Origin of the sequence: Paenibacillus sp. Soil724D2 (genome assembly GCF_001427935.1) — a bacterium.
GTDB lineage: Bacteria > Bacillota > Bacilli > Paenibacillales > NBRC-103111 > Paenibacillus_E.
Map to the genome: position 1 here is coordinate 230,687 of NZ_LMRY01000060.1, position 57,671 is coordinate 288,357.

At 43.5% G+C, this 57,671-nt stretch carries 69 protein-coding genes, 1 tRNA gene and 1 other annotated feature (1 of these 71 cut by a window edge); of the genes, 3 read left to right on the forward strand and 67 right to left on the reverse strand.

Annotation, left to right across the window (positions count from 1 at the left end; all coding sequences use genetic code 11):
• Positions 1–51 precede the first annotated feature (51 nt).
• From ASG85_RS36195 to ASG85_RS36495, 63 genes are all read right to left on the reverse strand, one after another.
• Positions 52–711, reverse strand: a complete 660-nt coding sequence (locus ASG85_RS36195; RefSeq protein WP_235550299.1) for a DUF1405 domain-containing protein — start codon at positions 709–711, stop codon at positions 52–54.
• Between the two features lie 68 nt (positions 712–779).
• Complete coding sequence (locus tag ASG85_RS36200) at positions 780–1,670, reverse strand: menaquinol-cytochrome c reductase cytochrome b/c subunit (RefSeq protein ID WP_057301787.1); 891 nt, start codon at positions 1,668–1,670, stop codon at positions 780–782.
• 19 nt (positions 1,671–1,689) lie between these two features.
• Complete coding sequence (gene qcrB / locus ASG85_RS36205; protein ID WP_028554311.1) at positions 1,690–2,361, reverse strand: menaquinol-cytochrome c reductase cytochrome b subunit; 672 nt, start codon at positions 2,359–2,361, stop codon at positions 1,690–1,692.
• A gap of 17 nt (positions 2,362–2,378) precedes the next feature.
• Complete coding sequence (locus ASG85_RS36210; RefSeq protein ID WP_057301788.1) at positions 2,379–2,924, reverse strand: ubiquinol-cytochrome c reductase iron-sulfur subunit; 546 nt, start codon at positions 2,922–2,924, stop codon at positions 2,379–2,381.
• A 282-nt stretch (positions 2,925–3,206) separates the two neighbouring features.
• Entirely contained in the window at positions 3,207–3,638 is a 432-nt protein-coding gene (locus tag ASG85_RS36215; protein ID WP_057301789.1) for a DUF2487 family protein, read from the reverse strand.
• Positions 3,639–3,707: 69 nt separating this feature from the next.
• Positions 3,708–4,739 (reverse strand): LCP family protein, encoded by a 1,032-nt coding sequence (locus tag ASG85_RS36220; RefSeq protein ID WP_060649463.1) that lies wholly within the window; start codon positions 4,737–4,739, stop codon positions 3,708–3,710.
• 156 nt (positions 4,740–4,895) lie between these two features.
• Positions 4,896–5,084: an IDEAL domain-containing protein gene (locus ASG85_RS36225; protein WP_047674234.1), complete on the reverse strand. Its 189-nt coding sequence runs from the start codon at positions 5,082–5,084 to the stop codon at positions 4,896–4,898.
• 178 nt (positions 5,085–5,262) lie between these two features.
• A complete protein-coding gene (locus ASG85_RS36230) occupies positions 5,263–6,417 on the reverse strand; it encodes a hypothetical protein (RefSeq protein WP_060649503.1) in 1,155 nt (384 codons plus the stop codon).
• A gap of 140 nt (positions 6,418–6,557) precedes the next feature.
• Entirely contained in the window at positions 6,558–7,139 is a 582-nt protein-coding gene (locus tag ASG85_RS36235) for a histidine phosphatase family protein (RefSeq protein ID WP_060649464.1), read from the reverse strand.
• Between the two features lie 51 nt (positions 7,140–7,190).
• A complete protein-coding gene (locus ASG85_RS36240; RefSeq protein WP_057301792.1) occupies positions 7,191–7,820 on the reverse strand; it encodes an anti-sigma factor family protein in 630 nt (209 codons plus the stop codon).
• 6 nt (positions 7,821–7,826) lie between these two features.
• Entirely contained in the window at positions 7,827–8,408 is a 582-nt protein-coding gene (locus ASG85_RS36245) for an RNA polymerase sigma factor (RefSeq protein ID WP_047674226.1), read from the reverse strand.
• A 418-nt stretch (positions 8,409–8,826) separates the two neighbouring features.
• Positions 8,827–9,696 (reverse strand): polysaccharide deacetylase family protein, encoded by an 870-nt coding sequence (locus ASG85_RS36250; protein ID WP_060649465.1) that lies wholly within the window; start codon positions 9,694–9,696, stop codon positions 8,827–8,829.
• A 171-nt stretch (positions 9,697–9,867) separates the two neighbouring features.
• Positions 9,868–10,956, reverse strand: coding sequence for a prephenate dehydrogenase (locus ASG85_RS36255; RefSeq protein WP_060649466.1), 1,089 nt, complete (start codon positions 10,954–10,956; stop codon positions 9,868–9,870).
• A gap of 23 nt (positions 10,957–10,979) precedes the next feature.
• The gene (hisC, locus tag ASG85_RS36260) at positions 10,980–12,080 is read right to left on the reverse strand and encodes a histidinol-phosphate transaminase (protein WP_060649467.1); all 1,101 of its coding nucleotides are present in this window, start codon (positions 12,078–12,080) and stop codon (positions 10,980–10,982) included.
• Between the two features lie 17 nt (positions 12,081–12,097).
• A complete protein-coding gene (trpA, locus tag ASG85_RS36265; RefSeq protein ID WP_060649468.1) occupies positions 12,098–12,913 on the reverse strand; it encodes a tryptophan synthase subunit alpha in 816 nt (271 codons plus the stop codon).
• Between the two features lie 3 nt (positions 12,914–12,916).
• Positions 12,917–14,113: a tryptophan synthase subunit beta gene (trpB, locus tag ASG85_RS36270; protein ID WP_057301798.1), complete on the reverse strand. Its 1,197-nt coding sequence runs from the start codon at positions 14,111–14,113 to the stop codon at positions 12,917–12,919.
• Positions 14,110–14,808: a phosphoribosylanthranilate isomerase gene (locus tag ASG85_RS36275; RefSeq protein ID WP_057301799.1), complete on the reverse strand. Its 699-nt coding sequence runs from the start codon at positions 14,806–14,808 to the stop codon at positions 14,110–14,112. Before ASG85_RS36275 ends, trpB begins: the two co-directional genes overlap by 4 nt.
• A 24-nt stretch (positions 14,809–14,832) precedes the next feature.
• The gene (gene trpC / locus ASG85_RS36280) at positions 14,833–15,630 is read right to left on the reverse strand and encodes an indole-3-glycerol phosphate synthase TrpC (RefSeq protein WP_057301800.1); all 798 of its coding nucleotides are present in this window, start codon (positions 15,628–15,630) and stop codon (positions 14,833–14,835) included.
• Entirely contained in the window at positions 15,620–16,660 is a 1,041-nt protein-coding gene (gene trpD / locus ASG85_RS36285) for an anthranilate phosphoribosyltransferase (protein WP_057301801.1), read from the reverse strand. The genes trpC and trpD overlap by 11 nt, the downstream gene beginning before the upstream one ends.
• A gap of 27 nt (positions 16,661–16,687) precedes the next feature.
• Entirely contained in the window at positions 16,688–18,235 is a 1,548-nt protein-coding gene (gene trpE / locus ASG85_RS36290) for an anthranilate synthase component I (RefSeq protein WP_060649469.1), read from the reverse strand.
• A 288-nt stretch (positions 18,236–18,523) separates the two neighbouring features.
• Positions 18,524–18,910, reverse strand: coding sequence for a chorismate mutase (aroH, locus tag ASG85_RS36295; RefSeq protein ID WP_057301803.1), 387 nt, complete (start codon positions 18,908–18,910; stop codon positions 18,524–18,526).
• A gap of 3 nt (positions 18,911–18,913) precedes the next feature.
• Positions 18,914–20,008: a 3-dehydroquinate synthase gene (gene aroB, locus ASG85_RS36300; RefSeq protein ID WP_060649470.1), complete on the reverse strand. Its 1,095-nt coding sequence runs from the start codon at positions 20,006–20,008 to the stop codon at positions 18,914–18,916.
• Position 20,009: 1 nt separating this feature from the next.
• Entirely contained in the window at positions 20,010–21,173 is a 1,164-nt protein-coding gene (gene aroC / locus ASG85_RS36305; RefSeq protein WP_057301805.1) for a chorismate synthase, read from the reverse strand.
• A 226-nt stretch (positions 21,174–21,399) separates the two neighbouring features.
• Complete coding sequence (locus ASG85_RS38820; RefSeq protein ID WP_164484213.1) at positions 21,400–21,564, reverse strand: hypothetical protein; 165 nt, start codon at positions 21,562–21,564, stop codon at positions 21,400–21,402.
• A 131-nt stretch (positions 21,565–21,695) separates the two neighbouring features.
• Complete coding sequence (locus tag ASG85_RS36310; protein WP_057301806.1) at positions 21,696–22,478, reverse strand: CheR family methyltransferase; 783 nt, start codon at positions 22,476–22,478, stop codon at positions 21,696–21,698.
• A 218-nt stretch (positions 22,479–22,696) separates the two neighbouring features.
• On the reverse strand, positions 22,697–23,140 hold the full coding sequence (ndk, locus tag ASG85_RS36315; RefSeq protein ID WP_060649471.1) for a nucleoside-diphosphate kinase: 444 nt from the start codon (positions 23,138–23,140) through the stop codon (positions 22,697–22,699).
• Between the two features lie 125 nt (positions 23,141–23,265).
• Entirely contained in the window at positions 23,266–24,243 is a 978-nt protein-coding gene (locus tag ASG85_RS36320) for a polyprenyl synthetase family protein (RefSeq protein ID WP_057301807.1), read from the reverse strand.
• Positions 24,240–25,103: a menaquinone biosynthetic enzyme MqnA/MqnD family protein gene (locus ASG85_RS36325; protein WP_057301808.1), complete on the reverse strand. Its 864-nt coding sequence runs from the start codon at positions 25,101–25,103 to the stop codon at positions 24,240–24,242. The genes ASG85_RS36320 and ASG85_RS36325 overlap by 4 nt, the downstream gene beginning before the upstream one ends.
• Positions 25,084–25,695, reverse strand: coding sequence for a UbiX family flavin prenyltransferase (locus ASG85_RS36330; RefSeq protein WP_060649472.1), 612 nt, complete (start codon positions 25,693–25,695; stop codon positions 25,084–25,086). Before ASG85_RS36330 ends, ASG85_RS36325 begins: the two co-directional genes overlap by 20 nt.
• On the reverse strand, positions 25,692–26,567 hold the full coding sequence (locus ASG85_RS36335; protein WP_047674183.1) for a UbiA-like polyprenyltransferase: 876 nt from the start codon (positions 26,565–26,567) through the stop codon (positions 25,692–25,694). Before ASG85_RS36335 ends, ASG85_RS36330 begins: the two co-directional genes overlap by 4 nt.
• A gap of 7 nt (positions 26,568–26,574) precedes the next feature.
• On the reverse strand, positions 26,575–27,324 hold the full coding sequence (locus ASG85_RS36340; RefSeq protein ID WP_060649504.1) for a demethylmenaquinone methyltransferase: 750 nt from the start codon (positions 27,322–27,324) through the stop codon (positions 26,575–26,577).
• A 19-nt stretch (positions 27,325–27,343) separates the two neighbouring features.
• A complete protein-coding gene (locus tag ASG85_RS36345) occupies positions 27,344–28,210 on the reverse strand; it encodes a heptaprenyl diphosphate synthase component 1 (protein WP_057301810.1) in 867 nt (288 codons plus the stop codon).
• A 95-nt stretch (positions 28,211–28,305) separates the two neighbouring features.
• The gene (locus tag ASG85_RS36350) at positions 28,306–28,839 is read right to left on the reverse strand and encodes a hypothetical protein (RefSeq protein ID WP_060649473.1); all 534 of its coding nucleotides are present in this window, start codon (positions 28,837–28,839) and stop codon (positions 28,306–28,308) included.
• Positions 28,840–28,962: 123 nt separating this feature from the next.
• Positions 28,963–29,211, reverse strand: a complete 249-nt coding sequence (gene mtrB, locus ASG85_RS36355; protein WP_056838064.1) for a trp RNA-binding attenuation protein MtrB — start codon at positions 29,209–29,211, stop codon at positions 28,963–28,965.
• A 78-nt stretch (positions 29,212–29,289) separates the two neighbouring features.
• The gene (locus ASG85_RS36360) at positions 29,290–30,216 is read right to left on the reverse strand and encodes a phosphatase PAP2 family protein (RefSeq protein WP_057301813.1); all 927 of its coding nucleotides are present in this window, start codon (positions 30,214–30,216) and stop codon (positions 29,290–29,292) included.
• A 96-nt stretch (positions 30,217–30,312) separates the two neighbouring features.
• Positions 30,313–30,386 (reverse strand) — tRNA-Pro (locus ASG85_RS36365).
• Between the two features lie 155 nt (positions 30,387–30,541).
• Positions 30,542–30,814 (reverse strand): HU family DNA-binding protein, encoded by a 273-nt coding sequence (locus tag ASG85_RS36370; RefSeq protein ID WP_029193008.1) that lies wholly within the window; start codon positions 30,812–30,814, stop codon positions 30,542–30,544.
• A gap of 247 nt (positions 30,815–31,061) precedes the next feature.
• Positions 31,062–32,540, reverse strand: a complete 1,479-nt coding sequence (gene spoIVA, locus ASG85_RS36375; protein ID WP_056614411.1) for a stage IV sporulation protein A — start codon at positions 32,538–32,540, stop codon at positions 31,062–31,064.
• A gap of 305 nt (positions 32,541–32,845) precedes the next feature.
• Positions 32,846–33,595, reverse strand: a complete 750-nt coding sequence (locus ASG85_RS36380) for a hypothetical protein (protein WP_060649474.1) — start codon at positions 33,593–33,595, stop codon at positions 32,846–32,848.
• A gap of 24 nt (positions 33,596–33,619) precedes the next feature.
• Complete coding sequence (locus ASG85_RS36385) at positions 33,620–33,967, reverse strand: 2Fe-2S iron-sulfur cluster-binding protein (RefSeq protein WP_057301815.1); 348 nt, start codon at positions 33,965–33,967, stop codon at positions 33,620–33,622.
• Between the two features lie 31 nt (positions 33,968–33,998).
• Positions 33,999–34,586, reverse strand: coding sequence for a hypothetical protein (locus ASG85_RS36390; protein WP_057301816.1), 588 nt, complete (start codon positions 34,584–34,586; stop codon positions 33,999–34,001).
• A 27-nt stretch (positions 34,587–34,613) separates the two neighbouring features.
• Positions 34,614–34,907: a 2Fe-2S iron-sulfur cluster-binding protein gene (locus ASG85_RS36395; protein WP_060649475.1), complete on the reverse strand. Its 294-nt coding sequence runs from the start codon at positions 34,905–34,907 to the stop codon at positions 34,614–34,616.
• Between the two features lie 21 nt (positions 34,908–34,928).
• Positions 34,929–35,108, reverse strand: coding sequence for a DUF2768 family protein (locus tag ASG85_RS36400; protein ID WP_056838054.1), 180 nt, complete (start codon positions 35,106–35,108; stop codon positions 34,929–34,931).
• A gap of 104 nt (positions 35,109–35,212) precedes the next feature.
• Positions 35,213–35,494, reverse strand: a complete 282-nt coding sequence (locus ASG85_RS36405) for a stage VI sporulation protein F (protein WP_057301818.1) — start codon at positions 35,492–35,494, stop codon at positions 35,213–35,215.
• Positions 35,495–35,571: 77 nt separating this feature from the next.
• Positions 35,572–36,615: an NAD(P)H-dependent glycerol-3-phosphate dehydrogenase gene (locus ASG85_RS36410; RefSeq protein WP_060649505.1), complete on the reverse strand. Its 1,044-nt coding sequence runs from the start codon at positions 36,613–36,615 to the stop codon at positions 35,572–35,574.
• A gap of 125 nt (positions 36,616–36,740) precedes the next feature.
• Positions 36,741–37,343, reverse strand: coding sequence for a glycerol-3-phosphate 1-O-acyltransferase PlsY (gene plsY / locus ASG85_RS36415; RefSeq protein WP_060649476.1), 603 nt, complete (start codon positions 37,341–37,343; stop codon positions 36,741–36,743).
• 13 nt (positions 37,344–37,356) lie between these two features.
• Positions 37,357–38,682 carry a ribosome biogenesis GTPase Der gene (gene der / locus ASG85_RS36420; protein ID WP_057301821.1) on the reverse strand — a complete coding sequence of 442 codons (1,326 nt, stop codon included), beginning with the start codon at positions 38,680–38,682 and terminating at the stop codon, positions 37,357–37,359.
• 131 nt (positions 38,683–38,813) lie between these two features.
• Entirely contained in the window at positions 38,814–38,993 is a 180-nt protein-coding gene (locus ASG85_RS36425; protein WP_057301822.1) for a capping complex subunit for YIEGIA, read from the reverse strand.
• Positions 38,994–38,999: 6 nt separating this feature from the next.
• A complete protein-coding gene (locus ASG85_RS36430) occupies positions 39,000–39,905 on the reverse strand; it encodes a YIEGIA family protein (protein ID WP_057301823.1) in 906 nt (301 codons plus the stop codon).
• On the reverse strand, positions 39,905–40,531 hold the full coding sequence (locus tag ASG85_RS36435; RefSeq protein WP_060649477.1) for a hypothetical protein: 627 nt from the start codon (positions 40,529–40,531) through the stop codon (positions 39,905–39,907). The genes ASG85_RS36430 and ASG85_RS36435 overlap by 1 nt, the downstream gene beginning before the upstream one ends.
• Positions 40,532–40,660: 129 nt before the next feature.
• On the reverse strand, positions 40,661–41,719 hold the full coding sequence (gene fni / locus ASG85_RS36440; RefSeq protein WP_060649478.1) for a type 2 isopentenyl-diphosphate Delta-isomerase: 1,059 nt from the start codon (positions 41,717–41,719) through the stop codon (positions 40,661–40,663).
• A gap of 29 nt (positions 41,720–41,748) precedes the next feature.
• A complete protein-coding gene (gene rpsA / locus ASG85_RS36445) occupies positions 41,749–43,053 on the reverse strand; it encodes a 30S ribosomal protein S1 (protein WP_057301826.1) in 1,305 nt (434 codons plus the stop codon).
• 151 nt (positions 43,054–43,204) lie between these two features.
• On the reverse strand, positions 43,205–43,786 hold the full coding sequence (locus tag ASG85_RS36450; RefSeq protein ID WP_060649479.1) for a lysophospholipid acyltransferase family protein: 582 nt from the start codon (positions 43,784–43,786) through the stop codon (positions 43,205–43,207).
• A gap of 1 nt (position 43,787) precedes the next feature.
• Entirely contained in the window at positions 43,788–44,471 is a 684-nt protein-coding gene (cmk, locus tag ASG85_RS36455; protein ID WP_057301828.1) for a (d)CMP kinase, read from the reverse strand.
• Between the two features lie 139 nt (positions 44,472–44,610).
• Positions 44,611–44,835 carry a hypothetical protein gene (locus tag ASG85_RS36460; protein WP_060649480.1) on the reverse strand — a complete coding sequence of 75 codons (225 nt, stop codon included), beginning with the start codon at positions 44,833–44,835 and terminating at the stop codon, positions 44,611–44,613.
• A 69-nt stretch (positions 44,836–44,904) separates the two neighbouring features.
• A complete protein-coding gene (locus ASG85_RS36465) occupies positions 44,905–45,558 on the reverse strand; it encodes a flagellar brake protein (protein ID WP_082588369.1) in 654 nt (217 codons plus the stop codon).
• 103 nt (positions 45,559–45,661) lie between these two features.
• Positions 45,662–47,035 carry a germination protein YpeB gene (gene ypeB / locus ASG85_RS36470; RefSeq protein WP_060649481.1) on the reverse strand — a complete coding sequence of 458 codons (1,374 nt, stop codon included), beginning with the start codon at positions 47,033–47,035 and terminating at the stop codon, positions 45,662–45,664.
• Between the two features lie 109 nt (positions 47,036–47,144).
• Positions 47,145–47,300 (reverse strand): hypothetical protein, encoded by a 156-nt coding sequence (locus ASG85_RS38695; protein ID WP_162257309.1) that lies wholly within the window; start codon positions 47,298–47,300, stop codon positions 47,145–47,147.
• A 69-nt stretch (positions 47,301–47,369) separates the two neighbouring features.
• Entirely contained in the window at positions 47,370–48,065 is a 696-nt protein-coding gene (prsW, locus tag ASG85_RS36475) for a glutamic-type intramembrane protease PrsW (RefSeq protein WP_060649482.1), read from the reverse strand.
• Positions 48,066–48,163: 98 nt separating this feature from the next.
• Positions 48,164–48,793 (reverse strand): DnaB-like helicase C-terminal domain-containing protein, encoded by a 630-nt coding sequence (locus ASG85_RS39530; RefSeq protein ID WP_235550301.1) that lies wholly within the window; start codon positions 48,791–48,793, stop codon positions 48,164–48,166.
• Positions 48,775–49,665, reverse strand: coding sequence for a toprim domain-containing protein (locus ASG85_RS39535; protein WP_235550302.1), 891 nt, complete (start codon positions 49,663–49,665; stop codon positions 48,775–48,777). The genes ASG85_RS39530 and ASG85_RS39535 overlap by 19 nt, the downstream gene beginning before the upstream one ends.
• Positions 49,666–49,795: 130 nt before the next feature.
• Complete coding sequence (locus ASG85_RS36485) at positions 49,796–50,401, reverse strand: genetic competence negative regulator (protein ID WP_029192986.1); 606 nt, start codon at positions 50,399–50,401, stop codon at positions 49,796–49,798.
• Positions 50,402–50,648: 247 nt separating this feature from the next.
• Entirely contained in the window at positions 50,649–50,960 is a 312-nt protein-coding gene (locus ASG85_RS36495; RefSeq protein ID WP_057301834.1) for a hypothetical protein, read from the reverse strand.
• A gap of 176 nt (positions 50,961–51,136) precedes the next feature.
• On the opposite strand from ASG85_RS36495, the gene ASG85_RS36500 reads away from it, so the two are divergent.
• On the forward strand, positions 51,137–51,982 hold the full coding sequence (locus ASG85_RS36500) for a polysaccharide deacetylase family protein (RefSeq protein ID WP_060649483.1): 846 nt from the start codon (positions 51,137–51,139) through the stop codon (positions 51,980–51,982).
• 55 nt (positions 51,983–52,037) lie between these two features.
• Here ASG85_RS36500 and ASG85_RS36505 read toward each other — a convergent pair whose 3' ends face one another.
• The 3 genes from ASG85_RS36505 to ASG85_RS36515 form a co-directional block, all read right to left on the reverse strand.
• Positions 52,038–53,693, reverse strand: coding sequence for a stalk domain-containing protein (locus tag ASG85_RS36505; protein ID WP_060649484.1), 1,656 nt, complete (start codon positions 53,691–53,693; stop codon positions 52,038–52,040).
• A gap of 116 nt (positions 53,694–53,809) precedes the next feature.
• Positions 53,810–54,013, reverse strand: a complete 204-nt coding sequence (locus ASG85_RS36510) for a hypothetical protein (protein WP_057301837.1) — start codon at positions 54,011–54,013, stop codon at positions 53,810–53,812.
• Positions 54,010–54,618, reverse strand: a complete 609-nt coding sequence (locus ASG85_RS36515; RefSeq protein WP_060649485.1) for a CPBP family intramembrane glutamic endopeptidase — start codon at positions 54,616–54,618, stop codon at positions 54,010–54,012. Before ASG85_RS36515 ends, ASG85_RS36510 begins: the two co-directional genes overlap by 4 nt.
• Before the next feature lie 92 nt (positions 54,619–54,710).
• Between ASG85_RS36515 and ASG85_RS36520 the strand changes: the two genes are divergently transcribed.
• Positions 54,711–55,631: a hypothetical protein gene (locus ASG85_RS36520; RefSeq protein WP_060649486.1), complete on the forward strand. Its 921-nt coding sequence runs from the start codon at positions 54,711–54,713 to the stop codon at positions 55,629–55,631.
• Between the two features lie 38 nt (positions 55,632–55,669).
• Here the strand turns inward: ASG85_RS36520 and ASG85_RS36525 are convergent, their stop codons facing one another.
• Positions 55,670–55,951: a rhodanese-like domain-containing protein gene (locus ASG85_RS36525; RefSeq protein WP_235550303.1), complete on the reverse strand. Its 282-nt coding sequence runs from the start codon at positions 55,949–55,951 to the stop codon at positions 55,670–55,672.
• Between the two features lie 283 nt (positions 55,952–56,234).
• Positions 56,235–56,466 (forward strand) — a binding site (T-box leader).
• Between the two features lie 74 nt (positions 56,467–56,540).
• On the opposite strand from ASG85_RS36525, the gene serA reads away from it, so the two are divergent.
• Positions 56,541–57,671, forward strand: partial view of a phosphoglycerate dehydrogenase gene (gene serA, locus ASG85_RS36530; RefSeq protein ID WP_060649488.1) — the 5' portion only. Its footprint extends 450 nt past the window's final position; 1,131 of the gene's 1,581 nt are visible here — the first part of the coding sequence; the start codon lies at positions 56,541–56,543; its stop codon lies off the right edge, out of view.

Here is a 57,671-nt window from a genome sequence, read left to right on the forward strand (position 1 = left end):
TCACCATCATCATATGGAGGTTTGTCCCAATTTAGACCAGCAGCTATGCGGTTATGTACTTCTTTTCTTACGGGTAAGCAGGCATATGACTGCAATCAATATACCAGTAATACTTAACCCTACTGTGAACCATTCTATCGTATGTAGATTGTCTTCAAGTTCTCGAGGTAATCGCGGGAAAATTCCTCTTTCATAATCCATGAAATCGTTCCAAAATGTCCAGATGGCGACAATGATAATAGCCGTTAGCCGGTATCTATACCATCGAACAAATAGCAGCGCTTCCACAGCCATTGCCAAATGGGAACCTGTTAGCATCCAACCATCCCAACCGACGGGAACTCCCTGCCACGCACCTGTCCAAATCATGGCAACCGCCCAGATGCCATATTTAAACGAAGTAATCAATGCGAATGCTTCAACAAACCCGCGAAAAGCTCGATAAAGCTTATTAGGTTGTTGATCCAAAGAACGGTCCATAAGCAGGAAGCCGATTGATAAAGTAAAAAACAAGCTGGCTGTTGGGCTATCTGGAACAAAATATACGTACCAAACAGGATAATTAGCAATCGTATCGACCATTTGTGCCCAGTACCACTCATAGCCATAAACGGTTCCTAAAAGGTTTGAAATGAAAAACGCCCACAACATCTTTTTGCTGAGCAGAAAATCCTTGCTCCAAAAATAGGAAACGGACAACCCTTGCTGCAAGTAAGCTCCTCCTCTTGTGCCAACTTATCTAAAAAAACCTGACCGCTCTCGCGATCAGGTTTCCTTGTTTATTGAGCTTTTTGTTTGGATAACCATTCAGCAAGTTTATTAATATCAGCATCGCTTAAGCCTTTATCAATGTTAGCTTGGTATTGCTTACCCATGTTGCCTTTACCGTTCTTGATAATACCTAGAATCTCATCTTGGGGATGCTTATCCCCAACACCAAGTAAAGGAGGTACACCAGAAGCAGGCATCCCTTTAAGTCCAGCGCCATGACAAGATAAGCAAGTTGCTTTCTTGTAAATCTCTGCACCAGGATCATCTGCTGCAACGATAGCTGCAGATTTCTTCGTTTCCTTTGTAGCACCGCCGCCGCCAGCTGCGCCTTTTTTCGCGTGCATCTCTTCCTCACGCTTAATGTGCTCTGGAACGATGTTTTTCTCTTTCAATTCTACTTGGTAATGAGACCAAGATGTATACGTCAAATACGTACAAGCGATAAGAGATAAAATCATCAAGCTTGAAGCGATAGGTCTTCTGTAGAAACGACGCTCTTTACCTGTGTCCAAGAAAGGAGCAAGCAATAAGCCGCCGAACAGTAAACCAGGTACTACAACCGCACCAAGAACAACGTAATCTCCTGATGTATATGGGTATTTCAACAATTGATACATGAATAAGAAATACCAATCCGGCATCGGAATGAACGCTGTGTTCTTAGGATCCGCAGGATATCCTAGCGGAGCTGGATCCGACATGACCAGTACTAACATACCGACCAATACGACTACACCAACCATCCATTCTTTCAACAAGAAGTTTGGTATGAACGCTTCTGATTTCCCCGGATATGCAGAATAATCTTTAGGAATCAGTCGTTGCTCTTGTGATTTCTTTATTACGCGGGAATCTCCCACATAAACGATTTTTTCGTCAGACTTATGACCATGCGCCACGCATTGACCCTCCTTTCAATTATAGCGGTCCGGAAATACCTTGTTTGCGAATCATGAAGAAATGTCCAGCAAGCAAAGCTAGCAGAACGCCCGGTAGGAAGAATACGTGGATGGCAAAGAAACGAGTCAATGTTTGAGCGCCAACAATGCTTCCACCTTGCAGCAATGTTTCAATATATGGTCCCGCGAACGGTACCGATGCTGCGATCTTCATACCTACTTGTGTTGCGAAATACGCTTTGTTATCCCATGGGAGCAGGTACCCGGTAAAACCAAGACCTAACATAACGAAGAAAATGAGCATGCCTACAACCCAGTTCATTTCACGGGGTGCTTTATAAGAACCTGTGAAGAACACGCGCAGGGTATGTAAGAACATCATGACGATTACTAAGCTGGCTCCCCAGTGGTGCATACCTCTGACAATAACACCGAAGGCTACTTTATGTTGTAAATAGTCAACGCTGGCATACGCGTTGATAATATCAGGTGTGTAGTACATGGTTAAGAACATACCTGACAAAATTTGAATGACTGTAATGAAAAACGTCAATCCGCCGAAGCAATATACGAAAGCGGAAAAATGATGAGCAGGGTTTACGTGCTCTGGAACCTCGTGGTCTGCTACATCCCTCCACATTGGCGTAATATCAAGACGTTCGTCAATCCAGTTGTATACGTTTTTAAACATCTGATGCTGACGCCTCCTTATACTCTTGTGTTAGCATGTAGTTGTCCCACATAAACGAAACCATTCTCTACTTTGGTCGTGTATTCATCCAAAGGCTTTGGTGCTACAGCAAGGTTCTTACCATCTTGCGTATAATGAGCACCGTGACAAGGACAGAAATACTGATCTTTGTAAGCAGGATTATCGTTCCAGTTGACTGTACATCCAAGATGCTTACAAGTTGGATTCAACGCAAAGAGCTTGCCGCCGCTGTCTTTGGAAATCCATGCAACCAGTTCAGCATCGCTTTCGTACCAGCCGTCAACCTGATGGACTTGGAACGTAAACGCTTGTGGAACATTTGTAATTTTACTTTCTTCGACAACTTTAACCCAATCCGAAGCACTCTTCTTTTGAAGGACAGGATCAATTGCAAACCGTATCATCGGTATAATAATACCGGCTCCCATAAATCCTCCAGCGCCACCAAGGGTGTAAGAAAGAAATTGTCGACGAGACATTTCGCGTTTGGTCCCGGGTTTCTTCCCATGCTGTTCTTCTTTGTGATTGTTATGATCACTCATTCTCAGGTCTACCCTCCTACATTGGCCGATGTCCGAACCCTCTCGGACGTCAGTTACCTCTATCACGTGTCGTTCGACATTACACTACATAACTAGGACATTACTAATAATAGCCTACGTCTACTAGGTCGTCAAGAATCCATAACTCCTTTTCGTCGGTTGAAATCTCGGCCATTGGACAAATTTTAACGAAATTGTCACAACTTTTTGGCAGCTAAAGAAATTAATTTCTCCCCTTATCCTGCACAACTTTTTTTCCATTAATACGCTGTCCGTTTAAAGTTAATCGTTCTGCTGCCATAGTTCTTGTACTTGTTTGGAAATACTTGATTTGATTAATTCTGATTGGCTTGTCCACTGCTCCATATCGACAACAATCAGCAAGTCGGTTTGCTCTGCTTTCCAAAGAGCTGCTTCTGTATGTATGGTAAGACCGATTACATAACGGAACCCCATTCTTTTCAAATGAAGTGAGATGGTATTCAACTGTTCTCTCATATCCGTACCCGTTATGTAGTGAAGAGCTGGATAGGTTACTACTCTGCCCTTGTAAGGAATTTCAATCGTTTCCAGAGCATCTCGAAGCTGTTCTAACGCTAGTGTCACTTGTGCAGGATCTTCAAATCCAGTTAACCCAGTCAATGGAAGTAAACAGGTGTCCAAATACGGTTTCAATTCAAACCAATCTTGTGCTGATATATCATTAAACTTCAACGAATTGTCCTCCCTATTGTTTGCCAAATGTACGGTTGCTATGTAATGTTACGAATCTCATCTTGTACTTTAATCCGTCCTTATCTGACTGTCAATCTGTTCACCCGATTGTTGACCGCGCAACGCCCCAAGTGCTTCCTCCAGATCCTGCTGCTTTACAACCAGATAGGGGCTCTCCCATTCTCCTTTTAATTGAATATAGCGAACGGTCGCCGGCTTCAAGTCACGATAGGATTTCGTCAATGTACGAAGCTCATCGGCTGGAATATCCGTTTTAATTGATCCTCCAATGATATCAAGCACACCCGACCAAGCGGTCAAACCATTCAATGTGGTTAATTGATCTAACAACTGATTAAGTACTAGCTGTTCTCTTTGATTCCGTTCCATATCAGAGGATTCTGCCGTACCTAAATTGGATTTCCGGTAACGGATAAAATCTAACACCTGTTTGCCATTCAACTGCTGTTTTCCTTTGTTCAGATGAATATCCGTTCCATCACTTTCATCCTGATAGCGCATATCCATATCAACTTCGACGGTCATTCCCCCTAACTGATCGATGAGCTTCCGAAAGCCATCAAAATTAATAACAGCCATATAATCAATTGGAACTTGATATACATCACTGAACAGCTTTTTGGTTTCATTTAGGGCTGTGTCTCTATTTTTATTGTAATAATAAGCATAAAAATAATTAGCTTTATGAGAACCGTCTAATCCCGACTTATCAGCTTCAATCTCCAGATCCCTTGGAATGGATACCACAGTTCCTTGATGGGTTTTCGGATTAATACGGAAAAGCATCATGACATCCGTATTCAGTGATCCCTCATTACCTTCTCGTTCATCTATTGCTGTTAGGAGGAACGTTAGCGGCCTTTCAATGGGATTGGTTGCTTGCGTAACAGGTGCAAAGCTTTCGCCATTTAGATTTGATGCAGCAGTAGCTCCAGGCGCAGCAATATGATCCAGCGTCTGATTCACTTTGTTATATAGAAAAGCCGCATACACAGACGCAGCTCCTGCAATTAGACCTGTGATTAAAAGAACGGACGTCATTACTTTTCGAATACGGGGGTTTTTTATCATTTTTTTCATTCGTAGTCTCCTTATGTTTGGATATAATGCTCATTTAAAGAGACGCATGGGGCGACGAATAAGTTCTTTTTTCACCCGATATGCAGCAAAAAAAGACACGTGAATAGGATTCACATGCCCTCTTTTACGTGTTTATGCCCGCCACCAAATAAGTAATTAACCCAAAGATTGTAACGTTTTAAGCTCTGATGTAAGAGCCAGAAACGTAGTTTGATCTCCTTTGGCTAAAGCGCGGTCAATCTCTTTATAAAGATTTTCTTCTTTATATTTGCGTATGGCATTATCCCAAACCATTTCCGCGAAAAGTGCCAGCAGCGCATCGTTAGATACATTCATTTTTCCCATGAGACCTACCTCCAAATGTTGTCCGCGGTTTGTCAGGAGCTTCTTTTTCGCAAAAACATGTAAGTCTGCTTCTTGGTGTATGCCAATCCCTTGTGTATGCCCCTACTCCATCATATTCACTCAGCACACCAGCGCTTCATTCAATCGCCCGATTCAATAGGAATGTGTCTTTACCTATCTACTTGATGTCTTCTTTGAAACGTATACTTTCTTTATCCAGAAAGAGGACGACCTTATCTTCTTCAGCAACAAATGTTCCTTGAATCACTTTCGTTCCCAGCTTGGTGACTTGAATGACAACTCCATGCTCCTGATCTTCCCCGATCCGAATCAGGCCCAAATGCATCATCATTTGTAGAATTCGTTGTTCTACGATCGATTCAGAACTATCATAATAGAAGGGTTTAACAAGCTTACAAAGCACATCTCCTAGCGATGCCATGGTTACCCATTGCCCACCTAGGCGATCAATCCAGGCTACAATGCTTTGGACATTCGGAATCGGATTTTTATACAGCCTCAACCAAAACTTATAAACTTCTGCTAGGTTTTCTTTCTTGCCTTCTACCAGCCTTGCTTTTCCATCTTCAGTTAAGCGAAGAGTTTGTGAATGCTCACTAATCAGTTGCCTGTAATAGCAATAATCATAGATGAAAGAAAACCGGTTCGGATACTCTTTAAACATGCGGCCATAGCCGAATCGCCACGTCCCTTTGGATACCATCTCTTCTTGAACCGATAATCGATTGAGAATTTGTTGAAGCTGTCGTTTGTACATAGAACCTTCCGCTGTGAGCGGTATCTCCTGCTCTTGTGAGATGAACGTCAAGAAATGAAAGATGTCATCGACGATAAGTAATTGCTCATCCCGGTATACATTAGGTTCACTTGTTGTTTTCAGGCTTTGTTTGAACTGTCCGGATAGAACATCACTAAATCTACGCTTCAAATCTTGCGGAACATGAAATAAAAACTTAGTCTGCTGTGAATAGCCGTTAAACAGCCATCCAAGTTTCTTGAATTTAATGATCATATCCCGAGGATTCCATTCCTCTGAATCCTCCTTCTGAAATCGTGATTGTTGAACTCTAGCGACAAGTTCTTCAATACTGAAAGCGTTGCGAGGATCGAAAAGCAGCGAATTCAAAAATCGAATATCCTCCAAGGCTAAGCCTTGAATATGCTTCTCGAAAATCTCTCTGCGCAGAGCTGTGCTCAAAATCGATTGAATCAATTCATTCTTCGAATTACCATTACACTCACACTCGTAGGTATGAGCAATTCGGCCTAATTCATGGATATCGGCATAACTGAGCATATCCGCTAGGTTCATTTCCATCCTACATCCCCCATTTAGCGAAGCTTTCAGCTCCGAGGTTTCTAGTAACCATTATGGGATTTTTCACCAAAAATATTCCAATCGAATAAAAAAACATGACTCTTTCAAAAAAGTCATGTTTTACTTTATTGCTATTATTCAGTTATAGATTGTAAGTGAGTTAAACAGTTATACAATTGAAGCTCCCAGCCCTCTTTTTGACGAAGTAGAATGGTCAGCGATGTATTCTGCAGAAAATCTACACGATCCATGCGAAGAACCCTAAGAATCTGTACGATAAAACCTCCATGAGAAATCAATAATATTTTCCCACTCGGATAAGTCTGAAGTAATTCTGCTTCTAGCTCTGCCCATCGTTTCCATAGATCTTCATCTGACTCTTGACCTAGTTCCTGAAGCTTCCAATTGGGTCCCCAGCGCTCTTCTCTTTCTGCAACGGTAGTTCCTTCTACCTGCCCATATTTTCGCTCCCTTAGCCTCTTGTCTGTACCTATAAAGGGGATCCCAGACAGATCCGAAACGATTTGTGCAGTTTCTCTTGCTCTTGTTAGATCACTGCTTATTATGCCATCCCAGGTTTCTTTGGCTAATCTTAGTCCAAGTAACCGAGCTTGCTCTCTGCCTTCCCCGGTCAATTCTGTATCAAGCTGCCCCTGCAGCTTTCCAAGACGATTCCATTCTGTACTCCCATGACGTATGAATCCGATTGTTGTCATTCGCTTGCCCTCCACCATCTCTATAAAATAAAAAATGCTCCTGCAGGAGCATTATGCTTTTGTTCGTGACAACCAATTCATAATAATGATTGTAGCAATTAGACCTAGTATCGAAACGACCAGTAAGTAATGCGGATAGGAGTGAATAGGTCCTACGTGGAAGCGTAAAGGTTCCATGAAGCTAGGATTCAGACTCGCTACCGCGTCCCCCATCTTATGGCCATTCATCGATTCAGCACCGCTGGTCTTCAGGGCTTGCGGCGCTTGAAGATCAAACAAAGAATTATCCGCAGTTGCTATTGAAGATTGTGGCGTTCCATCGTACACGATTGCAAATAAGAAACTGAATACGAATAAGGCTAAACAAAAAGCAATAACAGCGGTAAGATTCCGTCTAAGTGTGTAAGAGATGGCATACATACGTTCAGAAACTGGAATTCGCCATGATTCGTTTTCGTAAATTCGATTCATAACCTTGCCCGAAACCATTGGCTCATAATCAGGCAGCTCACTCTCAATCGCCGCAGTACGAATGAGTATCGTACTTTCTTCCCATATTTGAAATTCTTCTGCACATTCGGCACAAGTTGTTATATGCTCATCTACCGCGGCACGACGCAGGTCATCATTCGGCAAATCCCAATATACCCCAAATAACTCCTGGATCTCACTACACTTCATGATCTTTCATCCCTTCGATTCTTCGAATATCGGTTCACTGAAATAAGGATCCAGTTGTAATTTAACGGATGCCCTTGCTCTAAACAAGAGTGACTTCACCGAGCTTACCGTTTGGCCTAAAATGTTCGCGATTTCCTGATAATCCATCTGATCGTACTCTCTAAGTATCAAAGCCGATCGTTGTTTCTCTGGTAAACTGTTAATCGCTTCGCGAACCATAGACACTTTCTCATTACGCAGCATAGCTTGCTCTGGCATGGCATCAAAGGATGCATGTGGCGTAAGTCCACTTTGTTCCAACGAGACTTGAACGCTTTTATTTTTGCGCAGCTCACTCAGAACCGTATTCCGGGCAATGGTGTATAACCAGGTTGAAAAGGATGCCTCGATTTCACGGAAAGAATGCAAACTGCGATACGCTTTATAAAAAGTTTCGTTACACAGATCTTCTGCGATGGCTTCCATCTGCGTATTCTTTAACATATGAAATATAAATGCAAGGATTTTACGCTCGTAACGACGCATAAGTTCATTGTAAAGTTGAACATTTCCATCCTTGATTTCTCTGATCAATTGGGAATCGGTCATTACGTGGCGGCCCTCCTAACGATCCCGGGTACCACTCCAACTGCTCATACATGTTGTACTGCTGCAGGAGTGAAAAGTTGCGGTTATTTGTAAAAAAATTATGAATTTATGTATGAATAAAATACGAGCCTATAAAACCTTCTTGATCCATCACGAAATTCCTGCTAGATTCGACAAATTGTTGGATAAAGTTCAATTCGCAGTGTGTCTGATGCAAACAACAGACTGTCCTTCCCATTATATAATAAAATCAGAAAAATATGGTATATATGCACAAAAAAAAACCGCCGAATCGGCGGTTGCACTTATGGTGCGATTATCGGATAGGAGTGGAGAGAAACCATACTGTACTTTAATTATATGTATACGGTTTCATTCTGTCAATACTTATTTTGAAAACGTTTACTAACTCATTTTTTTAAGATTGAAGGGGTTGTATTTGATGCCTCTTTGCTTGTTTAATCAAATTATTTATGGAATGTGGTCGAATGAACGGACTGCCTGCATTGATCCGCGGGATTTGCATAGGATCCGTTTCCTTCATAGTTATACCTGGTTTAGTTGTAAAGGCAAACTTAACTCCAGCTTCCTGAAGATAAGAAATCGTAACATCATCATAGCTTCCGAAAGGGTACGCATAGGAATCGACGGACTTTGAGCCATTCACTTCAATGAGTTTAGAAAGACCTGTACGGGTATCGTTCAGAACTCTTTGTTTGAATTCATCGTCTGTTTCTGTTATACCGTTTAGTGTTATTTTGTTGGTTAACAGCGGCTTGCCATTGCTCATCGCATGCAGCGCATCCGAATGACATTGAAAATCAATACCAGCAAACTCTTTTCGCATTTTCATAATCTCTTCTCTAGACAAGGAAGGTAAAGGTGTTCCTCCCGGGTTGTCCAAATCTTTGGTAATAACGAAGTTCACAGCAGGTATTCGCATTTTTTTGAGTATCGGAAAAGCATTGGTGTAGAAGCTTTTGTAGCCATCATCAAACGTAACAAGCACCGCATTGTCAGGAATTGCCGTCCCTTCTGACTTGAAGCTTTTAAACTCATCCATGCTAATGAAATGATAACCTTTCCGCTGCATAGCCTCCAACTGCTTTTCGAACAGCTTAGTCGAAATCGTCACGGAGCCCTGTACCTGATCATCGATATGGTGATACACAAGTACAACAACTTCATTTGAATAAACAACATCATTTGCTCGCACTAAGGATGGCAAAAAATTCATGAAAGCGATTAACAAAATAAGCATACTTTTCCATACCAATTGGATCTTCATCACGTTCGCCCCACAATAAAATATGTAATATATATATGAATAGATGTCATTATATCACGAAGCTTTTTCTTTGAGAATCTGTTAACAAAAATAAAATAAGCTGATCCCTTCCTCTTTTCGAATTGTCCAAAAAAGGAAAGAAACCAGCTTATTTATCTACAATTATGAGCATTAAACATGCACTGCGTATGGCCCACTGAGCAGCTCAGATGCCCGATCGGCGTCTTCCTGATTTCGAAAGGAAAGACGCAGTATACCAGGAACATCTTCACGGCTTTCAATAATTTGAATGTTGCTTAAATTAATTCTAGCGTTACCTAGTAAGGTTGTAATTTGGCCAATGATACCAGGGTGATCGGGAATATCAACATAAATATCGAATAAGGACGTAATCATACCTTTTCTGCGTTCAGGCAATTGACTGCGAAACTCACCTGCAACACGGAATTGTTCAGCGATCCCTTCACCGTCACCTTGTTCCAGCAACTTAATAAAGCGCGACATTTCTAGCTTCCAATCCGTAAGCAGTTTAAGCAGCACATCCTTATTGTTAACAAGAATATCGCGCCAAATCATCGGTTCACTGGATGCAATACGTGTGATATCCCTGAAGCCGCCAGCGGCCAGATTTTGATACAACGGATTTGTTTCGTTATAGCCTCTTACTTGGTTAACCAATGCAACCGCGATAATATGCGGTAAATGGCTGATCGCTCCTACGATGTCATCGTGTTCACGTGCGCCTACTTGGACAATTTGAGCCTTCGTCTTCCTGAGCAGCTCCGTTAGACGATCAACCTCAGCTTGTGGTGTACCCTCTGACGGTGTCAGGACATAGAACGCATTTTCGAAAAGGTGCGAGGAAGCTGCCTCCACCCCATGACGTTCAGAGCCTGCCATTGGATGACCGCCGATAAAATAGACGTTCTCCTTGACAAAGGATGCTGCGCTCTCCGTGATTGAAGCTTTGGTACTACCAACATCTGTGATGATGCAACCATCTTTCAGAGGGAGCTGCATGAGCTGCTGCACATATTCCTCTAACATACCAACTGGCACGCATAGAAAAATGTAGTCCGCTCCTTCTACCGCTTCAGCCATGTTAGTTGTAGCCAAATCAACAACATTCCGTTTTATTAGCTTTTCAACTGACTTCGGATTCGGTGAATGACCAACGACTGTAAAACCAGGTTTTCCTTTATAGCATAAGGCAAGTGATCCACCGATCAGCCCTACACCGAATATCGCAATTTTCGTCATGAAATCAACCTTTATGATTTAAATTAGGCCTGAACAGCAACCTCAGCAAGCACTTGTGTTAGAGCGGCGATAAATTTCTCATTCTGTTCACGCGAGCCAATTGTAACCCGAAGCGACGTTGGGAAGCCCAACATATGACCTCCACGAATGATGATACCTCGACGCAGCAAACCATTAAATACATCCGCTGCTGGCCGTCCGACATTCACCATGATGAAGTTACCATGTGCCGGAAATGCCTGCAGACCCATCTTATCAAACTGTTCTGTTAAGTAGTGTAAGCCAGCCGTGTTCGCTTCTCGGCAGCTTTGGATAAAATCTTGATCTTTGATTGCGGCAAGCGCAGCAGCTTGAGCAAATCTGGTCGTGTTAAAAGGTTCCCGCACTTGATTAATCGATCGAATAACATCAGGATGTCCGATACCGTAACCAATTCGCAGGGAAGCCAACCCATAAATTTTTGAAAAAGTACGCAACGCAATGACATTGCGGTATTGACCAATTAGCTCTATGCTATCCGGGAATTCCCCCGTCGTGTTGTACTCGCAGTAAGCTTCATCAAGAACGACTAAAACATGATCTGGAACTTTAGCCAAAAACGCCTTAATCTCCGCATCGGTATTCATCGTTCCTGTCGGATTGTTCGGGTTACAAATCCAAACGATCTTCGTACGTTCCGTAATCGCTGCAAGCATGCCATCCAAATCGTGTGTTCCTTCTTTCAAAGGAACTTCAATGGACACTGCGCCTTCGATCTCACAGTTATGCTTGTACTGGGGAAACGTATGTGTAGCCATAACGGATTCGTCACCTTGCACAAGGAAAGCCCGCGCGAGCATCAGAATGACTTCATCGGAGCCTGCTCCAAAAATAAGCTGATTCGTTGCCACTCCAAGTGATTCAGCAACTGCTTCTGTCAATTGCACAGCTCCCCCATCAGGATACAAGCTGATGTTGGATATTTCCGCTTCAATTGCTGCTTTTACTTTAGGCGAGGAGCCGAAAGGGTTTTCGTTTGACGCCAGCTTTATTACTTCTGTCAAACCTAGCTCACGTTTCACTTCTTCAATAGGTTTACCTGGTTGATAGACAGGTAAATGTACAATCGTTTGTTTCGGTTTCATGATAGTCACCTCGTCAATTATATGTCCGAACGTTTTAATTGTCCCACAAAGTTACGAATTTGCAAGAGTCCTTCCGGATGTGCAGCATTGGCTTCTAGTTGAGGCAGTACGTTCTCAATCGTTCGTACAATGGCACTTCCTACTACGACTCCATCACAAAGCTTCTCAAAGCGCTTAACTTGCTCGCGATTCGAAATACCGAAGCCGACGACAATCGGAACACTAGCAGCTTCCCGTACCGTTGCAAGGAATTCCTCGATGCCTCCGAAGAATTCGGCGCGCTCGCCTGTTACTCCTAATGATGATACACAATAGACGAAACCGCGAGCTCCAGCAGCAATTCGCTTCACGCGCTCATTGGATGTTGGCGCAACCAACGGGATTAGATGAATCCCATTAGCTTCAGCAATCGCTCTTGTCTCACTGTCTTCTTCCAACGGAAGATCAGGAATAATAATGCCGCTGATTTCATTGTCCTGCATCGCTTTGAAAATGCGATCCAGTCCAATTTGTAAAACTGGATTATAATACGTAAAAAGAATGAAAGGCAGCTTAGAACCTCTGCTTCTCGCCTGACGAGCGACATCCATGACATCAAAGATTGAAATTTTGCGCTGTAAAGCACGTTCAGAGGAACGTTGAATAACAGGACCGTCAGCTAACGGATCGGAATAAGGAACACCTAGCTCGATCAAGTCGGCACCTGCGCGCTCCATTTCCAGAATAAGCTCAAGAGATGCTTCAAGGGAAGGATCCCCGATGGTCAAGAAAGGAATCATCGCTGTTTCCCCGCGCTCTTTGAGCTCGGCAAATCGACTATCAATACGGTTCATCGCTTATTCCCTCCCCATGCCGAGATAGCTCATAATGGATTCAACATCTTTATCTCCACGTCCTGAAAGATTTACGATAATAATTTCATCCTTGGACATGGTAGGAGCTATTTTAACCGTTTGAGCAATGGCATGTGCACTCTCTAAGGCTGGAATTATTCCTTCTGTACGGCTAAGCAGTTGAAGTGCATCTAGTGCTTCCTGATCCGAAATCGGATAATAAGTAGCTCGCTCAATATCTTTGAGGTAGGAATGCTCCGGTCCAATCCCAGGGTAATCTAAGCCTGCTGAAATTGAGTGAGCCGGCAGTACTTGACCATACTCATCCTGCAGCAAATAGCTAAGTGAGCCTTGGAAAACGCCAGGAGTTCCCTTGGTCATTGTAGCTGCATGTTCCTCGGTATGAATACCGCGGCCAGCCGCTTCCACGCCAATGAGTTTCACGGATTCATCTTGGACGAACGGGTAGAAAATACCCATCGCGTTACTGCCTCCGCCTACACAAGCAATTACAGCATCCGGCAATCTGCCTTCGGTTTCAAGGATTTGCTCACGTGACTCATCGCCAATAACACGTTGGAAATCACGCACCATCATAGGGTAAGGATGCGGTCCTGTAACGGACCCTAGGATATAATAAGTATCCTGAACATTGCTAACCCAGTAACGTAGCGTTTCATTACAAGCATCTTTCAACGTACGTGTACCAGACGTAACAGGAATGACATCGGATCCGAGCAATTTCATGCGGAATACATTTAACTGCTGACGCTTCGTGTCTTCCTCACCCATGAATACTTTACACTCAAATCCCATTAAAGCAGCTACAGTTGCTGATGCAACACCATGCTGACCAGCGCCAGTTTCTGCTATAATCTTCTTCTTCCCCATTCGTTTAGCGAGAACCGCTTGCCCAATGGTGTTATTAATTTTGTGAGCACCTGTATGGTTCAAATCCTCACGCTTCAAATAAATTTTGGCTCCGCCCAAAAGCTCAGAAAGTCGCTCTGCATAGTAAAGCGGTGTTGGCCGGCCCGAATATTGCTTTTGTAGGTAGCGCACCTCGGCAATAAATTCAGGATCATCTTTATATTGTTCATAAGCTTCTTCAAGCTCAATCAAAGCGTTCATCAACGTCTCAGGTACATAACGGCCGCCGAACTTGCCGAATCTGCCATGCTGGTCAGGTACTTGCGTCACTTTCGAGTCACCCTTTCCACAAATGCTGTAATTTTGGCTATATCTTTTACGCCATCGGTCTCAACGCCGCTGGAAACATCTACGCCATCGGGGTAATAGGCTGTTACTAGTTGATCAACATTATCAGGTTGAAGCCCGCCTGCTACTAGCAGCGCCACTCCTGCTGAGCGCGCCCACTCCTGATAAACAGGAATGCAGTTCCAAGCAAAAGTTTTGCCTGATCCTCCACCATAAACAGGGTCGAATGTATCCAGCAAAACAGCATCGACTGTCCCTATATAAGGGTCAAGCTGCGCGGCTACATCCTCCAAATTGGGGATTTTATTTTCTGTCTTGGAAATCGAAACGGACTTGAACACTTTCACCTGAAAATGTTCACGAACCCATCGGCAAAAATCAGGTGTTTCCTGATTATGTAACTGTACGACATCAAGAGGCGCCACCGCTAGAATGTCGGTTAACTGCTCCTTGCTCGGATTAACGAATACCCCTACGGTTAATGGGATAGCTACCCCTTTAGCCTCTTCTGATTTCAAATAAGAAATCAGTTCTCCAGCCTTCTCTGCCGTAACTTGCCGCTTGCTCGGTGCAAAAACAAAACCGATATGTGCTATCGGCAAATGCACGATTGATTTTAACACTTCAACGCTTTGAAGTCCACAAATTTTTACCGTTGGAACTGTCCCCACAGCCATCAAATTCGCCTCTTTCTCCTTCAACTACTTCGCCCTTTGAACCCTCGTCCCCATAAGATCATGAACAGCCTGCTCAACAATAGGTTGACGCATGAAATGCTCGCCGATTAAAACGGCTTGAGCACCAACTTGCTGTAAATAAGCCATATCTTTAACGGTAGAAATGCCACTTTCACTGACAATGGTTTTCCCTGCGGGAATGAATTGAATCAGTTCCTCAGTTGTACCTAAGTCGGTAACAAATGTTTTCAAATTCCGATTGTTGACGCCAATCAATTGAGTATCCAATTCCAGCGCACGTTCCAGCTCTTCGCGATCATGGACCTCCACGAGTGCATCTAGACCTAGATCACTAGCAAGCCTCAGATACTGCTTCATTTGATCTGTCGTTAAAATGGCAGCAATCAGTAAGATTGCATCAGCTCCAATCAAGCGCGCTTCATAAATTTGCTTCGGATCAATGGTGAAATCCTTACGAAGCAATGGTACATTCACTGCCTTACGAACAGCTTTCAAGTACTCGTTACTGCCTTGGAAGTAGTCCACATCCGTCAGAACGGAGATACAATCTGCCCCAGCTCTTTCATAGGCTTCCGCCAATAGAACCGGTTCAAAATCATCACGAATCAACCCTTTGGACGGGGAAGCCTTCTTCACCTCGGCAATTAGACCCATCGCACGGTTTTTGCGTGTAGTTAACGCTTGTTCAAAGCCTAAACAAGGAGGCAGGTCCGAGATTAACCTCTCAGCATCATTGATCGAAAAGCTGCTCATCGCTTCAACCTCTGCCCGCTTAGTGGCAACAATTTTATCAAGAAACATGGCATAATTCTCCTGTATATTGGATTAAATCGTTCAATTTTTGTTCCGCACGGCCTGAATCAATGACATCAGCCGCTAATTTCACACCCTGTTGAAGAGTTCCGACTTGCCCAGTCACATAGAAGCAGGCTGCTGCGTTTGCAAGTACGATATCGCGATAAGGGCCCTTCTCACCAGCAAAAATATGACGAATGATTTCAGCATTTAGTATCGCATCTCCACCCGCTACATCTTTGATGCTATGTGCGCGTAAACCAAGATCATCCGGAGTAATGATATAAGTACTAATGGTGTCAGCTTTCAGTTCCGTTACTTTCGTAGGTGCCGAAATGCTGAATTCATCCAATCCATCCTCGCTTGCAATGACCAATGCTCGTTTCAGTCCAAGAGCTTGCAGCGCTTGCGCAATCAGCTCTGTCTTCGTACTGTCGAAAACACCAAGCACTTGACGGTCAGCGCCTGCAGGATTGGTTAATGGTCCCAGCAAGTTGAATACCGTTCTGAAGCCCAGCTCACGCCGAGGTGCCGCCACATGCTTCATGGATTGATGGTACGCTTGAGCAAACATAAAGCAAATGCCTGTTTTATCTAAGCATTTAGCCGCTTGTTCACCGCTTAACGTAATCTTCACGCCAAGAGCTTCAAGGACATCTGCGCTTCCGCTTTTGCTCGACATCGCCCGATTGCCATGTTTCGCTACGCGAATCCCGCCAGCTGATGCGACGATCGCTGCTGTTGTGGAGATATTGAACGTCTCTGCCCCATCTCCGCCAGTTCCGCATGTATCCAGCAGATCATTCTGAAGTACGTTAACCTGAACGGCTTTGCTCCGCATCGCTTCTGCGAAGCCTGTAATCTCCTCCAGCGTCTCTCCTTTGATCCGGAGTGCTGTAAGCAGGCTGCCGATTTGAGCCGAAGTTGCTGCACCGTCCATAATTTCAGACATGACGCCGCGCGCTTCCTCACGTGACAAATGACTACCGCCAATGACTTTCCCGAGCGCTTGCTGTATATGAATAAGTCTACTCATGACTAGAGTCTCCTTTCCTTCTCTCCCTTAAGAGTTAACAAAGTAATCTTTGTTAATATCGCTAACAGGTCTAGGCTCAGGGCTGAACATGGCCTCTGCCATCCGAATTGATTTAAGCAAAGCTGTCGCTTTATTAACCGTCTCCTGGTATTCACTTTCAGGAACAGAATCCCATACAATACCGGCTCCGGCTTGCACATAGGCTTTGCCATTTTTGAAAATAATCGTACGGATCGTAATACAAGTATCCAAATTCCCCGAAAAACCTAGGTAACCAATCGCTCCGGCATAAGCACCGCGAGATTCTGGTTCCAGCTCAGCAATAATCTCCATAGCTCTCAGCTTTGGCGCTCCAGACACCGTCCCTGCAGGCATACAGGAAAGAAAAGCATCGAAGAAATCTTTGTCTTTTGCAATTTTACCAGAAACATTTGAAACGATATGCATGACATGTGAATACCGTTCAATGTCCATGAACGTATCACACTTCACAGTTCCGAATTCCGATACACGCCCGATGTCATTGCGACCTAAGTCAACCAGCATCAAGTGCTCAGCGCGTTCTTTCTCATCTGCGAGCAATTCTTTTTCCAGAGCAAGATCTTCTTCTGGCGTCTTTCCTCTCGGTCTTGTACCAGCAATTGGGCGCGTCTCTACCTTCTCTTCTTCAACGCGAACCAACAGCTCCGGCGATGTGCCAACGACGACTTCATCATCCATTTTGAGTACATACATGTAGGGAGAAGGATTCATCGTACGCAGTACGCGATACACTTGCAAAGGCGAAACGGTCGTTTCCATTTCAAAACGCTGCGACAACACGACTTGAAAAATATCACCGGCTCGAATGTATTCCTTTGCTTTATTCACGTTGGCCATATACTTTTCTTTTGTGATGTTGGATCGAATATCACCGAGATCTGGTTCCGATACAATCGGGTTGTGAGTCATCGTCTCGGAGCCAAGCGGGCGCTTGATCTTCTCGATTGTGGCATCAATTTTCTCACAAGTCGCATGATACGCTTTTACAATGTCAGCATCCGTTGCAAAAGGTTGTACGTGAACATTAGCAATCACTTTGATCTGCTGTTTAAAATGATCGAAAACAATGACTTGATCGCAGAACATGAATTGAATGTCATTCATTTGTAAATCATCAATTTGATGAGCTGGGAGTTTCTCATAGTACTGAAGCAGATCGTATCCGAAGAATCCGACAGCACCGCCTGTAAAACGCGGCAAGTCCGCAAGCTGAGGACTGGAGTAGGATCTCAAATAGGCTTTCAACACATCGATTGGCTTCTCGTCCAAAACCTTATTCTCGGATTGTGTTTCTACCATGGTTTTCCCATGCTTCGCTTTAATCATCAAGAAGGGATCGCTGCCGATAAAGGAATAACGGGCCCATTTCACGCCGCCCTCAACACTTTCTAAGAGGAACGCACGCGGTTCTTGGTAAAGATGTTGAAATACACGTATTGGGGTTTCAGTATCTGCTAATAAATGCCGCACAACAGGAATGAGATTATAATCTTTAGCCAAACGAATAACTTCTTGAATTTCAGGTGTATACATGGAAACATCCCCTCTCAGCTTGTGCGACTCGTCGATCTCAGTGGTGCACAAAACTCTATTCGAATACAAAAAAACCTCTACCGAAGTAGAGGTTGACTTTAGTTAAAGTAGAAGTTCAATAGAATATGAAAAAAGAAGCCATGGCTATGTATGAACAAACAGACGCCCTCGAATAGAGTCGCTCTTATCTTCACACAAACCTATGTTACCTTTTCTCATCTCAACTGGGCTAAGCTCTACTCGACTAAATGCTTCTCTACTTACCTAAACTCATCTAATCACACTATACTACCGTGTTGCTTCATTTGTCAATTTAACAATATCAGGGCGCAGCGCTTTAGCTTCCTTCAAATAAATATGGTTGATCTCAGCTTGGCTTTTGGTTGTGTTGACCTGCACCATTAAACGGATACACTTAGGCAATGAGTTCTCAACTGGAACTTCCAGTGAACACATTAGCGGGACTAGTTCCCAACCGATCATCGTACGGATCGCCCGAGCCGGGAATGTAGCTGTAATATCCTCTGTTACTGTAATGAAAACGGAACAAATATCTTCAGGACGAAAATCATTGGCATCTACAATTGCTGCAAGCAGTTCACCGGTAGCGGTTAAAATCTCCTGAGCTTCATTGTGTTCAACCGTCGTCGCTCCACGAATTCCCCTTAAGAACATCGGCTAACTCTCCCCTTTTAAAAGCTCAACAATTTGTCGGACTTGCTCTACCGTAACATCCTTACGGATTTCTACTTTACCGATTTCCATCGGAATGATGTAGACCATTGTGCCTTCTTTGAATTTCTTATCGTGCATCATGGCGCTCATGATGCTATCCGTGTCCAAATGAGGCGGAATGCAGACAGGTAATCCATATTTCTCGAAGAGACCCTTCGTAACCGTATGGATATCCTCGGCATATCCGAACTGCTGAGCTAACTTAGCAGCACCCACCATGCCGATTGCAATTGCTTCACCATGCAGCAGTTCGCCATAACCAGCTACTGCTTCCAAGGCGTGACCAATCGTATGGCCGAGATTCAAGATAGCACGTAAATCATTCTCGCGCTCATCTTGGGATACAACGATAGATTTGACTTTACAACCTATGTAAAGCGCGTAACTCAGCGCTTCCGGATCTAAGGCAAGCAGCTTCTCCGCATTGTCGTCGCACCACTTTGTGAAAACAGCATCCCAGATCAAGCCATGCTTGATCACTTCCGAGAGGCCCGCCTTCACCTGGCGGGGCGGCAATGTTAGAAGCAAGTCAATGTCGAAGAGAACGAGCTCGGGCTGGTGGAACGCCCCGATGATGTTCTTCGCCATCGGATGGTTGACTGCGACCTTGCCGCCGACAGAACTGTCGTGGGCAAGGATCGTTGTCGGGATCTGCACGAAGCGGATCCCGCGCATGAAGCTCGCCGCAGCAAAGCCGGCGAGATCACCGACCACGCCTCCTCCAAGGGCGACGATCGCAGAACTGCGATCGAGGCCCGCCTGGAGGGCGGCGGTGACTATTCCCTCGAGCTGCGCGAGGGATTTGGACGTTTCGCCTGCGGGCACGACGCAGGCCGTGGCGGCGAAGCCGCCCTCACGGAGCAGCGTCATGACGCGCTCCAGGTGCAGCGCAGCCACCGCTTCATCGGTGACTACGAGTAAAGGCGATTTGCGGCTAAGCTTCGCCCGGTCAAATAGAGCCGTGATATCGTTAAGAATGCCTTGGCCGATATAAATAGGATAAGACCGTTCCCCAAGATCTACGGTGAGCTCTCTCATATTAGTAGCTCTCCACTTGGGCTAAGAAGTTGGTTAAGTTCGCACGAATTTCCTCGATCGAGTCGCCGCCGAATTTATCCAAGAAAGCATTCGCTACTTCCCAAGCAATCACATTCTCCATAATTACGCCTGCAGCCGGAACCGCGCAAGTATCCGAACGCTCTACTTGAGCTGAGATTACTTCCTTCGTATCAATATCAACGCTCTGCAGCGGCTTGTAGAGTGTCGAGATTGGTTTCATGACACCGCGCACGATAATTTGCTCACCAGTTGTCATTCCGCCTTCGAATCCGCCTGCGCGGTTCGTTCTGCGACTAAAGCCATCTTCTTGCGAGTATAGAATCTCGTCATGAACATTTGAACCTCTGCGCTCAGCAGCTTCAAAGCCGATTCCAAATTCAACACCTTTGAAGGCTTGAATGGAAAGAACCGCTTGCGCAATTTTACCATCCAACTTACGATCCCATTGCACATGGCTGCCAAGTCCTACAGGAACGCCTTCAATAATAACTTCAACGATTCCGCCAAGTGTATCGCCATCTTCCTTGGCTGCATCGATTGCCGCGATCATTTTGGCTTCAGCCTCTTTATCAACCACACGTACCGGAGATTCCTCCGTGATGCGAATAAGTTCATCGACTGGAAGCTCTTGACGCTGCACTTCAACATCACCGATACGAATGACTTGCCCTGCCACTTTAATGCCGAATTCAGCCAACAATTGGCGTGCTACAGCGCCTGTAGCTACACGCATTGTTGTTTCACGTGCGCTTGAGCGCTCCAAGATGTTGCGCATATCTCTTTGATTATATTTAAGGCCGCCATTTAAATCCGCATGTCCAGGACGCGGACGGTTTAAACGACGCTTGCCTTCATTATCCTCTTCAACCGGCTCAATCCCCATTACCGTTGTCCAATGCTTCCAGTCGTTATTAACAACAACAAGCGCTATTGGAGCTCCTGTGGTTTTGCCATGGCGTACACCGCCTGCAATGGTTGCAGTATCTTTCTCAATCTGCATCCGACGACCGCGGCCGTAGCCTTTTTGACGTCTATGTAATTGGAAGTTCAAATCTTCAAAGTTTAGTGTTACATTACTTGGAAACCCTTCAATAATCGCAGTGAGCTGCGGGCCGTGCGTTTCACCTGCTGTTAAATATCTCACAATCTGTTACCCCCTATGAGTTTTGCGAAGCTTCACTAGCTTCGTAAGCATACACTTTTGAGTTATTTCTCTCGTTAAACACTTTAGCGCTTTGACGCGCGATTATCTTTTGTCATTATAGTATAGGTACTCGGGTTTGGCAACAGCACAAACGCAAAAACACGCTTCGCACGTAAGGGAGAATCCCCTTAGCGAGAGCGTGTCTACATCTAGTCATGAGCAAAGATTACCCGTGCATAGGCTGCTTTTGGACGACTCTTGGGAGTTCGGAGAGCTGTGGATCATTCATAAGACCCACGATTTGAGACGTATCGACTCCCAATATCTGCGCACATTCCTGAATGGAGATCATTCCCCTGCGATAAGCGGTAATCACTTTGCGTTTGTCCATAATTGCCTCCTAAGAGTTATTGCCTTAGCAATAACTTGCATCGTAAGCGTTACTAAGATTCCGTAGCGTGAAATCTTGCATAATAAGCATAAGTTTCTGCTACATCTTAGTATTGGAATATATGGAAGATCTTATACACCCTTTTTGCGATAAAAGAAAGTATCCGCCGGTTCTAGATCATACTGCCCTGGGGAGAAAATTTGCTCTGTAGAACCAACGAACAACAACCCACCTGGTTTCAGCGCTTTAGAAAACTTCTGGTACAAGACATGTTTTGCTTCTTCCGTAAAATAAATGATCACATTGCGGCAAACGATCAGATCATATCCCGTATCAAATGTATCGACAAGCAGGTTTTGCTTTTGAAATTTAATGGATTTTTTCAGATCGTCCGTAATGTGATACATCATTTGTTCTTGTCGGAAATATTTCTTCGCGTACTTTTCAGGCACATCCCGTAATGAACGATCGAGGTAGATCGCTTTACGCGCTTTTTCCAGGGCGCCATCATCAATATCCGTCGCATGTAAATGAGCTTCATTCAGCGCTCCCTGTTCTGCCAAAATCATCGCTAGCGTATAAGGCTCTTCGCCTGTTGAACAAGCTGCACTCCATACTTTTAAGCGTCTGTTCTTCTTCAACATCTCGGGTACAAATTTCTGCTCAACGAGCTCCCAACGATTCGGATTCCTCCAAAACTCAGAGACATTAATTGTCATACGATCCAAAAATTCATAGAACAGCTCTTTATCCTTCATCATCGCATCAAAAAAAGCGACAAACGTATTATAACCACGCTTCATCCGTAGAGTTGTTAGACGTCTTTTCATTTGCGCTTCTTTATAAAGAGCAAGATCAATGGACGTGTGGTCTTTTACTTTTTTTATGAATAACAAAAAATCTTGGTCTTCCATGCTGTCCACCCACCTTGGTCAATTTCTGTTGATAAGAAAGTATACATTTATACTTTTGCTTCGCATCAACCTCGACAAACGAGCTTGTCCCTAGTGACGACGCAGTCGTTTATCCTGGAGTAACATACATTCTGTAAGCAAATAACAAAATCCTTTATAATACGACAAAAAAAGAACCCGCATCCGTTATAGATGTCAGGTTCTTTGATTTTTGTGAACTAGATCCATTGTTGAATGACTTTATTGTATTCAAAAAGCTCGTCCGATTTAAAGAAATTGCTAATTTCGCGCTCAGCGCTTTCAGGTAAATCCGAACCATGAATGAGATTTAAATGCGTATGTACCGCAAAGTCACCTCGTATTGTTCCCGGAGCGGCTTCAAGAGAATTCGTTTTCCCAATCATTGTTCGGGATAGGGCAATGACTTGTTCCCCTTGCCACACCATCGCGAATACGGGTCCGGACGTAATAAACGTCACAAGTCTTTCGAAAAAATCTTTGCCTTTATGCTCCGCATAGTGAAGTTCGGCTTGCTCCCTCGAGATAACAGTTAGCTTGCTGCCGATTAATTGAAAGCCCTTCTGTTCAAAGCGTTTTACAATTTCACCTACAAGGCCGCGTTGTACGCCATCCGGTTTAACCATCAAGAATGTTTTTTCCATGTAAGGACTTCCTCCTTATAGTTTTCGCAAGAAAACTTGTGCATAAACTTATTCAACTTCAATCTATGTATTCTCCACTAGTTTACACTTTTTGGCAGCTTTTCTCAAATCGAAGAAACAATACATTAATAAGAACGATTTCCAATAAAATGTGCAATTTCAATGAGATCTTTCTTGGCTTGTACATTTGGCAGCTTGTCCAGAGAGGCTATAGCCTTATCGAGATACTTCTGAGAAAGTATTTCTGCTTTATCTATGCCTTCACTGCCACGGATCATATCCAAGAATCGACTGACATCGGTTTGTCCATCCAGCTTATGTATACGGTCTAATTCAGACAAAATGAGCGGCTTCAAGGATGGATCCTGCATTGCAAGCAGGACAGGCAGTGTTATGTTTCCTTGTTTGACGTCGCTGCCTGGCGGTTTACCGATTTGCTTCTCCGTACCGATTAAATCCAGAATATCATCTCGTATTTGAAACACCATACCTACGTTATAGCCAAAAGCATACAGCTTGCTGCTTATCCAGTCAGGTGCATCCGCCGCCATAGCCCCTAATTGGCATGAAATAGCAATTAACAGTGCCGTTTTACGTCTAATCCGTAATAAGTAATCTCGAATTGTTTGCTCTGATTGGAAAAAGAAACGAATTTGTTCCATTTCCCCAATTGACATCTCTACGATGGCTTTAGACATAATTTGATGGACTGCCGGCTTATGAATTTGAGTAATGACACCTAAAGCTTTGGCAAAAATATAATCCCCCGTGAACATAGCAATCCGATTATCCCATTTGGATCGGACCGTCAATTGTCCTCGTCTTGTGTTTGCATCGTCAATCACATCATCATGAACAAGCGATGCCATATGAATGAGCTCGAGCGGTACCGCGACATGCTTCATCGTTTGGAGCTGGTAGCTCCCAAACTCGCCTGAAAGCAGAACAAAGACGGGGCGAATCCGCTTCCCTCCCGCTTTCAGTAAGTGCATAGAAGTTTCTCGAAGCATCGCATGATCTGTATACACGCTTTCTTCGAGCTCTTTTTCGATTGCCGCTATATCCTTTTTCTTTCTTGTATAGATTTCCATTAGATTTTTCATTCTGTCACCCGTGCGTTCTTTTTCTCTGTCCATAACCCAATGCTTACCGGCTTCGGCAGGAAACCAAGCTCATAACAGTACTTGTAATACGTAGCTAGTCCTTCCCATTGTTCCGATGCAAAATCATAACATAGCGTATGAAAATAATGATGCCAATATTGAGATGTCCCACCTACTGTACTTTGTGCTTCGAGTATCATCTCTTCCGGATTTTGGTGTGCCTGGGCTTTACTCGCCATGAAGGCTTCAAAAGCTGCAGCAACTAGTTCCGGATACTTCTCAGTTGTCTCTTTACGAATCGCCCATACAGCAAATGACATCCATTGTCCTGTCCATTTGGCCCATTCTTGCCCAAGATCCGTAATCATATACGTTTTATTGCGCCAACTCTCTTTAATCGCATCGTCTCCGATCAATAAAGCCCCGTCTGCTTTTTCCATCATCTCTTCTAAATTGGGTTTCGCGTATTCATAAGTCGGATTCCCATTATAGAATTTTTGGAGAATGATTTTAAGTAAATTCACCGACGTAGCTGAGGTTGTTGGCAACACAATATGACCATTCGCAATTTCGCGTAACGGCTTTTCATGGAACAATAGAATGGAATTCACTTCTCCATAGGCGCTAACTGAAAGATCCGGGTAAAGCACGTAATTTTCAAAGGATTCTCCATAAGCAAAGGAAGAAATGGGCCCCATATCGATATTCCCAGCAGCCATTTCTTGATTAAGTGAAGTTGGTACTTGTTCAATAATGTCGACCTCTGAGCTATTCATAAGTTCAGGAAAGTAATAGTAGATCGGCCAAACGTTTGTATAATTAATCCGGCCAATTCGTATTTTAGGGTCTAGGTTGCTCATTGTTATCTCCCCATCTTCGGTACAAGGAATGTTCAATGTCCATGCTATCCAGTACTTTACCCACCAAAAAATCGACCATCTCATCGATTGAGCGCGGACGATTATAAAAGGCCGGCATAGCCGGAAGCATGCGTACGCCCATTCTCGACAAGGTTAACATGTTCTCCAAATGTATGGCGTGTAATGGCGTTTCCCTTGGAACCAGGATTAATTTTCTTCCTTCTTTGAGCATCACATCCGCTGTTCGCTCCAATAAATTATCAGATGAACCATGAGCGATCCCTGATAAAGTTCCCATTGAGCAAGGAATAACAACCATGCCCTTGGTCCGAAAAGATCCACTAGCCACGGTTGCCCCAATATCAGCAATTGGATGATAGTCAAAGGAACCTGCGCGTCCGCCGAAATGTTCCTGCAGCATTTCCTGGCGTTTGCTTGCATTCCAATCCAATTCATCATGCAGTACTCTCCAACCCGCATCCGTAACGATGAGATGCACGTTTAAACCTTGATCCAGCAGCACTTGGCTAAGCCTCACGCCATAGATAGCACCACTAGCACCAGTGATTCCTACTACCCAGTTGCCGCTCATGAATGCTGACTCACTAACACATCAAGTAACGTGAAGGCAAACATCACTAAGCTCAGTACACCGTTCATTGTGAAAAACGCTGTGTTTAGTTTGGACAAGTCCTGCGGTGAAACAAGCCGATGTTCTTTATACAAAATAAAATAAGCGATAACGAGGCCAATTAAATAGAACCAACTCAAATGTGTAATGAAAAACAAAGTGACTAAACCAACAGCTGTGAGTACATGCAGGACACGAGCCGTATTCAAGGCTGCCTTGATCCCAAATCGGCTTGGCAAGGAATGCAGACCTTCATTCCGATCAAACTCGGCATCTTGGCAAGCATAAATCAGATCGAAACCAGCGCTCCAACATACTACCGTCAAGTAAAAAATAATAGAAGACCATGTAAATTGACCGGTTACGGCAACCCAGCCCCCAAGCGGAGCTAACCCTAATGTCAAACCTAAGACAAAGTGGCAAGTCCATGTAAATCTTTTGGTGTACGAGTAAAAGACAAGAAAAAACACTGCAATAGGCAGCAGTTTCATGGATAAAGAGCTTAAATTAGAGGTTGCCCAGAAAAGCATTGCAAACGAAATAATAATATAAATAATAACCTGCTGAATGGAGATAAGCCCCGCGGGAATGGCTCGATTCTCCGTCCTTGGATTTCTTTTGTCAATGGCTTTATCAATCACACGATTCAAGGCCATCGCTGCCGTTCTCGCTCCAACCATAGCTAGTGTTATCCAACCGATCTGGGCCCAACTAGGCAGATGTCCATTTAATACGACTGACCCTAGAATTGCTCCCATGAAAGCAAATGGCAATGCAAACACACTGTGCTCAAATTTAATCATTTCCAAAAAGATTTTTAATTTAGTAAACATATGCTGACTACACTCCTGATTTCGTTTTCCCCTTGGTACCTATATGCAAGGCAGCAACCCCGCCTGTTAATGGGTAAGCCTGTACATGTTCCAATCCTTGGTTCGTAAAAATAGCGGCTAACTGTTTATGGTCCGGAAAATGGATTAATGACTCCGGCAGCCACTTGTACTGCTCGTACTTCTTTACAATTAGCTTGCCCAAAAAAGGCAGAACACGTTGAAAATAAAAATAATAAATGGACTTAAATGGCTGCCAAGTTGGCTTAGAGAGCTCTAAAGACACAACTAGCCCTCCTGGCTTAACGACACGCTGCATTTCACGGATGACCTGCTCCAAATCGGGAACATTACGAAGAGCAAATCCGATGGTTGCGTAATCAAACGAATTGTCGTCAAACGGAAGACTCATCGCATTACCTTGAATTAGCTCAATCTGCTGATCCAAGTGAAGCTGCTTGATTTTCTCAGCACCGTAATCCAGCATGTTTTGGCTAAAATCCAGACCAACCATCTTACCGCTTCCACTCGCCTGAGCAAGACTGATCGTCCAGTCGCATGTACCACAGCACAGGTCAATAGCAGTCTCTCCAGGCTTCACGTTCATCTTCTTCATTGTGAATTTACGCCATGCTTTATGCCTACGAAAGCTTAGGATACTGTTCATAAGATCATATTTGGGTGCAATACTTTCAAAGACAGAGTGCACGAACTCTTCTTTGGTTTTGGTTGTATTCGTTTTGCTGTTTGTTTTTGTCATATTCATCTTGGCTGTCACCTCAAATTTCTTCTAGCACTTTGGGCTGCTTCGCTGAGAATCGAAGAAACGGCTCCCCAATGTGAAACAGTTCACTTATTAGTTTATCTGATTCAAGTTGCTGTACTTTAGACTGTAATTGCTTGGTATGGGATTCCAGCATCTGATAAAGCTGCGAAGTAATATTATATTTATGAATGAGTGTACGAAGTCTGGCTTGATCGGATTCTTCCGCATGCAGCTGCTTCCGTTCTTCTTTCGTACCATGCTGCAGAATGTGCCAGAATCCCCAGCTGTCTTTGAAATTCGCCGCAGATTCAACGCGGAAAATTTCTTCAAATATAACCTCACACTTTGCATAGCTTCTCAGGATATCAGGCCATGCTTGATCATACACCTCAGTCATAAATTCAGAGAAAGACAAAAACAGCTGAGATTTAATTTCCACGGTTAGGTGGATGTAATCTTCTGCCGTCAATTTCAATTGCTTCATTTTCATGTAGATATTCATCTTAAGACGGTTGACTTCACAGATTGCATTCGATAACTGTTTAATCATATCGATCTGGCCTGCCTGAGCAAGGAGATTGTAAAAGCGGGAACTGAAATAATCTCCTGCAAGAACTTTTAGCTGCCTTGATCTTGCTGCTTTTTTCTCTTTGATATCGTTGGAAGCCGTAACCAAATCGTGGGTATCGAGCGCTAGTTGAACAAGCGACGTAGCTAGCGTATACAACTCGCTTGAAGAACTAAACTTACTGTTTCCGTTCAAGAATGCAAACAACAGACGTGTGCGAAGCTCCGGAAAATCGGGCAAGTCTGTGTGATTTTGAATCATATCATACTCTGTGTATTGCTTAGCGATCTCTGGGATCCGATAAGAATTCATGCAAAAGCCTCCGTAACCGTGTGCCAAATCATTTATGTTCAAACATGCTCAATTCAAGTCATTATATCATAACACGTACATAGAAGCACATTTAATTATAAGGGATATCTTTGCTGCCATTTAGAGGTGTATGTGATACGAAAACGGTTTTGTAATTGCTGCTCAAGTTGAATAAGGCTGAGTTCATTCGCATTCTTCTCCATATCCTTCCCATATTCGCGCTCTGCAACCATTGCTAGCACAAGCTGTGTTGAGGTTGAATCTGTAACACCTGAATAATCGATGACACGAACCCATATTTGATTGACATTTTTCGTTTTGGTGATCATGGTTTGTGCGATTGTGTATAAATCTCGATAGACAGCTGCTGAATCCGCGTTTTTCGGTAAGCTCAAATCAAGAGACATGCGGGAGCTGCTCAGCTCGACTTTGCGAATTCGCAATTGAAGTGGGACTTGCACGAGTAAATCTACCATATTATTATTTGTGAGTTCCCCTGCACGATTGCTTGACCAATTATAAGGCGAGCCTAACCCTGTAGAACGATCCATCTTTGGAAGTACAGATAGACAGACGACCATAATAATGGATAGACCTAACGTCATCATAATACGCATCGACCATTTCATGAACAAGCACCTCCTACACTTTGCAAGCACAAAACGAAACAACTAAGGATTCTAAAGTTCCAAGCCCTATACACCATTGTACAAAGAAAAAAAGCAGGCTATGCCTGCTTTAACAATTATAAATTATTCTTCTGTGTCAATCGTACCGTACTTGGTCATAATAATTGCCTTGCCTCTAACCTTTACTGCGGATGTATGCTCCGTGAACTGAGCTATCATGACTTCGCCCTTGTCCAGCTTTTCTGTATGATGAAACCGAGTATCTTGACCACGAGTTAAACCAATGACATGTACACCATTATCCTTAGCTTTAATAACGAAATATTCATTGCCATTCGTATTCGGATTATTCGATTTATTCGATTGTTCCATTTCCATCCTCCGTTCTTGCCCTTAACTACAATCCTATACATCATGATGCCAAAAAAAGCATCGGGAAGTCAACCAACCTTAAACAGTAAGTTCATTTGAAGCTGATTTCGTTCCTTTTTGGTAAAATTTCTTAAATGCGGTTGATAACACATTTTTGGATCCTAAGCGAATGAGAAAATCAGAAAGCTTGACCGTGCCGTAAGCAAATAGCATACCAGCGAATACATCAATCAGCCAATGAATTTGTAGGTACAAGGTTGAGAAAATGATTGCCGCGCAGTATGTGACCATCATCGTTTTGAATATACGGTCCTTTTCTCGTAGGGCGAGAAGAAGCATAGCAAAAGAAATAGATGTGTGCATACTAGGGAAACAGTTCATCGTAGCCACTAGTAATGAGTTTTCATCTGCAAAAACTCGGTGTAATAAATCAGGCTGCTTATTAACATACCAGACTTCATGCAATAAAATTAAATTGTAAAAGGGCAAAATAAGCGGGAATTGCAGCATGTGGCCGGATAATGCGTAAGAAAGCATTTTTTTAATACTGCGTGTCCAGAAGCTCCGCACAATGCAGATCCACAAAGATAAGACAAAGCCGTAATTATAAATCCAAACCATCGCTTTATCTAGAAAAGGGGATGCAATCCATCTCGCCCATCCTCCCGTATTCAACGGAATTGCGTTCATATACGCATCCCAATGCCACGGATGGCGGTTATTCTCAAACATCCAATTGGCGATTCTCCACCAGAAACCATTCCCTGTTCCGTAGAAGTAATAAAATACGCCAAGTAATGGAATACCAAAAAGGAAGAATCGTGTCCAATCCACGTCAACTTGGTCTTTACGGACACCTAGTAAACAAATTAACAGCAGGATCCAACATTCCTTACTCCAATTCCCGACCGTACCGATGCGCCAAACCAAGTAAATAGAAGCGATAATGCCAAACATCGTCCAATCTTGCGATTTCACGAGCGTGTTCAATTTCAACTTATTCAAGACCGTTCCCCCTAAATCTTCTAAGAAGTTCTATCTGTTATGGAACAAGCCTCTTCATGAGAAAAAGACATCGGACATTCGATGTCTTTTTCATAATCGGAGTAACACGATTCGAACGTGCGACCTCACCCACCCCAAGGGTGCGCGCTACCAGGCTGCGCCATACCCCGTTTGTAGCTTAGGCTTACTTATTCACTTTTGTAATTATAGTAGGAGATTTTGGAATTGTAAAGGCATTTTCTATTAGCAATAAAGAAAGCCGCGACAGCTATTAGCGGTCACGGCTTTGTTGTTATATAACGTTCAATAGTTATGTAAAACGCGATTATTGAATGCCATCTTTAAGTGCTTTACCAGGTTTGAAAGCTGGAATTTTGCTTGCTGGAATTTCGATTTCATCACCAGTCTGTGGATTACGTCCTTTACGAGCAGAACGTTCACGAACTTCAAAGTTACCGAATCCAACTAGTTGTACTTTATCTCCGCCTTGCAGCGCTTCGGAAATTGCATCAAAAACAGCATCAACTGCTTTAGTTGCATCTTTCTTGGAAAGCTCAGAGGTTTCAGCAACCTTGTTAATCAATTCAGATTTATTCATGCCATTCACCTCCCCCCAAGATTTCTCACTTCCGTTACTTCCTGTTTTCACCGTTTTTTCAGAAAATATACATTATCCAATGAAAAATCGTTGATTTTCTTAGTAAAAATGAACTTCGAAAGCAGACGAATAAATTTATAGTAATACACTCCGACAGCAATTTCAAGTATCGCTTTCCAATTTATGTGCATATTTCGGCTATTAAACGACAAAAAACACTCTTTTGAGTGTTTTTTTGTCTACATATTTACAAAATTATAGCAATCAAACCGCCAGATCCTTCGTTAATTATTCGGCCAAGCGTCTCTTGCAGTTTATAACGTGCATTGTCCGGCATCTGGGCAAGTTTCCCCTGAATCCCCTCACGAACAATCGAATGAAGCGATCTTCCGAATATATCGGACTCCCATATTTTAAGCGGATTATCTTCGAAATCCTGCATGAGATAGCGGACAAGCTCTTCACTTTGCTTCTCCGTACCGATAATTGGTGAAAACTCCGACTCTACATCCACACGAATCATATGAATAGACGGCGCTGTTGCCCGTAAACGGACTCCGAACCTAGATCCTTGACGGATTAGCTCCGGCTCATCCAAAGCCATCTCAGCGAGCGTCGGAGGCGCTATGCCATAGCCTGTTGTTTTCACCATTTCGAGCGCTTCGGCGAATTGATCATATTCTCGTTTCGCATGCGTGAAATCCTGCATCAACTGAAGCAGATGATCTTTGCCGCGAATTTCAACCCCGACAACTTCGACCAGTATGCGGTCGTATAACTCATCAGGCGCAAACAGGTCAATCTCCGCTACACCTTGCCCCATATTAAGTCCAGCCAAAGCGGCTTTATCAATGAACTCATATTCGGCGAATTGGCTGACAACACGATCAACGTCGCGCAAGCGTCTAATATCTTGAACCGTATCTCGTACGGAAGCTTCGAATTGAGTCCGCAGCCAATGATTCTCGTCCAGAACCATCACCCAGCTTGGTAAGTTCACGTTCACTTCATGAACAGGGAACTCGTAGAGCACTTCGCGCAGCACAGAGACCATTTCCTCTTCGCCTGCACTTGCTACACTCATTGTCACAACAGGGACGTCGTAGCGGCTTTGCAACTCGCTGCGCAGTTCAAGCGCAGGCTCACTATTCGGTTTCTGTGAATTAATGATGACAATGAACGGTTTGCCTACTTCTTTCAGCTCATTAATGACTCTTTCCTCTGCCAACACGTACGAAGACCTCGGAATATCAGAAATCGTACCATCGGTAGTTACAACAACTCCGAGTGTCGAATGCTCCTGAATGACCTTGCGTGTTCCAATTTCAGCTGCTTCCTGGAATGGAATCGGTTCATCGAACCAAGGTGTATTAATCATCCGCGGTCCATTCTCGTCTTCATAGCCTTTGGCGCCATCGACTGCGTAACCTACACAATCAACAAGGCGAACATTCACATTCAGCCCTTCGGCCACCGAAATTTGGACCGCCGTATTCGGTACGAATTTCGGCTCCGTTGTCATAATCGTGCGGCCAGCAGCGCTCTGCGGGAGTTCATCGGTAGCCCGGATCCTATCCGCTTCACTTTGAATGTTAGGAAGCACTACAGATTCCACAAAACGCTTAATAAAGGTTGATTTTCCTGTCCGGACCGCTCCGACAACCCCCAGGTAAATGTCCCCTCCCGTTCGTTCTGCAATGTCCTTAAAGATATCCACTTTCTCCAAGAGAATCCCTCCTACAGTTTGGTCGTCAACTGACTCTTGTGACGGTAACAATTGACTACTCGTACATTCATTTGGACTAGTAAGAAATATATGTACTTTCGATAGAAATATGATAGATGCGTATAATCTTTTTTTTGCCGCTCATATTTTATGAAGCACATACGGCTTTCCTTATAGAACCATATTTAGCGGACCTTTGAACCAAGATCAAAGTCTCACCACATTGAAAAAATATATGATTGACTTGTATTGGTTATTCTGAAAATCTAAAAAAACCTCTTACAGATTTCTGTAAGAGGTCGCGTCTATTCTTTAGTCTGAGGCAATGGCTGATTCTTTTGCCATAAATACGGGTTGCTGCGAATAGGCACGAAATATGATTTACTCACGAGAATCTCTCGCAAATCCCGATCTGACTTCAAGGAGCTTTCTAACGAATTGCTTTGGATAAGCTGCATAATATCCATCGCATAATCAATCGTTATATCTCCTGTTTGCTTGTTCACCAAATAGGTTATGAAATTTTCACGATTATAAACGGACTTGATCTCGGGAGATTTCATGCCAAGCTTATCAAAATCAACATAATCAAATTCTTCATTAATAGCAATGCCCTGAGGCAGGTTACCATCATGCTTCACCTTATAATCATTAATCTTCTTTTGGACATCCTCCACACTTTGATAAGCAGATAAATCCATCAGCTTAACCAATGGCTTTGTTTCCACATCAACCAGCACGTAAATAAAAATGCCGCCGCTTTCGAACGCGTTTGCTGGAACCGTACTTAACAGATTCGTTTTTTTCAATTTGCCAAAATCGATCACATATTTCTCATAGAGGGGTGTTGTCATATCACTATTCTTGATCGGAAGAACGCCGTTCTTTTCGTGGTAAAGATCAATGGCCTGCTGAACAACGGTTATGAACTCAGCTGGATTAATTTGATTCTCTTTACGCATTTCCTTAGGGTAAGCACAACCACTGAGAAGAAGGACTAAACAAAGAGTGATACCTACCCATCTACCATGTAAAAGGCTTCGAGCTATTTTCACGACATAATCATCCTATCTTTTTTTCTAAAATAAGTCGTCTTCCTCCGCCTGCCTCGCAAGTTGGGCACGTATGGCAGCCTTAAGAGGGTCTTCTGGCACCGTTACCTGCACCGAGCCAATCACACGGGCTTGACAAGCAAGTCGATAGCCCTCCTCAGCTTGAGTGCCTAGTTTTAACCGTTCATTCACATTCATAGGTGCGAGGCCCCTTAAATCACTAACCTTGACCTTACACATCAGGCAAGCCGCCTTGCCATCACAACGGGTACGTATGTGAACTTTAGCTTTGCGCCCTGCATCCAGCAAGGTCGTTCCCGCTCGAACACTTATTTTTTTGTCATCGGGCCAAAAATGCACTTCTGATCCATTCATCGCGTCCACCTTCTGTTAGGCTATCCTCCTGCTATTTGCTTGAATCTATCAACCGTTCCAGCTTCCGCTCAAACTCACTTCCCCAGCGATTTCTTTGTATTAAATCACTTAACGCCTGCATATGCAGCTCTGGAAAAGCTTTCATGGTTTTCGCAATAGCTTCATAGCGATCAGGCCGATTACGAAGTAAATTAAAGAGGAGTTCATGGGCTAACGGCATCATTTTAACTTCCTGTTCGTTGATTCTGACCGAATGGCTATGGTTTTCCCAAAGATATGTAGCTTCCACCTGGTAAGAAGAATGCAGGGCATTGACCTTAAAATCACCAACGACTTCCACAGCATTTCCATCGATCAGATAATGACTTAGGATTGAAGCATAAATAGGAGTTTTACTATAAATCGGTGTATCCACCGAATAATCTAATAAGGAAGAATGTATAGCAGTTACATCGTTGTCATCTACATAGATGTCCAGATCTCTTGGACTTCTCCCAATATCTACTTTTTGTAAAAGCAGTCCGCAGCTTCCACCGATGAGCCATCGTACGTCTGGAACTTGCAATAATTGTGTATGGATGGTTGTAATCGTTGGTAGTAACGGCTCCAGCAGGACCAAAATGCCCACACCTTTCAGGCAGAAATTTTAGAAATAAGGCTTATGTGTTACGGAAATATGACCGGATTGCTTCACTATACACTGGCAAGCTAACCGATAGCCCTGCTCGATCTCCTCAGGCTCCAAACGGCTCTCTTCTTCATCCGAAGGTAATGATAACAGTTCCCGGCCTGAAGCTACATAACAACGGCATCTGGCGCAAGTACCCCGTGTACATGAAAATCCCCAGTCCAAATCTTCTTTGAGCACGTGGTCCAGAATCGTTAATCCGGTAACCGGCTCTATCGTTTTCTGCGTTTTGCGTGTTTTCAATTCTAACATCGATATCTCGCCTCCAGGTTGCTAAAACAAAGATAGCAGCATGTAAAGTAAAATTGGAATAAATAGAAAAAAAGCAATCACGGATAATACAACACGAAGAGCTCCTGTGGTTCGAGTTCTTGCGTAAGAGATTAATAATGACGCGACTACCATGAGTCCGATCGCCACGAATGATGCCCACATTTTGTCTAAACTTGACATAATCTTAACTCCTTATGTATAAATCATTCAAATTGATCACCAGTAAGTATAGCATAGGATGAGAAAAAAAGCATAAAGGGGAACTTTTCTCCCCTTCATGCTTTTTATTTTTTACCCATCATCATGTTCATTAATTGCTGCATATTATTGGAATCCAGTTTACTGCTTTTGACTGCCTGAATGATATCATTGATGGTTTCTTCAGATACCTTCACGTTCACTAAACCAGAAACTTGTTTGATGAGTTGGCGAAGTTGAGTTTCGCTTTGCAGGGTAGAAGGTTTCACACCGTTGGCGATCTTCTCGATATCTTTCGCTGTAACGGATTTACCCGTCTTCTTTTTCACCACATTTAATACGTCTTTCGAGATATCCTTATTCGACAAATGTGCCGCCTCCCTATACCTTTGGATGACTGGATCTTCTAAGGTATAGTATGAATGCGGAGAGAATGTGGTGTAGGCTACTTCAACACATTTGTTACTGAGCCGGTGGCAACTTCTTCAATCTCATGGGTTCTGACGCGCCCCATCAGATCTTGTGCAGCTAGCTGAGGCGACTTCCCATCGAAAAGAACGTTGTATAACTCATCTGTAATCGGCATAGTTACGTCAAATCTACGGGACAACTCATAGGCAGCTTTCGTTGTCTTCACGCCTTCTACGACCATTCCCATCTCTTTGAGAACCTCGCTCAGGGGGATACCATTTGCTAATTTGTTGCCGGCACGCCAATTCCTGCTATGTTGGCTCGTACAAGTCACGATCAAATCGCCAATCCCTGCTAAGCCGGAAAATGTAAGTGGATTGGCTCCCATAGCCGTACCTAGACGTGCAATCTCAGCCAAGCCCCTCGTCATTAAAGCAGCCTTTGCATTATCACCAAAGCCTAGGCCATCAGTCAGACCTGCGCCTAGAGCAATAATGTTCTTAAGCGCCCCTCCAACCTCCACTCCGGCAACATCCGGATTCGTGTAGACGCGGAAGTAGGAATTAATCAGCAAATCCTGTGCCGCTTCTGCCGCTTTAAGGTCCTGGGCAGCAACCACGACAGTCGTCGGACATTTACGAATAACTTCCTCGGCATGACTTGGACCGGAAAGTACGACAAGCCGCTTGGCATCTATCTCTGGAAGCTCATCGGCAAGAACCTCGGTCATACGCTTTAACGTTCCCGTTTCAAAGCCTTTGGTTGCATGAACCACTAAAGTATCCTTCTTCAAAAAAGGGCGCATCCGTGATGCTACTTCGCGCATGCCTGATGAAGGTACGACCATAATGATCGCATCAGCATCCTCTACAGCTTCCTGCAGCGAGTTGGTCGCTACGATTAGTGGCGATAGCTCCACATCTTGAAGAAAGCGGCTGTTGCGATGTTTCTCATTTATTTCTTTAACCTGATCCTCATTACGAGACCATAAAAGCACTTGTTTCCCATTATCCGCCAGTACCGAGGCAAGTGCCGTCCCCCAACTTCCAGCTACTAGGACCGATACTTTGTTTGACAAGGTTACTCCTCCTAAAAGTTTTGCTTTAGCAAAACTGGCATCGTAAGCATTAACTGAGTTTTCGTATAAAACTTGCTTCGTAAGCATTGCTGAGTTTTCGTAGAAAACTGGCATCTTTCGCATAGCTAAGCCCTTTTCTGACCCAGCTTGTTCTCTTTACCTTGAATGAGCTTCACAATATTCGTACGATGGCGCATAAAGGCAAACGCACATAGCAAGATACTAATCCACAAAATTGGTAAAGGTCGGTCCATTCCCCAAATAAGAAAAGGTAAAAGTGCAGTTAGAATAAGGGAACCGAGCGATACGAATCTAGTGACCGCAATAATGACGACAGCAGTTAAACCAGCAATTAATGTCGGAATGAAGCAAAGGGTCGCCATAACACCGATAGTCGTTGCGATACCTTTTCCACCTCGGAAGCCGAAGTATACGGGCCAATTATGTCCGACGATGGCTGCTAGCCCACATAATACACGAATCCAGATGTCATCGGGTCCGGGAGCTGCCCATGTTCCAATCCACACGGCAGCAACTCCCTTTAAAGCATCAAGCAAGAGAACTAAGATGGCAGGTCCCTTACCCAGAACACGAAGCGTATTTGTCGCCCCCGCATTGCCACTCCCATGTTTGCGGATATCAATGCCTTTGAACCATTTTCCGAATAAATAACTAAAGCTTATGGAGCCTAACAAATAACCCACTACAATTGTTATTATCGAAAGCAATGCACAACATCTCCTATTCTTTGTCCGATGATTTCCTACGGCTTAAGATACGAATCGGGGTTCCTTCAAATCCGAAGGCAGCACGAATCTTGTTATCCAAGTACCGTTCATATGAAAAGTGCATGAGCTCAGGCTCATTCACGAAGAGCACAAAGACAGGAGGCTTAACAGCAACTTGTGTCACATAGTTAATACGCAGTCTTTTACCTTTATCCGTAGGAGGCGGATTGTAGGCTACTGCATCCGAAACAACATCATTGAGAAGATGTGTTTGTACACGAAGAGAATGATTCTCAGCAACTTGAATAATGACAGGCAACAGCTTGTGCAAGCGTTGAGTCGTTTTGGCCGAGACAAATACAATTGGCGCGTAACTTAAAAACAAGAAGTGATCGCGAATGGTTTGTGTAAAATGCTGCATCGTTTTATCGTCTTTATCGACGATATCCCATTTATTTACGACAATCACGATCGCTTTTCCTGCTTCATGCGCATAACCGGCAATATGCTTGTCCTGATCGATAATGCCCTCTTGACCGTCGATAACGACGAGCACAACATCAGCACGTTCAATCGCTTTCATGGCACGCATGACGCTATATTTCTCCGTGTTCTCGTAGACTTTACCTCTTTTACGCATTCCCGCCGTATCAATAATGACAAACTTTTGTCCATCCCGTTCAAATGGCGTATCGATCGCATCACGCGTCGTTCCTGCCACTTCACTAACGATTACCCGTTCTTCGCCAAGAATGGCATTCGTCATCGAAGATTTCCCAACATTCGGGCGACCGATCAGGGCAAATTTAATAACCTCTTCGCCGTATTCATCGTCTTTTTTATCGGGAAACAAGTTGCAAACAACTTCAAGTAAATCACCGATTCCGATACCGTGAGAACCTGAAATCCCTACTGGATCACCGAAGCCTAATGAGTAAAATTCATAAATATCATCTTGACGCGCAAGGTTATCTACTTTGTTAACAGCAAGTACGATCGGTTTTTTAGAGCGGAATAACAATTGGGCAACTTCTTCATCTGAAGGTGTTACGCCCGCTTTGGCATCGACCATAAAAACAATGACATCCGCCTCTTCAATAGCAAGCTCAGCTTGAATACGAACTGATTTGAGGATCGCATCCTCCCCATCAATTTCAATACCGCCTGTGTCAATGACACTGAATGATGTATTGAGCCATTCTCCTACGCCATATAATCGATCACGTGTAACCCCCGGTTTATCTTCCACAATCGCAAGACGATCGCCTACGATCCGATTGAAAATGGTGGACTTACCGACATTCGGTCGGCCTACAATTGCAAGTACAGGTCTAGCCACTATTCATTCACTCCTTCGAATTCCATGATCAGCCATGGAAAAATACGCAACTTACATCATAACAAAAAAGACACGACTTGGCTAATCTCATTTGAGACTCCGCATGATAACAAGCGGGCACACCAGCTATTTCAGGTATGCTTGACCAAAATCATTGTGCCATTTTTCAAATCGTGGGCATTAGCATCCAAAATCTTTTCAAGAGTAAAAGAGACTCTTTCGAGCTCATCTTCCTTATCCACAACGAAGATTGGAGCACCGCCACCTATTCGTTCCTTCGTCAAGGTTACAACAGCAAGGATTTGCGACATCCCGATTTAGGCCTCCTTCTTTTTGTTTACACCCGCTTCAGACGGCATTCGAACAGCACTTTCCAACACGGGTACCCGATGAAGAGCAGTATACGTTTTCTCTACATCTTTCTCCTGTAGAAGGAGCAGTATGGCTATCGTGCCTGTATTCATATCCAGCTTTGCCATCGGACGCAAGGAAGGCTCTCCTTCATCTCGGTAAGCACCAAACAGGGTTGAAATATCATGAAGAATAGCTTGTCTTTGGCCTAAATGAGCTAGCGTTACGCGGGCATTGCGATTTTTGGGTTTAATTAAGAAACCAAGCCCGTGTTCAAGTATTTTTTCGCGGCTGTCTGCGAGTCCAACATTCATGATATAAACCGATCCGACGAACAAATCCGGTCCATCCATCCGAATATCGACGTGTTCAATGTCTGCAATTTTCGCTAGTTTGTTACCTGCTTTGAAATAGTTAGCAATCCAAATGGACACAACACCGGCAACGATTCCCCAATACCAAGCAAATAGAATACTGAATAACGAAGCAAGAAATGCTGAGAAAATAACGAGGTAATTTCTTCCTTCAAATACCATCGCTATTCCTTCAATATATGCCGCTCCCCGTGGAACTAACTCTAACTCATCAACTTTGGATAGACTTTGTCTTTCCATATTTCGCACATCTCGAAACTGTTGAGCGGCTAGCGATAAGAAAGTAACAGCCGTATAATTTTTGTCCAGTAAAGCAGGAACAGCTACTGCTCCTAGTCCTGCTGCGATGACACCAAGGGAAATATGTATAATCTTACCATGAGGATAGGTCGGATATTGCCTGTAGTCCGTTCTTAGCATATTCAAACGCGCCAGAATCCCAAAAATAACCCCTACGACGATACCAATCGTATAACGATGCGAATAGAACCAATCCATTACTTCTTCCAGCCTCCTCTTCGGTCCATCCAGCTGCGAATGATACTCCGACAGCCGTTATAAGCAGATTGAAGGATGATGGTCATCGTTCTTGCCGCAAAAACAGATAGCCACCATTGGTCTTGAAAAGTCGACTTACCGACACGATAGTAGCCATCTACCGGATGAATTCCCGCCTGATACATATCTCCAAGTAAGTAGCCAATCGAGAGTGCCGCGATCTGCTCCCATGCACTACGTTGTAACACAAGAGCAACAACAGCAAGCAATAAAGCCGTATCCCACTCCGAGTTACGAACGATAAGGATGGGGTCCATCTCAAGAAGCTGCTGCAGCAAGAAATGAAGGGAACCTAATAAAAGGCCGATCGACAGTAAATGAAGCTTATGTATGAATCCTTTTGTCTTATAGAGAATACCCAGGCTGATGAGCAGAACCCAGACATAAACGAGTCCCACTTGAACATGTTGGATCGTTACGGTAAACCTGGAAAAGACAATCCATGAGACAAAAAAAAGAAGCATGCCCTTGTGCGATATACTTCTGATGTACAGTTCCTTCCATCCGCTGGCGAATAAGATCAACGTGATACAAAGGAGAATTAGAGACAAATAGCCGGAGTTCATAATCGTACCACCCTACCATGCATAGGCGATCAGGTGGCAATGGCCACCGACCTGCCTGCGGATCTTCAGGCTTCCACTCCAACTTAACGAGGGAAGCACCGCCTGATCTATAGTATGGCAATATTTCGATTATTTACTCCGGCTGGCTCTTTCTGCATATGAAGTTAAATTAATACCTCTAGCCCTGCACCATTCTGCCGTTTCGCCGATAATGACAACTGGACAATTTCCCAATGCCTGAATCGTATTAGCGCCTAGCGCTGTCATAATTAGAATAAGTCCTTGATGAAGCTCATCAGCAAAATGGTGGAGCGCATCGACTCCCTCACTGCGTAAAACCCTCAAAAATGCGCCAGCCATGCCAACCCCTGAAGCACCAAGGGATAACGCTTTGGCCGCTTCCAAAGCGTTCGTTATACCGCCAGAGGCAATAACTCCGCCTCGCGGATAAACCGAGAGTGCCTCTAACAGGGCAATGCTGGTTGGTGTGCCCCAATCGTTCAGCCACTCCAAAGCCGATGGACGTCTGGCATTCTCAATGGCGGCGAAATTCGTGCCGCCCGAGCCGCCAACATCCAAAAAGCGGACACCGATGTCCTGCAATTGTTTGGCGTTATCCTTCAAGATACCAAAGCCAACTTCTTTTACGATGACGGGTACCTGTACATGCCGAACAATAGCTTCAATGCGGCTGAGCATGCCCACAAAGCTGCGATCCCCTTCCGGCATAATGAGCTCCTGCATGACATTCAAATGAATTTGAAGCGCATTCGCTTCAATCATATCGACGGCGCGGACCGCTTGCTCCGTAGTTGCCTCGCTGCCCAAATTCGCGAACACGATCCCTTTGGGATTTTCGCGGCGAACAACTTGATAGCTCGATGCAACCTCACTGTTTTTAATTGCTGACATCTGGGAACCAACGGCCATAGCCATGCCCTTTTCCCTTGCCAAGATGGCCAAATCGCGATTAATGCTTTCCGTCTCCTGAGCGCCGCCCGTCATTGCATTAATTAAAATCGGCGAACTCATAATGAGATCGCCGATTTCCGTAGTTAATGCTATTTGATCCGTCGAAGTCTCAGGTAGACAGTTATGCACAAGCTTGATATCCGACAGCCCTTGCTGCCGTGATTGGCCAAGCTCCAGCGCGTAATGGACATGCTCCATTTTGCGTGAGATGCGCATTCTTATGGTCCTCCTAAGCGTCGTATCATTTACTTTTTGAATTTGGAAAGTTTATCGCCAAAACGCTCGCCAAGTGTCATGGACAGACCTTGATTGCTCAAGGATACATTCTCATTACCAGCAATCTCTTTTTGGTGACTTGCGCTGTTCCCGCGGTCACGATCGCCTCTTGGTTGTCTTTCTCTGTCTGGTTTAGAAGCAGACGGAGACGCTGCACCAGCCGGAGCTTCTGGAGCTTCCTCTGTATCTTTAATGCTTAAGCTAACGCGTTTCTCAGCTGTATTGATTTCCAAGATTTTCACTTGAACTTCTTGGCCTTCTTTCAATACTTCATGCGGAGTACCAATGTGACGGTGTGCAATTTGGGAAATATGCACAAGACCTTCAACACCAGGAGCCACTTCAACGAATGCGCCGAAAGCTGCAAGACGTTTCACTGTACCTGTTACGATATCGCCTGCTTTGAATTCACGATCAACATTGGACCAAGGACCTTCTTGAGTTGCTTTGATGCTCAAGCTGATTTTATCATTGGAAGGATCAAGCTTAAGGATTTGCACTTTCACTTTATCGCCTTCTTTGACTACGTCAGAAGCTTGTTCTACATGGTGCCAAGCAAGCTCGGAGATGTGTACAAGTCCGTCGATACCACCGATATCAATAAACGCACCGAATTGTGTCAAGCGTTGAACAGTACCATCTAGTACTTGACCAACTTGAAGACCTTCGATGATTTTCTTTTTGTTAGCTTCGAATTCTTCATCTAGAACATCTTTTTGAGACAAGATCACTTTGTTTTTCTCGCGATCGATTTCTTTCACACGAAGACGCAATGTGCGGCCTTTGTAAGAGGAGAAATCTTCAACGAATTGACGCTCAACCATGGAAGCAGGTACGAAACCACGTACGCCAATATCCACAACTAGTCCGCCTTTTACAACTTCAGATACAGCAGCTTCAATGATTTCTTTGCTATCCAGCTGACCTTGCAGTGACTCCCATACTTTGCTGTTGTCAACAACACGTTTGGAAAGAACCAATGTTTCTTTCGCATCATTGATTGAAACAACTTTCAATTCAACTTCTTGTCCAAGCAATGTTGCTTCTGCGTCGGAAGAAAGCTCACGAACTGGGATAACACCATCGTATTTGTAACCGATATCCACGAAGGCTTGATCTGCGTCTACCTTAACAATTTTACCTTTAACGGTAGCGCCTTTCTTCAGCACAGCAACGTTGTTAAGAGCGTGCTCAGCTTCTGCTTGCGATACGGCTGTTTCTTGTGTTTCTTGTACTTCTTGCGTTTGATCTTCAACTTTTACTTCATCTGACATGGGATTACCCTCCTCTAATTACAACCAACAATAAATAATTTATAAGTCACAAAGCAGTATTGTAAGCTTCTACTCTGTTTCAAACAAAACAATAACTTCCATTCGCTTTAAAGATAGTATAATTCCAAGCTTTCGATTCCATACATTCTTGTTAACCTTTGCTATAAGTAGTATGTAATCGGCGAATTTCTTTCATAATAGCTTCCGTTGCCTGCTCCAAATCTTCGGAACTTGCAGCTGCATATGCACTTAGGTCAAGCGGTTTTCCATATACAATCGTCATGCTGCGGAATAAGGAATAATTGCCTATAATAGCCACCGGAACTACGGTAGCTCCAGATTTGAGTGCAAGACTGGCTGCGCCCTTCTTGCCCATACCTCCGGCGTTGTTCCGCGAACCTTCTGGGAAAACGCCCAACATGTTACCATCGCGAAGCAATTGCACCGCAAGTCGGATCGATTCTCTGCTAACGCCACCGCGTTTCACAGGGAAAGCACCGACTCTAGAAATGATTGAACCCAACACAGGGATATCAAACAGCTCGGCCTTCGCCATGAAATGAACCATACGCTTAAGCGGAGTTCCTAACAATGGCGGATCCAACAAACTTGTATGATTTCCGCAAAGCACGACTGCTCCATGTGTAGGGACATTCTCCATCCCTAATGCCCGCATACGGAAAAACAAGGTAAAAATAAAACGAAATAAGGCCCTGCCGATGCGATAAAGCATCTTATTTGCCACCTCCGACTTTGTCTTTGCAAAGCCCAAGTATTTCGTCCACAACTTCCTCAATGGTCATTGAAGTACTGTCCATTAAAACAGCATCATGAGCTCGTCTAAGCGGTGAAATCTCTCTATCTTGGTCCAGTTGATCGCGACGAGCAATGTCCTGTTCCAGTTCGGAGAGCGTTAGGGTACAAGTTCCGCTGTTTTGCATCTCTTTGAATCGACGCTCTGCTCTTTCCTTTACGCTAGCTGTCAGAAAAACTTTAATTTCAGCGTCAGGCATAACATGAGTACCGATGTCGCGGCCATCCATGACTACGCCTTTGGATATAGCCATTTGCTTCTGAAGTGTGACCAGGAGCTGGCGTATAGCTCCATAGCTAGCGATTTGGGAGACATGATCCGTTATGGCTGTCGTACGAATTTCTTTGGTCACATCGACGCCATCTACGAAAACTTGTTGTCCTTCTTCGCGAGGAATGAGCTCAATCTGCATGCGATTCGCCAAAGCAGCCACTTCTTGTTCTTGATCAGGTAGCAGCCCTTCTTGCTGTACTTTCCACGTTACTGCCCGATACATGGCGCCTGTATCCACGTAAACGAAACCAAGTGCCCCAGCAACTAGCCGCGCAATGGTACTTTTACCGGCTCCAGCAGGACCATCTATGGCAATATTGAACTTTTCCAAGCTGCTGTTCCTCCTAACAATACCTCACAGTACCTTACGAACAAAAAAGCAGGCACTGCCTGCTAATTAATTGAAATTATAGCACATTAAATAGGCATATGCAAAACTTGGACGTATATTAGATTACATTTAGATGTGCCTAAGAGCGCTCTTCCTTCCCTTTTTGAGGCCATACATAGGGCTTTCCCTCTAGTGGTTCAACACGGGTAAAATGCTTACGTATGTAAGGAATTTGCAGCATCGCTTGAACACATATAAGTAAAACGAAAAATACGAGCGTTGTCCGAATGATCACCTTCTCTACCTTCGCAGAAAAGAGGATAAACAGCTGCTCGTATGACTTATTCTCCTCATCCCTTGACATGAGATGCCCCACCTGCTCACATTGACATATTGTTTGGTAGTATGCCCATGCAGGTGAAATCTCATGCGTTTAGCGCTTACGGAAATCCATCTGTCTCTCGAAGCAAAAACGAATTAGTTTCTGACGTTCACGATCGGCTATATCCGTAAATCTAATCATAGCCAATTGCTTGCCAGACTCGAGCTGTTTAACGCGGACAACCTCGCCAGTAAACGGAATATGCTCAATATTACCATTCTTAAAGGGTGCAAGAACCCAACATGAAATAATAGCATTCATTCCGATAGGAATATGCGCCTCACAGATAAACGAGATCCCGCCACCACCGACGTCATCTGTCACGCCAATGAATTGAATTTGGTCTGACAATTTAACGGCAATTTCAAGTTCCGCTAGAACCCTAAGGAAGCTTCTGCGTTGAACTTGCGTTATGGCTTCAGGCTCGGGTTTACGCAGTTCCACTAAGCGAATCACATCTTCTCTGAAGCCTGTAACCGAAGTTGTGAAATAGTGCTTTACTCCGCCCTGACCTAAAAAGAATGTGCTTAATTCATCACCTTGATACAGCTTCTTGAGTCGGCCTGTTTTCTCATTCAGTGGGATCTCTATGGCGATCACACTATCCGTCACGTCAGCAATTCTTGACTTGTACTCAATTTTGGACTCTTCATCGTCGATGCTATTCACTTGCATATGTAATATCTGGTTGACTTTAGGAAGCAATCTCTGCACCTCCGAGACGTAATATGTCTTAATTATACCAATGACCTATTAATTATGATAGCAAAAAAAAGAAGCTAGGATTGAACCTGCTTCTTCTCAATGATTATTTCTTTGCGTCAGCTGCTGCTTCAGCCTGTTCAGGGCGAATAGTCTCAATTTTCTCTTCCATCCCATTATCACTATTCATATAAACACGATAAATATTGTTGTTCATCTTCCCGATAAATTCATGGCAAAGCACTTCTTCATCTAATTCATTTTTGATAATCGCCAAAGACTCGCCAGTCACTTCCATTTTCGGGCTAAGCTGCTTACGTGCTTCGGCTGCAGTTATTTTTGGCTGACCAACCGTTCGCTGTTTTTGACCAAATATATAGTCTGTTGCCTGCACACCTATAACTTCGAGAGTATCTAAAGCTACTTTAACACTAATTTGCTGAGGATAAATCGTGACATCCTTTTCTCGCTTAGCGAAAATAATGTTAGCGATATTCTGATACTGATCATAGCTAACTGCACTCATATCTTTGTATTCATGTTGATCCAAGAACTCATTCGCAATATCTCGCGCATGTCTTAGATCAAATTTAGATTCTTTTACGGTTCGCGGCTTCATAAAATAAATGAGCTGACCGCCTTTTTTGGTGAAATCCATCTGAATATCATTTTCACTGCCGTTTCCGCCTGGAACTACAACGCTAAAACTTTGGTATTCTGGCGCATTACTACCATTCTCAACGACTTTCATAGCGTTTGTATCACTCTGTCCCAGAAATTGCGCCGCTTTTTGTTTAATTTGATCAGCCGTCATGTCATTCCCGGACAAAGTGCTAACATCATTTTTGGAAAAAATGGTTAAATTCCCAGGTCCCCAGTTTAATTCCTCATAGGCCCCAACTTTTTTGTCAACGGTAGAAAAGCCATCAATGATCGCATTATCATGTGTTTCATTTTCAGAAGCTAAGGCGACCTCAACGTCCATCCAACGCAAGTTTTTGGACAAAACCTTCTCCTGAACACCGCGTATTTCCTTCGTTATCTCAGAGGAATGATCGTAGAGCGCGTTCAATGTTTTTATTTCTTGCTCATTTAGTGGCTGCTTCGTCATATCACGTACGGACATTCGGTATGAGAAATTAGCCATATTAGCTAAGAAATCTTCCGTTTTGTTGAATGGCAGCAGTGTTAGCGGTAGCTGCGTAATATCACTTTGCGCTTGGCTAGTCAGCCGCCATACATTCACCAGTCCCTTTCGGTAAGAAGGCTCCGAGGTTGCGTTAACAGCCAACGTATTCCCAAGCTCTGTATGGAGCTTATCCACATGGAAGGAAAGATCATGGAACGCACGTTGATATTGATTCTCTGCTTTGATCAAAATCGTATTCTTCTCCTGGTGTTCCAAATATCCCCACACTGAAGCACCAATCAAGGCAATCAAGAGGAATGGAAACATGACAATACTTAATCTTTTATACACGCGACTGCTCCTTTCGTACCCAAACTTGCGCTTAGTTTTTACGTGGGGAGACAGGTTTATACAGGAATGACAACAAAAAGAGGCCAATTCTTAAAAGAATGGCCTCACGCTAATCTTCCGTCTCTACTTCAAAGTCTTGCTCATTGCTGCAAATGCACTGACGGAATCCCGTTTCAATTTTCCCTTTTTCTTTCTTGCCTTTCAGCACAAACTTTTCGCCGCATAACCGGCAGCGGATCTTTACTTTGACTCTTGTCGTGGACATGTACACCCTCCCGGTAGTTCCGGGCTTACAGCCAGGAATTGCCATCTATACTGTCCATTATGACCTATTTTAGCTCACTTTAATCTTCTCATCTGCTGTCGCAATGCGTAACGGGGAATGAGCATTGGCACGGTCAACCCGCCAAATCGTGCGAATCCATAGAAAAGACATGACTGGAATCATGATCCAAACCCAGTTCGTTTTAAAAATAAGCAAAATATAATCAAACAATCCATGCCACAAAATAGGCAGCAGCAAGGAAATCCAAAGATACCTTTGCGCTTTGTGCGGAATGAATTTAGCCTTACCCAAATAGTACCCCATCATGACACCGAACAATGCATGCGCAGAAACTGGCAGCAGAGCGCGAATCATCAGAGCAGAGAAAGACGAGGCATTAAGGAAAGCATAAATGATATTTTCCAAAGTCGCATAACCTAAGCTTACGGCCACCGCATACACAATTCCGTCATAGGGTTCATCGAAGGCTTCATGCCTAAAGATCAAATGATAGAGGATGAACCATTTCAGAAACTCTTCAATGCCACCAGATAGGAAAAAGGCCGAGATAAACGTCCCCTTTCCAAACTCTTCAATCAACGCATTCTGCAGTACCATCGTAGGGTATACAAGCAGAACACCAAACAAGAACATTCGAATAACTAAATGAATCGGTTCCGTTTCGTATCGGTCCTTCAAATAAAAGTACGTTAGCAATGAGAGACCTGGTGCTATGGCTGCCATAATAACCGGCAGAATTTGCAAATGCAGCTCCCCCTTTTCGTTCAATACCATGTAGAACCATTAAGCGATTCCTTGCGTAATATGAACATTATAGCATTTTTAAATGACTTTTCTATGTCTTATTCAGTGAACAACGCACGATCATTATGGAAAATGAGTGGGATATTCCCTGTTGTCCCATTTCGATTCTTCTTCAAAACAAGCGATATGGACTGCTGTTGATCCTCTTCTGTTTCATTTGGCTGCATAATCATGACCACATCCGCTGAAGCTTGCACATTGTCAGGCACGTTATCTTGACCAAGTTCTAAAGCGGTAGCAGCGATAATAGGACAATTCCATTCTCTGGACCATTGTTTAAGCGTATAAGCGATAGCTGCTTGCTGCTGCTCCCAAGTTAGAGGAGTTACCCCTTTAGCTGCTGGAATACGCTGCAAATGGTCAATGAAAATCACAGGCTCTTTGCCAACAACAACCGCAATCCGTTCAATGGAAGCAGCTACTTGATCAAGCGTTGTATCCATCGTACACTCAAGCATCCAGAGCATTTTACTTATTTTCACATACTGCTTGTTAGCTTCCGCTACCTGTTCGGGGTCAACTTTGCCCCCGAGCACTTTCTGTGGTGCTATCCCAATAATCCTTGCAATACTGCGTGCCCATAATTCGAAGTTCGTCATATCCCATGATACAAAAATGACCGGATTCTGCTGAAAAGCAAGTTCATCAGCTATTTGTTTAAGCAGCATGCTCTTGCCAATGGAGCCTGAACCTGCGAATAATACAAGCCATTCCCGAAGCCGCCGAAAAGTAAATGGTCCAGCTTAGCAAAGCCAGTGCGGATACTAGCCACTTGACCGCGGAACCGCTTCATATATTCTTCTAAATAAACGGTGCTATTTTTGATATCTGGGGCTACAGGGACGAGCCTTGTTTCATCAACGGTTTGATTCACTAGTGCAAGAAAAGTTTCAATCGGATTCTGAGCTCTAATAAACAAATCGTTAATATCTCGAATGGTTTCAGGTAAATTTATAATGTACGTCTCATTGCCCTGTTCCCTTAATAATGCCTCTATTCGAGTAGAATCCCTTCTTCCGGTCTCATCATTCCCCATGCAAATATAAACCCGTTTACCAGCAAATAATGACATATGTTGTTCTTTAAACATACCGTTATCAGGTACGCAAACAGCTGGCATTTTGGCTTGAGATAACGTTAGGACATCGAAAATCCCATTGCAAAGAACAACCTCATCCGAATCTTCAAGCGCTGAGTAATTAAATAGATACTGATCTAAACCATACAAGGGTTTATATTTCGGTTCCCTATTATCTATCGAGCGTCCGATTAAGTCGACAATTTCGCCGTCGTAGTTCCGAATAGGAACAATAACTCTATGCTCGAAGTAATCACCTAGCTGGTTCTGATTAACATAGAATCCTATCTTGCCAATTTCAAAACCGATACGGTACTGTATAACCGTTTCTTCTGTTATCCCTCTTTTTTGTAAATAGAAATAAGCCTCCTCGCGGAGCTGTTTTTGGTAGTAGGCCAATAACCCGTCCAAATCAACAGCAGCCAGAGTAGGTGCCAGTCGTTTGCGATCTATGCTAGTCATCCAGGTCTCCCCCATTATCTCTTCTCTACGTTGATAAATGATCACGATTAACTAACAAAACAAGCATCCACAAAAACGATCGTTTTTGAAAATGCTTGTTTCATTCTTCATCAAAAAGTAAGGAATGGCCTTATTTGAAATGGCGGCAGAGAACTTTAACTGCATCATCTGCAATGATTGTCTTCCCATACTCTTCAAGCACAGCTTGTGTAACGGAAGCGGCTTCACCGAATTCAGATAAGACAGCAATTAAAGCCTGGTATTTCGTCTCTTCGAGGTCAACAGGCTCGAGTTGTAAAATATATTTCCCTTTGTATGAATAAAGGGTACCGCCTTCCATGAGAAGGGGATTAATTACTTTGGATACACGCACTAGGTCTTCAAAATCACGGAAAGCATAGGAGACTAAATCGCTTTGTTCAAGCGTTACTTCCATTTCATACACTTCTTCAGCTTCGTGATCGTCATATGCATCTGAGTTTGCATACAAATCAAGCTTACCTCTGGTCACAATAACAACCATTCCTTGTGCCGGAAGTGCAAACACCTCAACAGCAAGCGGGCCGGACGGGTCAAATCCGAGCTCTGAATAGGCTTGATCCATCATTTCACTAAATAATTCGTGTACTTTGGGAATTTCTCTCCACATGTCGTCCTTTTGAATACCGCGTTCAGTTAAGTCATCGAATGTTAGGAAAATCCGTATCTTATCCTGACTTAAGCGTTCTATTTTCATGATAGGATCCTCCTTTGAGCTTTCCGACAGGAAAGCTTGCATCGAAAGCATGGTCATCTTATTAAAACAGAATATGATAAAAAAACAAAAAGGTGAACCTTTGAGAACGAAAATGGACATGCATCTTGCTTTCGTTTTCACCTATCATGTTAACATTAATTGCGTGCAATTGCACGCGCAAGTTATGTATAAAAAGAAAAGCACAGCCGGCGCCTTGGGTAGGCCAGACTGTGCTTAACACTTACGTTCATTGGATAGTCGAAGAGCTTTCTTTATTTTCACGCATGATTTCATTGACAGTTGCTTTCAAATGAGGATCTTCTTTCACAATTTTTTCAACTTGATTCAGGCCATTCGAGTTTGAAGTCGAGAAGTTTTTGGCTGCCGAATTTCCAAATGATTTGTTCACAAACGAGTCCTTTGCTTTATCAACAACTTTACCCATCGATTCACTGGACGAGCTGAATGCTGAGAACAACATTGACTTACTCTTACGATTGAGATATATGACCGCCGCCGCACCGGCAATACCGCCGAGCAAAAATGTACCTATTTTCATTGGGTCTCCCTCCATGTCAAGTAGTATGAATCCTTCATAGGTTGTGCGAGTTTCTAAGAGGGCATACGTTAAGACGAGAGGAAAACAAAGGAGATATGTTATCTGTGAAATGTGGTACTATAGGAAATGACCTACAAGTATAAAGACCTGAGGAGAACGAAGGAGAACGAAGGATAATGAACAAAAAAGCCAGTGTACTAATGATGAGTGTCATGATCTTATTAGCTGCCTGCAGTGCGAACCAAACAAAAATAAGTCCAATCGAAACAACGAGCTCTACACCGGCGGCTGTCGCCACAATTACACCGAGTCCTGTACCTTCGGCAACACCGGTTCCAACTCTTGTCCCAGCAGTGACAACGCCTGCTCCAGAAGTCGTCAAAAAAGAATATCATATGAACAAAAACTATGATATTGTCCCAAACGATCCCAATGGAAATAAAAAGATCGTCCTTTTAACCTTCGATGACGGTCCTAAAGAACAAGCCATGAATCAGGCGTTAATCGACATTCTAAAAAAACATAATGCCAAGGCCATTTTCTTCTTGAACGGATACCGAATCAAACAAAAGCCCGAACTTGTCAAACTCATTCATGACAGCGGTAATCCCATTGGAAATCATGCTTGGGACCACGATAACATGAAAAGCATGACAAATGAAAAGATTGACCAGCAAGTGGATGATGTCCAAAAAATAGTAAAAGAATTAACAGGCAAATCGCCTGAATTTTTCCGACCTCCATTTGGTTCGGGCAATGATTATTTGAAAGCTAAAGTGAAAGACAATAAGATGCTGTATATGACATGGTCTAATGGTTCTTTAGACTGGGATATGACCAATAAAAATAACGATTCCGGTAAAGTGATCGAAAATGTGATGAAACAATTGCATGGCGGTAGTAATATTTTGATGCACGAGCTGCCTTGGACAATTAAAGCCTTAGACACACTTCTTACCCAACTTGAGGAAAAAGGATATTCTTTCGTAGATCCGAATGCCATTGAGCTGGAAATGAAATGATTAAAGAGCCTTGCAGTTCTACACATCAGGTGTCGATCTGCAAGGCTCTATTTTATTAATAACTAATATTCACTGTTCTTGTACTTTCCTCATAGGTCACTTTCGCTCCAAGAGTTTCAGCTAGCAGCCGGACAGGAATCATCGTTGTTTCATGAATGAGCTTAGCAGCTGATTCTGTCATATGCTCTACACCATTCAAACTATACGCATTTCGGTTCGTATAAAAAATAATCGTCTTGTCTCTCTTTTTGTAAACAGCAGCTTTCTGGTTATCGTCCCATTCAACTGTTGCACCTAATGCCGCGGCTAGGTCTCTAATGTAAAGGTATGAAGTCCCATCTTGAATATAAGGCTTTTGCTTCATTGGATAAGGAATTAAATCAAGCAGATACTTGTCCTCGTTTAATCCAAATGAAACTAAATGATTACGGTTTAGCCCGAAATTAGCCATTTGTAGCGAGTAAGCAACAGCATCCTTATGAAGTTTAATCACACCAACACCAACCCGAGGTTCTGTTCGGAATGTCCATTCTTTCGAATAAGGTCTTGTACTTCCATCTTCCATGATTGCTGTCAATTTGATTTTGGCTTTATAGGTTGTATCTAATTCCAACGGTTTCGAAGGCATCACGATTACTTCCGTATCCAGATGATCATCTTTACCCGGCTCGTTCTTCAGTAGTGACACGGAGATTCCGCTCTCGTCTTTTAACTCTGCTTCATCCAAACTTACCTTCTTTACTCCGGGACCGTTTAAGGAAGCCATGATCGGATAGCCAACCGGATATTCAACTCCTGCATGCAGGCGAATTGGATCAGGAGTCTCATGGCCATCAAAAAGGGTTGGCACATACACATCACTATTTCCTGGAGAAACGACTAATTCTGGTGCAATCCCGTCTGAGAAACCAAATTCAATAACATGATAATCGCCATCTCGAAACACACCGATTTCCACGAGTCCTGGCACCATGAATGGCGAACGATGATAGGGAGCATCAAAAAGACTATCTATAGCTTCAACTAAGGAAACCCGATTATAAGCTACATCCTCACTGCTTGAACGCGAGTAACCGATAAATTGTACCCGTTCTCTTAATGACTTGCCGATATATCCAGGTAATGCTGGGTCCTCATCATGCAAAGAAACAGATGTCCGAATAGGATCGATTTTATTGCTGGATAAATACTGCGCATGCTTCTGGGCCGCTGTATTCAAAGCATTACTGAATTTGACCTTTGACAGCCCCAATTTCGTCCGATAATCATTGATCGCCCGAAGACCGTCCTCCTGCTCTTTGCTCGTTTCAGACGTTAACGAAACCGCACCTTTAATAACTGTAAATTTCCAATTAATTGAAATAGGTTGATAGCCATTAAAAGACAGCACTAAACGAGCATTATAGTTCCCAGGCAGTAAATCAGCCGTAGGACGATATACAAATTTAACGGAAACGGGATCGTAGCTAACATTTAATTCCTTATCGTTTAAATAAAAATGATAGCTTTCCGGCGTTTTTCCTTCACTAAGCTCAAGCGTTACTCCAATGTCTGGACGCAAGAGTCCAACATCGCCTTGCGGATAAGACAAGCTTCCATAAGATAGAGCATAGGATGGTTTCGCTGACCAAAAGATACTTGAAAATAATACAAATATAATAGCAATTAATTTCACATGAAACATCCATCTAGATTCGTGGTTCGTCAACATAATCGCTGCATCCTCCTGTTAAAAAAAAATGTGGTAAAAAATGAAAGAAACTATGAATCTATCATAGCTTCTTCACTTCTTTCACACAACTTAGGTATATTGGATATTTTAGTCGTCTACGAATAATATTTAATTCCCCAAACCGTTAAACTACCCACAAGAATAATGAATAGCCACAGTAAAGTTAGATAGAAAATACGCGTCCACTTTCCTCGTTCAGAGGGATGCACAGCATTACGCGGCGGTAAATACGTATCGTCTTCCTTTACCTCTATTGGCCTCCGATCAGACCTTAAAGGTGATCTTCCCCCTACACTCATGTGCCCTGTTCTTCCTCCTTGCTGTATCGAAGTATGCAGCCCATTACAAAATCAATGATAAAATGAGCGATTATCGGAGTCCATAGACTCCCAGTTTGAAGGTAAATCCATCCCAGACCATAGCTTATACTGAAAACCAATCCTGTCATTAACCAATGCTGCAAATACCGAATATGGATCGCTGCAAACAAGATACTAGTCCAATAAGGCCCCCATGCATACTGAATCGCTCCTCGAAACAGCACTTCTTCACAGATTGCAACGATGAGAGATATCAAAGCGATATGCCATACAGGGCGATTCCCGAATAACATTTGATTAATTCCGCCGTCGTCTGACACTTCCTTGGGCACCCACCTTGAAATCAAAACATCGACCCCGAGAACAAGTAGAGCAAACAAACTTCCCCAAATGAGAATCTTCCAGCCCCCATGAATGGTAAACATCGAAAGAATCTTGTGATTGCTCTGAAAAAACAAGATGATAATACCGATAATAAGCGTAAGCAGTTGCGTTATGTAAAGATTAAGCAATAGTGTCCGGTCATTCAATTCATTCAAATCAACTTTCCCGAAGCGAATGTTCTTAAAATCAAATTTTTTCAAGGAAGCAGCCTCATTTCCCTCACATATTCCCTTTTATAGCTATTTCCCCTATACTAAGTTAAAAGAAAAAGAGAGAATAAGGAGCTTTAATTATGGATAAACGTCTTACCCGCACTGATTATTTATTCGCCCTCATGTTTATCTTTATGCTTGTTTGTATACTTGGCGCCTTTTTCTACGGATTAAGAGTCGGCCAAGAGAAATCAGATCAAAAATACGATAAAATCTTACACGCCGATAAGGCTGTCGTTCCGGAAATTGGAGCCTACGACCAACAAGTACTCGTTTCATATTACCATACCATCTTTTTGCCCTTTAGGGAATTTCAGAATAAATGGTTCGAATTGATGAGTCAAATCGAACTAGGCAACTCTACCGTCGATGCTTCTGCCGTACTTAAGGAGTTGTACAAGCTAGCGGATGAGAAGTATAATGAGCTGCAAAAAAAGAGCATGCCAGCTTCATCACCTCTGCTTGTGCAGTCTCATCAAGGTTATCTCAAAAGCCTGAAGCTTTTTGCTGATACGTTAAAAAGTTATCAGAACAAGGCAAACGGACTTACTAGCTCACAACTGCTCGATGGCATTCAGAAGGATGCCTACTTCCTAGAAGCGAAAACACAGGCATTGACGGCTCAGAAAAATTATTTCGATTCCATCGTTGCTTGGAACGGAACGATCGATCACGATATTGAAAATTTCGATCCAAACAATGATGCCAATTTGGATCAATGGCGTGCAATGAACATTAATGTCAAAAATCATTACATAACAGCCAAATTACTTAAAAATAAAGCTTTTGCTCCTTTTTACCCACAGGATTTGACGATACGTATTGATGAATTCATTGCCTCAGGTCAAGCTAAGAAAATGAACGTGAACGATGTCAATCAAACGATGGATCTGCTGTTAAGTACAAATGCCGTTCGGCCTGGAGACTTTGTCAAAGGGAAATCAAAGTGGTATGCCAACGAGCTGCTTCCACAGCTTCCCTTTTTCTCAGATGTGAATTGAATCAAAAGCCGGGCGCAGATGCGCTCGGCTTTTCTCATTTAATCATATTGGAAACCGCGAAGCATGGCGACCGCTGCCATCCCTCCATCTACATTAATGACCCGGTCAAATCCGTTCGCAAGCAAATACTCAGCAACGCGATAGCTGCGTACACCATGTGCGCAAACGAGATAAATATCACGATCCTCTGGCAGTTCACCTAGCCGATGAGGGATTTGCTGCATCGGAATAAGCTGTGCTTCTTCGATATGATAATACTCCCACTCCTGAAGTTCCCTTACGTCGATAATGAGGCTATCTTTCAGTTCCTGTTGATCCAATGCTTCTAGAAATTTATTGGGATGAATACTCGTTATGTCGATGTTGGCACTTCCTTCCTTACTTGCTGCAAGAGCAATATCTATTTAACGAGTACAATAGCGAAAATCAGGCTAAAATACAAGTGAAATGGCATTGCTTTCTAAGCGTGCTTGCTTTAAAATAAACGAAAAGCTTTGGAAAATCAGTCGTTCAAATAACAATTATGACTTTCATGTGAAATTGATTCGACATGTATTGACACGATTTCAAACGCATGTTAATCTAATGAAAATTCTATATCACAGTACAGCGTTGACGGAGCCAAGCAAGTAAAGTAGCTTTCAGAGAACCGATGGTAGGTGCGAATCGGTAGCGAACATTTTGCGGAGCACTCCAGAGTTATTGCATTGAATGAAGTAGATGCAATCGGGATAGGAACACGTTACAGTTCCAGGTCGCAAGACCAATTGAGGCTTCCCGTGCGAATGGGCAGCGAACTAGGGTGGTACCACGAAAGCAATCTCTCGTCCCTTTGGCTACAGACATACGTGTCTGTACCTGAGGGTTGGGAGTTTTTTTTATGTTCATATTCTAAGGAGGGTTCGAATTATGTACAAAGTTCTAGTATCCGATCCAATTAGTGACATGGGAATTCAAATGCTTTACGATGCAGCCGATGTTGAAGTGGTTAAGCAATCTGGTTTATCCGAAGATGAGCTCATTGCCATCATCGGTGAGTATGATGCGCTTCTAGTTCGCAGCCAAACGAAAGTTACAGAGAAAATCATGAATGCCGCAACGAAGCTAAAGGTTATCGGCCGCGCTGGTGTTGGTGTAGATAATATTGATTTGGAAGCAGCAACAAAACGCGGTATTATCGTCATCAACGCACCGGACGGAAATACGATTGCAACTTGTGAGCTTACATTTGCCATGATGATGTCAACAGCACGTATGATCCCGCAAGCCTACAAGAAAACAGTCGGCGGCGAATGGGATCGGAAATTTATCGGTGTTGAGCTTCGCAACAAAACGCTCGGTATTCTCGGTATGGGACGTATCGGCAGCGAAGTAGCCAAACGGGCTAAAGTATTCGGCATGGAAGTCATCGGGTATGACCCTTTCTTGACAGAAGAACGCGCTGAGAAAATTGGCGTTAAGCTTGGTACCGTCAATGAAATTGTTGCAAAAGCAGATTTTATCACGGTTCATACACCTCTCACGCCAGAAACGCGTCACCTTATCTCCAAACCGCAATTCGATATTATGAAAAAAGGTATGCGCCTTATCAACTGTGCACGCGGCGGTATTATTGATGAAATGGCGATGGTTGAAGCGATTGATCAAGGAATTGTAGCCGGAGCTGCTTTCGACGTATTCGAAGTAGAGCCACCGCAAAAGGATCACCCATTCTTGAACAACCCAAAAATCATAGTAACCCCTCATCTTGGTGCGTCTACAATTGAAGCTCAAGAAAACGTAGCGATTGACGTTTCTGAGGAAGTCCTTCATATCCTGCGTAATGAACCATTCAAAAATGCTGTTAACTTACCGCCTGTGCCAGCTAATGTATTGAATAAACTTCAACCATACTTTGGGCTCGGCGAAAAAATTGGTTCCATTCTTGGTCAAATCGCACAAGGCGCTGTTTATGAAATCGTTGTAAACTATGCAGGTGATTTGATTGATGTGGATACAAGTCAATTAACACGCTATATCGTAAAAGGTGTGTTCGAGAAC

What these genes read in the sequence shown, in the direction of transcription:
- qcrB (WP_028554311.1), bottom strand. Translation starts at nt 2,361, where the DNA reads ATGTTTAAAAACGTATACAACTGGATTGACGAACGTCTTGATATTACG.
- ASG85_RS36210 (WP_057301788.1), bottom strand. Translation starts at nt 2,924, where the DNA reads ATGAGTGATCATAACAATCACAAAGAAGAACAGCATGGGAAGAAACCC.
- ASG85_RS36220 (WP_060649463.1), bottom strand. Translation starts at nt 4,739, where the DNA reads ATGAAAAAAATGATAAAAAACCCCCGTATTCGAAAAGTAATGACGTCC.
- ASG85_RS36225 (WP_047674234.1), bottom strand. Translation starts at nt 5,084, where the DNA reads ATGGGAAAAATGAATGTATCTAACGATGCGCTGCTGGCACTTTTCGCG.
- ASG85_RS36230 (WP_060649503.1), bottom strand. Translation starts at nt 6,417, where the DNA reads ATGAACCTAGCGGATATGCTCAGTTATGCCGATATCCATGAATTAGGC.
- ASG85_RS36235 (WP_060649464.1), bottom strand. Translation starts at nt 7,139, where the DNA reads ATGACAACAATCGGATTCATACGTCATGGGAGTACAGAATGGAATCGT.
- ASG85_RS36240 (WP_057301792.1), bottom strand. Translation starts at nt 7,820, where the DNA reads ATGAAGTGTAGTGAGATCCAGGAGTTATTTGGGGTATATTGGGATTTG.
- ASG85_RS36245 (WP_047674226.1), bottom strand. Translation starts at nt 8,408, where the DNA reads ATGACCGATTCCCAATTGATCAGAGAAATCAAGGATGGAAATGTTCAA.
- ASG85_RS36250 (WP_060649465.1), bottom strand. Translation starts at nt 9,696, where the DNA reads ATGAAGATCCAATTGGTATGGAAAAGTATGCTTATTTTGTTAATCGCT.
- ASG85_RS36255 (WP_060649466.1), bottom strand. Translation starts at nt 10,956, where the DNA reads ATGACGAAAATTGCGATATTCGGTGTAGGGCTGATCGGTGGATCACTT.
- hisC (WP_060649467.1), bottom strand. Translation starts at nt 12,080, where the DNA reads ATGAAACCGAAACAAACGATTGTACATTTACCTGTCTATCAACCAGGT.
- trpA (WP_060649468.1), bottom strand. Translation starts at nt 12,913, where the DNA reads ATGAACCGTATTGATAGTCGATTTGCCGAGCTCAAAGAGCGCGGGGAA.
- ASG85_RS36275 (WP_057301799.1), bottom strand. Translation starts at nt 14,808, where the DNA reads ATGGCTGTGGGGACAGTTCCAACGGTAAAAATTTGTGGACTTCAAAGC.
- trpC (WP_057301800.1), bottom strand. Translation starts at nt 15,630, where the DNA reads ATGTTTCTTGATAAAATTGTTGCCACTAAGCGGGCAGAGGTTGAAGCG.
- trpD (WP_057301801.1), bottom strand. Translation starts at nt 16,660, where the DNA reads ATGAGTAGACTTATTCATATACAGCAAGCGCTCGGGAAAGTCATTGGC.
- trpE (WP_060649469.1), bottom strand. Translation starts at nt 18,235, where the DNA reads ATGTATACACCTGAAATTCAAGAAGTTATTCGTTTGGCTAAAGATTAT.
- aroH (WP_057301803.1), bottom strand. Translation starts at nt 18,910, where the DNA reads ATGTTCTTAAGGGGAATTCGTGGAGCGACGACGGTTGAACACAATGAA.
- aroB (WP_060649470.1), bottom strand. Translation starts at nt 20,008, where the DNA reads ATGAGAGAGCTCACCGTAGATCTTGGGGAACGGTCTTATCCTATTTAT.
- ASG85_RS38820 (WP_164484213.1), bottom strand. Translation starts at nt 21,564, where the DNA reads ATGGACAAACGCAAAGTGATTACCGCTTATCGCAGGGGAATGATCTCC.
- ASG85_RS36310 (WP_057301806.1), bottom strand. Translation starts at nt 22,478, where the DNA reads ATGGAAGACCAAGATTTTTTGTTATTCATAAAAAAAGTAAAAGACCAC.
- ndk (WP_060649471.1), bottom strand. Translation starts at nt 23,140, where the DNA reads ATGGAAAAAACATTCTTGATGGTTAAACCGGATGGCGTACAACGCGGC.
- ASG85_RS36320 (WP_057301807.1), bottom strand. Translation starts at nt 24,243, where the DNA reads ATGAAAAATCTAATGGAAATCTATACAAGAAAGAAAAAGGATATAGCG.
- ASG85_RS36325 (WP_057301808.1), bottom strand. Translation starts at nt 25,103, where the DNA reads ATGAGCAACCTAGACCCTAAAATACGAATTGGCCGGATTAATTATACA.
- ASG85_RS36330 (WP_060649472.1), bottom strand. Translation starts at nt 25,695, where the DNA reads ATGAGCGGCAACTGGGTAGTAGGAATCACTGGTGCTAGTGGTGCTATC.
- ASG85_RS36335 (WP_047674183.1), bottom strand. Translation starts at nt 26,567, where the DNA reads ATGTTTACTAAATTAAAAATCTTTTTGGAAATGATTAAATTTGAGCAC.
- ASG85_RS36340 (WP_060649504.1), bottom strand. Translation starts at nt 27,324, where the DNA reads ATGACAAAAACAAACAGCAAAACGAATACAACCAAAACCAAAGAAGAG.
- ASG85_RS36345 (WP_057301810.1), bottom strand. Translation starts at nt 28,210, where the DNA reads ATGAATTCTTATCGGATCCCAGAGATCGCTAAGCAATACACAGAGTAT.
- ASG85_RS36350 (WP_060649473.1), bottom strand. Translation starts at nt 28,839, where the DNA reads ATGAAATGGTCGATGCGTATTATGATGACGTTAGGTCTATCCATTATT.
- mtrB (WP_056838064.1), bottom strand. Translation starts at nt 29,211, where the DNA reads ATGGAACAATCGAATAAATCGAATAATCCGAATACGAATGGCAATGAA.
- ASG85_RS36370 (WP_029193008.1), bottom strand. Translation starts at nt 30,814, where the DNA reads ATGAATAAATCTGAATTGATTAACAAGGTTGCTGAAACCTCTGAGCTT.
- ASG85_RS36385 (WP_057301815.1), bottom strand. Translation starts at nt 33,967, where the DNA reads ATGAATGGATCAGAAGTGCATTTTTGGCCCGATGACAAAAAAATAAGT.
- ASG85_RS36395 (WP_060649475.1), bottom strand. Translation starts at nt 34,907, where the DNA reads ATGTTAGAATTGAAAACACGCAAAACGCAGAAAACGATAGAGCCGGTT.
- ASG85_RS36400 (WP_056838054.1), bottom strand. Translation starts at nt 35,108, where the DNA reads ATGTCAAGTTTAGACAAAATGTGGGCATCATTCGTGGCGATCGGACTC.
- ASG85_RS36425 (WP_057301822.1), bottom strand. Translation starts at nt 38,993, where the DNA reads ATGTCGCAAATCCTTGCTGTTGTAACCTTGACGAAGGAACGAATAGGT.
- ASG85_RS36430 (WP_057301823.1), bottom strand. Translation starts at nt 39,905, where the DNA reads ATGGATTGGTTCTATTCGCATCGTTATACGATTGGTATCGTCGTAGGG.
- ASG85_RS36435 (WP_060649477.1), bottom strand. Translation starts at nt 40,531, where the DNA reads ATGAACTCCGGCTATTTGTCTCTAATTCTCCTTTGTATCACGTTGATC.
- fni (WP_060649478.1), bottom strand. Translation starts at nt 41,719, where the DNA reads ATGCGCATCTCACGCAAAATGGAGCATGTCCATTACGCGCTGGAGCTT.
- rpsA (WP_057301826.1), bottom strand. Translation starts at nt 43,053, where the DNA reads ATGTCAGATGAAGTAAAAGTTGAAGATCAAACGCAAGAAGTACAAGAA.
- ASG85_RS36450 (WP_060649479.1), bottom strand. Translation starts at nt 43,786, where the DNA reads ATGCTTTATCGCATCGGCAGGGCCTTATTTCGTTTTATTTTTACCTTG.
- ASG85_RS36460 (WP_060649480.1), bottom strand. Translation starts at nt 44,835, where the DNA reads ATGTCAAGGGATGAGGAGAATAAGTCATACGAGCAGCTGTTTATCCTC.
- ASG85_RS38695 (WP_162257309.1), bottom strand. Translation starts at nt 47,300, where the DNA reads ATGTCCACGACAAGAGTCAAAGTAAAGATCCGCTGCCGGTTATGCGGC.
- ASG85_RS39530 (WP_235550301.1), bottom strand. Translation starts at nt 48,793, where the DNA reads ATGCTGCTTAAACAAATAGCTGATGAACTTGCTTTTCAGCAGAATCCG.
- ASG85_RS39535 (WP_235550302.1), bottom strand. Translation starts at nt 49,665, where the DNA reads ATGACTAGCATAGATCGCAAACGACTGGCACCTACTCTGGCTGCTGTT.
- ASG85_RS36485 (WP_029192986.1), bottom strand. Translation starts at nt 50,401, where the DNA reads ATGAAAATAGAACGCTTAAGTCAGGATAAGATACGGATTTTCCTAACA.
- ASG85_RS36495 (WP_057301834.1), bottom strand. Translation starts at nt 50,960, where the DNA reads ATGAAAATAGGTACATTTTTGCTCGGCGGTATTGCCGGTGCGGCGGCG.
- ASG85_RS36500 (WP_060649483.1), top strand. Translation starts at nt 51,137, where the DNA reads ATGAACAAAAAAGCCAGTGTACTAATGATGAGTGTCATGATCTTATTA.
- ASG85_RS36505 (WP_060649484.1), bottom strand. Translation starts at nt 53,693, where the DNA reads ATGTTGACGAACCACGAATCTAGATGGATGTTTCATGTGAAATTAATT.
- ASG85_RS36510 (WP_057301837.1), bottom strand. Translation starts at nt 54,013, where the DNA reads ATGAGTGTAGGGGGAAGATCACCTTTAAGGTCTGATCGGAGGCCAATA.
- ASG85_RS36520 (WP_060649486.1), top strand. Translation starts at nt 54,711, where the DNA reads ATGGATAAACGTCTTACCCGCACTGATTATTTATTCGCCCTCATGTTT.